Origin of the sequence: Pedobacter heparinus (assembly GCF_032678725.1) — a bacterium.
Taxonomy (GTDB): Bacteria; Bacteroidota; Bacteroidia; order Sphingobacteriales; family Sphingobacteriaceae; genus Pedobacter; species Pedobacter heparinus_A.
Genome location: NZ_JAVTSC010000006.1, coordinates 57672 through 115342 on the forward strand (window position 1 = coordinate 57672; position 57671 = coordinate 115342).

At 45.2% G+C, this 57671-nt stretch carries 39 protein-coding genes (2 of these 39 cut by a window edge); 27 read left to right on the plus strand and 12 right to left on the minus strand.

All coding sequences use genetic code 11. From position 1 onward, the window contains the following. From R2Q85_RS11030 to R2Q85_RS11090, 13 genes are all read left to right on the plus strand, one after another. Positions 1-1169: the end of a TonB-dependent receptor gene (locus tag R2Q85_RS11030; protein ID WP_316811839.1), read on the plus strand. Its footprint begins 2269 nt before the window's first position; only the last 1169 of its 3438 coding nucleotides appear in the window; its start codon lies off the left edge, out of view; the stop codon is at positions 1167-1169. A gap of 19 nt (positions 1170-1188) precedes the next feature. Continuing rightward, a complete protein-coding gene (locus R2Q85_RS11035; RefSeq protein WP_316811840.1) occupies positions 1189-3003 on the plus strand; it encodes a RagB/SusD family nutrient uptake outer membrane protein in 1815 nt (604 codons plus the stop codon). A 24-nt stretch (positions 3004-3027) separates the two neighbouring features. Beyond that, positions 3028-3972: a DUF5017 domain-containing protein gene (locus R2Q85_RS11040; protein ID WP_316811841.1), complete on the plus strand. Its 945-nt coding sequence runs from the start codon at positions 3028-3030 to the stop codon at positions 3970-3972. A 35-nt stretch (positions 3973-4007) separates the two neighbouring features. After that, complete coding sequence (locus R2Q85_RS11045; protein WP_316811842.1) at positions 4008-5285, plus strand: sialidase family protein; 1278 nt, start codon at positions 4008-4010, stop codon at positions 5283-5285. A 60-nt stretch (positions 5286-5345) separates the two neighbouring features. Further along, positions 5346-6137, plus strand: a complete 792-nt coding sequence (locus tag R2Q85_RS11050; RefSeq protein WP_316811843.1) for a sialate O-acetylesterase — start codon at positions 5346-5348, stop codon at positions 6135-6137. Between the two features lie 6 nt (positions 6138-6143). After that, entirely contained in the window at positions 6144-8846 is a 2703-nt protein-coding gene (locus R2Q85_RS11055; RefSeq protein WP_316811844.1) for a glycoside hydrolase family 2 TIM barrel-domain containing protein, read from the plus strand. Positions 8847-8861: 15 nt separating this feature from the next. Next, a complete protein-coding gene (locus R2Q85_RS11060; RefSeq protein ID WP_316811845.1) occupies positions 8862-10262 on the plus strand; it encodes a sialate O-acetylesterase in 1401 nt (466 codons plus the stop codon). A gap of 233 nt (positions 10263-10495) precedes the next feature. After that, on the plus strand, positions 10496-12145 hold the full coding sequence (locus R2Q85_RS11065; protein ID WP_316811846.1) for a sialidase family protein: 1650 nt from the start codon (positions 10496-10498) through the stop codon (positions 12143-12145). A 42-nt stretch (positions 12146-12187) separates the two neighbouring features. Next, positions 12188-13114: a dihydrodipicolinate synthase family protein gene (locus R2Q85_RS11070; RefSeq protein WP_316811847.1), complete on the plus strand. Its 927-nt coding sequence runs from the start codon at positions 12188-12190 to the stop codon at positions 13112-13114. 59 nt (positions 13115-13173) lie between these two features. Next, positions 13174-14196 (plus strand): galactose oxidase, encoded by a 1023-nt coding sequence (locus R2Q85_RS11075; RefSeq protein WP_316811848.1) that lies wholly within the window; start codon positions 13174-13176, stop codon positions 14194-14196. An 18-nt stretch (positions 14197-14214) separates the two neighbouring features. After that, a complete protein-coding gene (locus R2Q85_RS11080) occupies positions 14215-15450 on the plus strand; it encodes an MFS transporter (protein WP_316811849.1) in 1236 nt (411 codons plus the stop codon). A gap of 106 nt (positions 15451-15556) precedes the next feature. Next, positions 15557-16957 carry a sialate O-acetylesterase gene (locus tag R2Q85_RS11085; protein WP_316811850.1) on the plus strand — a complete coding sequence of 467 codons (1401 nt, stop codon included), beginning with the start codon at positions 15557-15559 and terminating at the stop codon, positions 16955-16957. Positions 16958-17068: 111 nt separating this feature from the next. After that, complete coding sequence (locus tag R2Q85_RS11090) at positions 17069-17794, plus strand: hypothetical protein (RefSeq protein ID WP_316811851.1); 726 nt, start codon at positions 17069-17071, stop codon at positions 17792-17794. Between the two features lie 317 nt (positions 17795-18111). Here R2Q85_RS11090 and R2Q85_RS11095 read toward each other — a convergent pair whose 3' ends face one another. Then, positions 18112-20829, minus strand: coding sequence for a PQQ-dependent sugar dehydrogenase (locus tag R2Q85_RS11095; RefSeq protein ID WP_316811852.1), 2718 nt, complete (start codon positions 20827-20829; stop codon positions 18112-18114). 103 nt (positions 20830-20932) lie between these two features. Between R2Q85_RS11095 and R2Q85_RS11100 the strand changes: the two genes are divergently transcribed. The 4 genes from R2Q85_RS11100 to R2Q85_RS11115 all read left to right on the plus strand — a co-directional run bounded on the left by R2Q85_RS11100 (position 20933) and on the right by R2Q85_RS11115 (position 27508). Beyond that, positions 20933-22114, plus strand: coding sequence for an MFS transporter (locus R2Q85_RS11100; RefSeq protein ID WP_316811853.1), 1182 nt, complete (start codon positions 20933-20935; stop codon positions 22112-22114). A gap of 183 nt (positions 22115-22297) precedes the next feature. Further along, positions 22298-23734 carry a DUF1080 domain-containing protein gene (locus R2Q85_RS11105; RefSeq protein ID WP_316811854.1) on the plus strand — a complete coding sequence of 479 codons (1437 nt, stop codon included), beginning with the start codon at positions 22298-22300 and terminating at the stop codon, positions 23732-23734. An 11-nt stretch (positions 23735-23745) separates the two neighbouring features. Then, complete coding sequence (locus R2Q85_RS11110) at positions 23746-25719, plus strand: hypothetical protein (protein WP_316811855.1); 1974 nt, start codon at positions 23746-23748, stop codon at positions 25717-25719. Positions 25720-25822: 103 nt separating this feature from the next. After that, positions 25823-27508 carry a sodium/sugar symporter gene (locus R2Q85_RS11115; protein WP_316811856.1) on the plus strand — a complete coding sequence of 562 codons (1686 nt, stop codon included), beginning with the start codon at positions 25823-25825 and terminating at the stop codon, positions 27506-27508. A 542-nt stretch (positions 27509-28050) separates the two neighbouring features. Here the strand turns inward: R2Q85_RS11115 and R2Q85_RS11120 are convergent. Genes R2Q85_RS11120 through R2Q85_RS11130 form a run of 3 tightly spaced genes read right to left on the minus strand, consistent with a single transcriptional unit; the run spans position 28051 to position 31864 of the window. Next, the gene (locus R2Q85_RS11120; protein ID WP_316811857.1) at positions 28051-29409 is read right to left on the minus strand and encodes a Gfo/Idh/MocA family oxidoreductase; all 1359 of its coding nucleotides are present in this window, start codon (positions 29407-29409) and stop codon (positions 28051-28053) included. Positions 29410-29422: 13 nt separating this feature from the next. Then, positions 29423-30784, minus strand: a complete 1362-nt coding sequence (locus R2Q85_RS11125) for a DUF1080 domain-containing protein (RefSeq protein ID WP_316811858.1) — start codon at positions 30782-30784, stop codon at positions 29423-29425. A gap of 33 nt (positions 30785-30817) precedes the next feature. Then, positions 30818-31864 carry a PmoA family protein gene (locus tag R2Q85_RS11130; protein WP_316811859.1) on the minus strand — a complete coding sequence of 349 codons (1047 nt, stop codon included), beginning with the start codon at positions 31862-31864 and terminating at the stop codon, positions 30818-30820. Between the two features lie 199 nt (positions 31865-32063). Between R2Q85_RS11130 and R2Q85_RS11135 the strand changes: the two genes are divergently transcribed. From R2Q85_RS11135 to xseB, 3 genes are read left to right on the plus strand one after another with little or no spacing between them, the layout of a single operon-like run. After that, positions 32064-33083, plus strand: coding sequence for an LD-carboxypeptidase (locus tag R2Q85_RS11135; protein WP_316811860.1), 1020 nt, complete (start codon positions 32064-32066; stop codon positions 33081-33083). Then, entirely contained in the window at positions 33058-34452 is a 1395-nt protein-coding gene (gene xseA / locus R2Q85_RS11140; RefSeq protein WP_316811861.1) for an exodeoxyribonuclease VII large subunit, read from the plus strand. Before R2Q85_RS11135 ends, xseA begins: the two co-directional genes overlap by 26 nt. Continuing rightward, positions 34427-34636, plus strand: coding sequence for an exodeoxyribonuclease VII small subunit (gene xseB / locus R2Q85_RS11145; RefSeq protein ID WP_316811862.1), 210 nt, complete (start codon positions 34427-34429; stop codon positions 34634-34636). Before xseA ends, xseB begins: the two co-directional genes overlap by 26 nt. A gap of 7 nt (positions 34637-34643) precedes the next feature. Here the strand turns inward: xseB and R2Q85_RS11150 are convergent, their stop codons facing one another. Genes R2Q85_RS11150 through spt form a run of 3 tightly spaced genes read right to left on the minus strand, consistent with a single transcriptional unit; the run spans position 34644 to position 37981 of the window. After that, positions 34644-35636, minus strand: a complete 993-nt coding sequence (locus R2Q85_RS11150; protein ID WP_316811863.1) for an NAD(P)-dependent oxidoreductase — start codon at positions 35634-35636, stop codon at positions 34644-34646. Further along, a complete protein-coding gene (locus R2Q85_RS11155) occupies positions 35633-36751 on the minus strand; it encodes a hypothetical protein (protein WP_316811864.1) in 1119 nt (372 codons plus the stop codon). The genes R2Q85_RS11150 and R2Q85_RS11155 overlap by 4 nt, the downstream gene beginning before the upstream one ends. A gap of 24 nt (positions 36752-36775) precedes the next feature. Beyond that, on the minus strand, positions 36776-37981 hold the full coding sequence (gene spt, locus R2Q85_RS11160) for a serine palmitoyltransferase (protein ID WP_316811865.1): 1206 nt from the start codon (positions 37979-37981) through the stop codon (positions 36776-36778). Between the two features lie 485 nt (positions 37982-38466). Between spt and R2Q85_RS11165 the strand changes: the two genes are divergently transcribed. Then, positions 38467-38772, plus strand: a complete 306-nt coding sequence (locus tag R2Q85_RS11165; RefSeq protein WP_084289656.1) for an RNA recognition motif domain-containing protein — start codon at positions 38467-38469, stop codon at positions 38770-38772. A 119-nt stretch (positions 38773-38891) separates the two neighbouring features. Next, entirely contained in the window at positions 38892-39602 is a 711-nt protein-coding gene (locus tag R2Q85_RS11170; RefSeq protein ID WP_316811866.1) for a lysoplasmalogenase, read from the plus strand. On the opposite strand, the gene pbpC is transcribed toward R2Q85_RS11170, so the two are convergent. The 4 genes from pbpC to topA all read right to left on the minus strand — a co-directional run bounded on the left by pbpC (position 39599) and on the right by topA (position 50850). After that, positions 39599-41980 (minus strand): penicillin-binding protein 1C, encoded by a 2382-nt coding sequence (pbpC, locus tag R2Q85_RS11175; protein WP_316811867.1) that lies wholly within the window; start codon positions 41978-41980, stop codon positions 39599-39601. The two genes, R2Q85_RS11170 and pbpC, sit on opposite strands and share 4 nt — an antisense overlap. A gap of 252 nt (positions 41981-42232) precedes the next feature. After that, the gene (locus R2Q85_RS11180; protein ID WP_316811868.1) at positions 42233-47791 is read right to left on the minus strand and encodes an MG2 domain-containing protein; all 5559 of its coding nucleotides are present in this window, start codon (positions 47789-47791) and stop codon (positions 42233-42235) included. An 80-nt stretch (positions 47792-47871) separates the two neighbouring features. Beyond that, a complete protein-coding gene (locus tag R2Q85_RS11185) occupies positions 47872-48276 on the minus strand; it encodes a hypothetical protein (protein WP_316811869.1) in 405 nt (134 codons plus the stop codon). A 3-nt stretch (positions 48277-48279) separates the two neighbouring features. Then, positions 48280-50850, minus strand: coding sequence for a type I DNA topoisomerase (gene topA, locus R2Q85_RS11190; RefSeq protein ID WP_316811870.1), 2571 nt, complete (start codon positions 50848-50850; stop codon positions 48280-48282). 502 nt (positions 50851-51352) lie between these two features. On the opposite strand from topA, the gene R2Q85_RS11195 reads away from it, so the two are divergent. The 4 genes from R2Q85_RS11195 (at position 51353) to R2Q85_RS11210 (ending at position 54555) form a co-directional block, all read left to right on the plus strand. Beyond that, positions 51353-52168, plus strand: coding sequence for a hypothetical protein (locus R2Q85_RS11195; RefSeq protein WP_316811871.1), 816 nt, complete (start codon positions 51353-51355; stop codon positions 52166-52168). 64 nt (positions 52169-52232) lie between these two features. Beyond that, the gene (locus R2Q85_RS11200; protein WP_316811872.1) at positions 52233-52745 is read left to right on the plus strand and encodes a glutathione peroxidase; all 513 of its coding nucleotides are present in this window, start codon (positions 52233-52235) and stop codon (positions 52743-52745) included. A 120-nt stretch (positions 52746-52865) separates the two neighbouring features. Then, the gene (locus tag R2Q85_RS11205; RefSeq protein WP_316811873.1) at positions 52866-53630 is read left to right on the plus strand and encodes a 5'-nucleotidase; all 765 of its coding nucleotides are present in this window, start codon (positions 52866-52868) and stop codon (positions 53628-53630) included. Next, positions 53608-54555, plus strand: a complete 948-nt coding sequence (locus R2Q85_RS11210; RefSeq protein WP_316811874.1) for a metallophosphatase — start codon at positions 53608-53610, stop codon at positions 54553-54555. Before R2Q85_RS11205 ends, R2Q85_RS11210 begins: the two co-directional genes overlap by 23 nt. A 6-nt stretch (positions 54556-54561) precedes the next feature. Here the strand turns inward: R2Q85_RS11210 and mnmA are convergent, their stop codons facing one another. Continuing rightward, complete coding sequence (gene mnmA, locus R2Q85_RS11215; protein ID WP_316811875.1) at positions 54562-55653, minus strand: tRNA 2-thiouridine(34) synthase MnmA; 1092 nt, start codon at positions 55651-55653, stop codon at positions 54562-54564. A 376-nt stretch (positions 55654-56029) separates the two neighbouring features. Between mnmA and R2Q85_RS11220 the strand changes: the two genes are divergently transcribed. Beyond that, positions 56030-57671, plus strand: the 5' portion of a protein-coding gene (locus R2Q85_RS11220; RefSeq protein ID WP_410478882.1) for a GH92 family glycosyl hydrolase. Its footprint extends 644 nt past the window's final position; only the first 1642 of its 2286 coding nucleotides appear in the window; the start codon lies at positions 56030-56032; the stop codon falls past the right edge of the window.

The following is a 57671-nucleotide window of genomic DNA, read 5'->3' on the forward strand; positions in this document are numbered from 1 at the left end:
CCAATCCGCTAGGTGCGTCTTATTCATTTAATAATGGAAGTCCTATGACGGGGGCAATTCAGTCTTCCCTTGGCAATGAGGATTTGAAGTGGGAGAGCACCACTCAGACAGACATAGGAATTGATCTGGGCTTCTTAAAGAACCGAATCTTATTCACTGCCGATATCTATCGTAAAACGACTTCTGACTTGTTGCTTAATGCCGATATTCCAACCACCACCGGTTTTACAAGAGTTTACAAGAATATTGGTGAGATCAGAAATGATGGCCTTGAATTGACGCTGACTACCGTGAATGTTAAATCCAGAAGGTTTACCTGGAGCAGCGATTTTAACATCAGTTTCAACCGGAACAAGGTGATGGGGCTGTCGGAGAATCAAGGTAACATGCTGAGTACGGTATCATGGGACAGCGGTTTCACTAACGAACCGCTCTATATAGCAGCATTGAACGGGCCAGCTGCAGCGTTCTTTGGCTACCTGTCTGACGGTCTTTATCAGGTAGATGATTTCGACGTGTCTGCAAGCGGAACTTATTCCCTTAAGCTCTCCAGGCCTACAAATGGGATGGCCCGATATCGGGTTCAGCCAGGTGATATCCGCTATAAAGACATCAACCTTGACGGCGTAGTGGATGTTCAAGACCGGGTTGTCATTGGACGGGTGCTTCCGAAACACTCCGGAGGATTCAATAACAATTTTAGTTATAAGCGTTTCGATTTGAATGTCTTCTTTCAATGGTCATATGGAAATCAAATTTATAATGCAAACCGTATGATGTTTGAGGGAAATGTTACAAATAAGAGAGACCTGAACCAGTTTGCATCTTACAACGACCGCTGGACATTTGAAAATCAGGACAGCAAAATATTTCGTGCCGGCGGAGCTGGTCAGGTAGGTTATTATTCTGACTACTATCTTGAAAGCGGCTCATACTTGCGGCTCAAGACCGTGGCCCTTTCTTACGCTATCCCAACCAAGGTTTTACAATCCATTGTTGTAAAGAGCCTTTCGGTTTCTGTTTCAGCTCAAAATCTTTACACATGGACCAACTATTCCGGAATGGACCCAGAGGTGTCAGTACGTAACTCTGCCCTCACTCCGGGCTTTGATTATTCTGCCTATCCAAGGGCTAATACACTTGTATTTGGAATTAGGGCTGGCTTTTAAAATTTAACTGTATAACGACATGAAATCTTTCTATATTTTATTTCTGACCATCACGCTGCTGACACTGGGATCATGTAAAAAATTCCTGGAAACAGAGCCAAGCGATTTCCTCGCTCCGTCAACTTACTTTAACTCTGAAAAAGAAATAGATTATGCACTTACGGGTGTGTACGATGTACTGGGCAACTCCGCACTTTATGGAGACAATGTTTTCTACCAGTATGATATTACCGATGAAGGTGTTTACGGACATGCCGGCGTTACCAATGGCGTTCAGGTGTATAATTTCGTAAGTTCCAATACACAGATAGACGCCACCTGGAGAACGCTGTATAATGGCATCGGTCGTGCTAACCTGCTGCTTGAAAATATCAATCGGCCAGTGATGGATGAAAAGAAAAGAGGGGTGATTAAAGGGGAAGCGCTTTTTCTTCGGGGCTATTACTACTTCCTGCTTGCGCAGATGTGGGGTGACGTGCCGTTGATCCTGGAAACGACCAAATCACCTGAAGATACGCAGCGTCCGCGCGCAGCCTTAAAGGATGTTTATAACCAGATCGTATCCGATCTTAAAGAAGCGGAAACGCTTGTACAGCCCATCAAAACACTGGGCTTTGGCGGACGGGCAAATAAATCGGCCGTACGCGGGATCCTGGCAAGGGTTTACCTTTATATGGCTGGCTACCCCCTGAATGACAAGTCGAAATATGCCGATGCCCGGGAATGGGCAAAAAAGGTGATTGACGATACCGAAGCAGCGCATGCCCTGAATGATTCCTATAACCAGGTATTCATCAATCTCGCAGCAGACAAATACGACATTAAAGAAAGTCTGTTCGAAGTTGAATTCTGGGGAAATCGTTCAGATGCATATACAGAAAGTGGTCGTCTAGGCACCAGGAACGGCATCCGTTGTCTGAATGTTGATACAGGCTATAGTCTTGGACGTATCAATGCCACTCCGCGTTTCTATAACAGGTACCAGGCGCTCGATGACCGTCGTGACTGGAATATTGCACCATACATTTATGGAGGAACCAACAACGCAGAAAAACAATATTGGGCAGAGAGCAATACCTGGCAGCGCAGCTGTGGCAAGTACCGCAGAATGTACGAAGTGGTTATACCGAAAAGCACCAGCTTCAGCCCGATCAATTATCCGATCCTTCGCTATGCTGATATCCTCCTGATGTTCGCTGAAGCGGATAATGAGCTTACAGCAAGTCCATCAACCGAAGCGGTGAACGCGGTCAATCTGGTGAGAAGAAGAGGCTTTGGTAAAATTGTTCACGGAGAAAATTTAAGTGGGATAACCGTAACAAATGGCGGCAGCGGATATTCCACTACTATTCTTCCAACTGTTACCATTACGGGCGGAGGGGGCAGGGGCGCAATCGCACGCGCAACAGTTGCCAGCGGGAGGATAACGGCGATCACCATAACAAACCGGGGGTCATTTTACACCTCGGCACCAACCGTTACCATTACCGGTACTGGAACCGGGGCCACTGCCACAGCGGCAATTACCATTCCCGGTTCAGCAGATATCCCTGCTGGCGACTACAGCTCAACGGCTAACTTTCGGGTGTTCCTGCGCGACGAACGCAGCCGGGAACTGTGCTTTGAAGGATTGCGTAAAGGTGATCTTATTCGCTGGGAGAAATTTATTGACGAAATGCGGGCAGCTGCAACGGAAATAGATCTAATTGCAGTATCCGGGTATAAGTTCGAAGCAAGGGCCGGCTTTAACGTTTCTGAGAAAAACTACCTGTTCCCCATTCCTTCAAACGAAATGTCGCTCAACCGGATGCTTAAACAGAACCAGGGCTGGTAATCAATTCACTTAAATTTTGTCATCATGAAATTAAACTACATCTCCATCATTTTCTTCCTTAGCATCTTTCTGGCCTCATGCACTAAAGAAGGGGAAGTAAACACGCCTGACTTCGAAGTATCGAGCTACGAGGTGACTTCAACTATCGATACGTCTGGCAATCCTGTCAAACAGGCAACTTTCAATTTCTCTGGCGATGCTGCGCTGATATCCTTCTATTCGGGCGTGCTTGGCAGCGATTATGAGTACCGTGAAGGGCGCATCCTGGAGGTATCAGGTCTGCTCTCATCGTTCACGTCCACTCTTGCCAGCACCGGAAGCCAGGAGAACCAACTATCAGTACTGGTTTCTACAGATTTTAGCGGTATTTACGATATTCCCAATATCAGAGCTGCAAATTGGACGAACATCACCAACCGTTATAAGCTTAATGTACGTGGAGCATCTGGATCATTGCCCTCTGGAACGGTAGATATCAGCGACCTTCTTGTAGATGGCAAACCACTCTATTATGCCTTCTATTATATTTGTGAACCACAAACTTTAAATGGAGGTAATTCTACCTGGCGCATTCGCGATTTCTCGTTGCAATCTTCAACGGATCTGGGTGTCACATCGCTGGCTACACATACTACCGCAGACTGGCATCTGCTTAGTGACGGCGCAATACTGGATCCAGGCCGGGGAGTGGTGATTGAAAGCAACGGTGCAGTCAGATTGACCGGGAATCATCTGAACAAAGAAGTCAGAACCGAGTCCTGGGCCATCAGTAAGGGCTTTACCTTGAGTAAGGTAGATCTGGGACCTGATCGCCCAATCGCTGTCAAGAGTGCCATCAATCCCCGGTTAAGCAGATATTCTTTTAACTACACTACTCCTGGAAAATACAAAGCTGTTTTCATAGCGTCTAATGCGAGTTATGAAGGTCAGGCCAGCGTTGTTCGCGAAATCGAGGTTACAGTACCTTAAGACGCAATCTCGCGTCCTTTTAACCAAATATTTTTATGAAAAAGAATCTGAATTCAGTGGTCATGCAATTTCCGTTTTCACGCTGTGCAGTGATGGCCACTACCGTGCTTTTTTTGTTGCTCATTTTGTTTTCCTCCTGTCAACAGCGGGAAACTGACGATCCGGAGCGTCCCAACACTTCCAAAAGTGCACAGCATCAGGAAAATGTCGCACTGTTGTCATCAGCCGTACACACCAGTATCAAGTTATTTGATGGGGGGACCGGAGGATTTCACGCTTATCGCATCCCTTCTCTCGTACGGACAACCAACGGTACGCTTATCGCATTTTGCGAAGGAAGGGCAAATAGCGATAATGATTACGGCAACATCAATGTGGTCTGTAAAAGATCATCTGACAATGGCGTAACATGGCTCCCGCTCCAAACTATAGCCGGAACTACGCTTGGTACCTGGGGCAACCCCACCTCAGTTGTGGATGGGGACACCGGGCGGATATGGCTTTTCATGTCCTGGAATGATGCTGACCATAGCGAATTTGGTGGTGGTGATACCGATCCGGTTGATACCTGGGGTCAAAGACGTGTGAAAGTAACCTGGAGTGATAACAATGGCGCCAGCTGGGCTTCTCCAGTCGACAAAACAAGTACACTTTTGCCCGCTACAATGACTTGGGACACCATGGGGCCTGGCGTTGGTATCCAGACTACCGGAGGTCCTCATCCAGGCCGCCTGATCATTCCTGCCAGAAGAAGAAATATTTACAGCGATGACCATGGAGCGACATGGCAATATCTGATCATTCCCAAGGGAACAGACGAAGGTACCATCGTAGAACGCGCAAATGGTACACTCATGCGTAATGACCGGCCTGGAAAAACCATTTGGGATATAGCCAAAAGAAGATACATTTCAACCGGGACAATTGAGAATGGATTTTCGGAATTCACCGCAGTTTCGGCACTGCCTGATCCCCGTTGCGAGGGCTCTATATTGCGGTATGCCGGCGACCGTTCACGCATCATTTTTCTGAATTCAGCCAGCGAAACTACTCGTTATAACATGACGGCCCGGGTGAGTTACAATGAAGGACAAACCTGGTACGCAAGCCGGAGGCTACACAATACGATCACCCCGGAAGAGGCAGCTGCACAGGGTAAGGGTGGATATTCAAGCATGACCAAGACGGCCGACTTCGCCATTGGCGCATTAGTGGAACAACGTGAACTTCCTGCTAACGACAACAATCACTGGTCCATCGAATTCCAAAAATTCAATCTGACATGGCTCCTGGACGGGCAGCCCGAACCTTGATAGATGGCAGTATATCTCAATATAATTATCCTAGAATACATAACAACCAGACATAAACCAATGAATATACTTAAAGCCGCTGGCAGAAATCTGCTTTTCCTATTAATGACGCTCATACTTGCCTCATTTTCAACGCGGGAGCAACCCGATCAGAACTTTCACCTTTACCTGCTTGTCGGACAGTCTAATATGGCCGGCCGCGGAGTACTTACAACCGAATACCAAAATATCTCCCAACCGAACGTAATGATGTTGAACAAAGAGGGTCAATGGGTATTGGCTTCGCATCCCTTACATTTCGATAAGCCGGCCAGGGCAGGAGTTGGGCCGGGACTAAGCTTTGGCCTTGAAATGGCAAAGGCTAACCCGAGCATACGGATAGGACTGATCCCCTGTGCGGTCGGAGGCACCGCCATAGCATCCTGGGAGCCGGGCGCCATGGATCCTGTTACCAAAAAATATCCTTATGATGATGCAATTACGCGGTTGCGTTTAGCGATGAAGAGCGGTGTAATCAAAGGGATCATCTGGCACCAGGGAGAAGCGAACAGCAGGCCAGAAAGAGCTGCTGGTTACCTTGAAAAACTGGAAACATTAATTGGCCGTCTGCGTGAAAACGCGAAGGATAAAAACCTTCCTTTTGTCGCGGGCGAACTTGGACGTTACCGCGATACTTATCAATTGGTGAACGATCAGTTGAAACAGTTACCATCGAAAGTAAAAAACACCGCTATTGCCAGCTCAGAAGGACTAGTTCATAAGGGCGACAATACACATTTCGATGCTGCTTCGGCAACAGAGCTGGGCAAACGGTTTGCAGCACAAATGATTATTCTACAGCAAAAAAAATAGACATACATGTATTTTTTACCAAATAATCTTTTACAATTTACCATACTATTGTGCTTTTTAATGGCGATTGGCCAACCTGAAAGTAAAGCACAACAGATCAACCAAACAATCAACTCAAACTGGCTTTTTTTTAAGGGAGATACAGCAGGACGGGAAAAAGTAGAATGGGAAAGGATTTCCTTGCCACACAGCTTCAATACCCATGATGTAATGGATGATGAGCCCGGCTATTACCGTGGTAAAACCTGGTACAAAAAAACGGTTCATATTCCCGGTTCCTGGTCTCAGAAAGTGGTATATCTTCATTTTGAAGGCGCCAACCAGGTTGCTACTGTATTTCTTAACGGGAAAAAAGCCTCACAGCACACCGGTGGCTATAACGGCTTCAATGTATGCCTTAACGACCATTTGCAACTCGTACCTGGCGGCACTACCATTTCCCTCGCGGTTCAGGTTGACAACTCCTTCGATCCCAATATACCGACGCTCACTGCTGATTTTACCTTCTTTGGAGGAATTTACCGGGATGTCATGTTAAATGTATATGAAAAGGTACATTTTCGTGCTGATGACCGCGCGGCAAGGTCCTTATACCTATCCACACCCACTGTCAGTGCAGGCTCGGCCAAAGTGATGATCCGCGGGGAAGTAGCTAATGTCAATACCGGTGGCAGTGCAGTCACCGTAACCCATACCCTTCTGGATCGTAACGGCAGGCAAGTAGCAAGAAAGGAACAAGCATTGAAGTTGAAGGTTGGCAATACACCCATTAGCTGCGAATTTGCTTCGATTCCTGCCCCACACCTTTGGACGCCGGAAGATCCATACCTGTATCGCGTGGTATCTACCATCCGCAACAATAAAACAAAAGAAGTGCTTGATGAATTGACCCATCCGCTTGGTTTTCGCTGGTACCAGTTCACTGCCGATAAAGGGTTCTTTTTGAATAGTAAGCCCTATAAACTTTGGGGTGCAAGCCGGCACCAGGACAATATGCTGATGGGCAATGCGCTTTCGGATGCGCTGCATGTAAAAGACCTTCGCTTATTGAAAGAGATGGGCGCAAATTTCCTGAGGGTGGCCCATTATCCGCAGGATCCGGCAATCCTCGAAGCCTGCGACCGTCTTGGTGTGCTGGCAAGTGTTGAGGTACCAATTGTGAATACCATCACTGAATCGGAAGCATTCTATCACAACAGTAAAGAGATGCAGGTAGAAATGGTACGGCAGAATTTTAATCATCCTTCGGTAATCATGTGGACCTATATGAATGAAGTGTTATTAAAGGCTCCGTTCAAGGGGCTGCCTAAACGACAGGAGATCTATTATAAAAACGTGGTAAACCTTGCCCGTTCCATTGACAGCCTGCTGCACAAAGAGGATCCATACCGTTACACTATGCTTGTTTTCAGCAGTAATTATGACCTGTTTAAGCGTATAGGGCTCTTGCAGGTACCGCAGGTTGTGGGCTGGAACCTTTATAATGGCTGGTATACCGCTGGCATTGAAAAGTTTGGCGAACACATTGACCGGCATCATAAGGAGTTCCCGCAAACACCGATATTGATTACAGAATATGGCGCCGATGGCGACCCGCGCATCCGCAGTTTATCGCCGGAACGTTTCGATAAATCGCTGGAATACGAAACCTATTTTCACAAAGAATACATCAAAGCCATCTCATCGAGAGCTTACGTGAGCGGTGGAATCGCATGGAATTTGGCTGATTTTAATTCAGAAACACGTGAAGAAGCCATGCCACACATCAACAACAAAGGATTACTCGACATTGATCGCCAGCCGAAGGATGTTTATCATCTTTACCAGTCGTTCCTGCTTAAGAAACCATTTTTGAGTATCGGGTCCCGCAGTTGGACACTGAGAAGTGGTATTGCCGAGAGTGAGGAAAAACTGAGCTGCCGCCAGCAGGTAGAAATATATACCAATCAGCAGTCTGATGTGACACTGAATCTGAATGGCAGGACATTAGGCAGTGTAACACCGAAAGAGGGAGTCGCGGCTTTCGAGGTACCGTTTTCTGCTGGTGTAAATCACCTGGAGGCAGCTGTGCAGGCGTCTGGAAATACCATAAAAGATGTTGCGGACATTAATTTCCTCCTTTTGCCATCTGTATTGAAATCGGCAGCTCTTCCATTTTCCGAAATCAACGTGAGCCTGGGCGACAACCGTTACTTTATAGATGACAAATCTCATCAGGTATGGATTCCTGAAAAGGAGTATAAAGTCGGATCATGGGGCTATGTTGGGGGAGAGGTTTACCGCATCCCGAATAGTACAAGACATCCATACGGATCAGATAAGAATATCCTGGGAACCGATTACGATCCTATCTATGAAACTCAGCGTGCCGGGATAAAAGAATTCCGTTTTGACGTGCCCGATGGCCGCTACGATCTTACCCTGCATTTTGCCGAATTGATTTCAGATACGAAAAGAGAAGCTTTGGTCTATAACCTCGATAATAAAGAAGTCACAGCACAAAAGAGGGCAGAGCGGACTTTCGACGTACTGGTCAACAATGTTAAAATGATCGACCAACTTGGCAGTAATAATTATCTGATACCCGAAACGGCCTATAGCACCCGTCTTTTTGTAGATGTAAAAGATGGTAAAGGCATCAGGCTGCAATTCGTTCCCTTGAAGGGCGATGCAATTTTGAACGGCATACAACTTCGAAAAATATACTAATCAATATCAACCTATATGAAAGTAATAAAAATAGGCATCAGCCTGATTATACTTGTAAATGCGGCTGTTAACGCGAAAGTGATTCTTCCACCTGTTATCGATCACAATATGGTACTGCAGCAAAAAACAAACGCAGCACTTTGGGGGAAGGCAAGTCCCGCAGCAAAGGTAAAGATCACGACCAGCTGGAACGGAAAATCATACAGCGCCCAAACGGGAAGCGATAGCTTGTGGCGTGTTTCAGTAAGTACACCAGCAGCGGGCGGCCCTTTTGATATCACCTTCGATGACGGTGAAAAACTGATATTGAAGAACATACTGGTAGGGGAGGTTTGGGTCTGTTCAGGACAATCAAACATGTCTATGCCAGTCAAGGGGTTTAAGAATCAACCGGTAGCAGGTTCCGATGAGCTCCTACAACAGGCCGAAAATCCCAATATCCGTTTGATGCAGATTCAAAGACAATATTCCGTTAAGCCTGAGTTTGATGGCAAGGTCATCCCCTGGACGGCAGCAAATATGCAGAGCGTTTCTGAGTTCAGTGCAGTAGGGTATATTTATGCAAAGATATTACAGGAAAAACTTAAAGTTCCAATTGGAATTATAATGACGGCATGGGGAGGAACCAAAATTGAGGCCTGGATGAGTCCAGGTAGTATAAGTTCACTTTCATTTATAAAGCAACCTTTGATTAAGGAAAAAACTAAAATATCGCACAACAGTCCTTCTGTTTTATATCATGCGATGGTCAATCCAATTGCAGGTTATGCCATCAAAGGCATCATCTGGTATCAGGGTGAGGCAAATCGTTCAAATTATCAACAATATGATCAGTTAATGCAGGCAATGGTTAAGGGCTGGCGTAAAGCATGGAATATTGGTGAATGGCCATTTTATTATGTCCAGATCGCTCCTTTTAAATACGATGGCACCAATAATTCTGCTTTTTTAAGGGAAGCACAGCTTAAAGCATCGGCATTAATTCCTAATTCTGGGATGGTAGTGAGCCTGGACGTTGGAAAAGAAGCCTTTATTCATGCCCCGGATAAAGTAACTATAGGGAAGCGACTTTCCCTCTGGGCCTTAGCCAATAATTATGGGATGACTCAACTGGCCCATGCAAGCCCTGTATATAAATCAATTCACATCAGGGGAGATATCGTGGAAGTTGATTTTGATCATGCTATAAATGGCCTCAGTACATTTGGAAAGGATTTGACAGGATTTGAAGTTGCAGGCATGGACAAAGAGTTTTATCCAGCTACGGCAAAAATTACTTCAAAGGGAGTGAAGGTATTTAATGAAAAGGTAAAAAAACCTGTTGCTGTTAGATACGCTTTTAAAGACTGGGTAATTGGCAGCCTTTACAATACTGAAGGTCTGCCCGTATCATCCTTCAGAACTGACACCTGGTAAGTACGCAATAACAAATCAACGGCTCAGATAATGAACCTAAATTATTACCATCCACAACAATTATTTGTATGCTTGCTGCGCTGCAGATGATTTCTGTCTCTGATCTTTTTATATGATAAAACATTTGGATATGCCAAAAAAACTTCACACATTTGTTATGTACTACATAAGTACTAAAAACAGAACAACAGAATATTTCCATAACCAAATATTTCATTGCTGAGATTTATCGTATGAACCTAATAAAGAGAATTCTGACCATTAGTATATGGTGCTGGCTGCTGCCGCTTATGACCATTGCCCAGGTAAATCAGGCCCAGCAGAGAAAATATAAAATCCCTGTTCTTAAAGGAAAAGAGAACAATCCGGTAATACGTTTAAAGATTGAACTCAATGAAGCCGCTACATTACAGCAAATTGAGCTCCTCACCAAGGGAACAATTGCGCTTGCCGATATCCATAATATAAAACTGTTTGCGATAGGGCCTGATTCCAGCTTTCAGAAAGCAGAGCAGATGGGAAAGCAAATACTTTTTGCGGCAATAAAAGCTCCATTGAAGGAAAAAACCATTTTAAACGGTAATCTGCCTCTTCAAAAAGGGAACAATTATCTTTGGTTAACCGTTACTTTAGGTCCCAATGCAGATCCGGCTGGTTTTTTAAATATCAATGCCAGCAATGTAGTGCTAAATATGGGCAGCTTAAAAATAAAGCCGGATAACTACAGCAATCGCTTAGGCATTGCGGTTAGGCAGCACAACCAGGACCAGGTACATACTTACCGGATTCCAGGGCTTGCTACAGCCGTAGATGGCACTCTGCTTGGTATTTACGATGTTCGCCACGATAGCGGAAGAGATTTGCAGGGAAACATAGATATCGGTCTGTCCAGAAGCTTAGATAAAGGCAAAACATGGCTGCCCATGCAAATTGTAATGGACATGGGTACCTGGGGCAATCTCCCGGAAAAATTTAACGGGGTATCTGATGCCAATATCCTGGTTGATAAAAAAACAGGACACATTTTCATTGCAGGCTTATGGATGTATGGGGTGATCAATGAACAGGGGAAATGGATAGAGGGACTTACCGAACAAAGTAAAGACTGGAACCACCAATGGAAAACAAAAGGCTCACAGCCTGGTTTTGAGCCCAAACAAACTGCCCAGTTCCTGATCGTAAAAAGTACGGACAATGGCAAGACCTGGGGTAAACCGGTAAACCTGACCAAGATGTGTAAAGCCGAAGAATGGTGGCTTTGGGCACCTGCACCCGGACAGGGCATTACCATGAAAGACGGAACACTGGTATTTCCTACTCAGGGCAGAAATGCAAAGGGAAAAGCCTTTTCCAACATTACCTATAGCAAAGATGGCGGCAATACCTGGAAAACAAGCAAGGCTGCAACCCAGGAGTCCACTACAGAAAACATGGTTGTAGAACTTACAGATGGCACATTGATGTTAAACATGCGTTCCAATGCCAACAGTAAGGACACCAGCAGCACCAATGGAAGGGCCATTGCCGTAACCAAAAACCTGGGGCAGGATTGGGCAATACATGCTACATCGCACAATGCCTTACCAGAGCCAACTTGTATGGCCAGCATCATCAGGCAAGACTTTGTTCAAAACGGAAAAAAAAGATCAGTATTGCTGTTTTCTAACCCTGATTCCAAAACGGCCCGTAAAAACATGAGCATCAAAGTAAGCTATGACGAAGGTAAAACATGGTCTGCAAATAAAAAGATCCTGCTGGATGAAGAAAAGAGCAGAGGTTATTCCTGCTTAACCAGTATAGACAACAATACCATCGGAATTTTATATGAAAGCAGCCAGGCCGACATGGTATTTCAAACTATAAAACTAAATGAACTGCTTTAACCCCTTTCATCAATACAACTACTATAATAAAAATACAATCATATGAACAAAATAACTGGATTAATAGCAGCTACTTTTGCTGCCTATCGTGAAGATGGAACTATAAATTTAGAGATCATACCTTCCATAGTAGATAAAATGATCACTGACGGCTTATCAGGTGTATTCATCTGCGGCACCAATGGGGAAGGCCCCAATCTGACCATTGAAGAACGGATGGCCATTGCCGAGGCTTATGTCATCGCAGCCAATAAACGTATCCTGGTACTGGTACATGTTGGCCATAGCTCCATCGCAGAATGCCGGAAACTGGCGGCCCATGCAGAAAAAATAGGAGCCGATGCCATTTCTTCTGTTGCGGCTTTCTATTTTAAACCAACATCGGTAAAAAATCTGGTCAGCAGCATGGCACAAATTGCCTCAGCTGCACCAAATACACCTTTTTATTATTACAGCATCCCAACGCTTACCGGAGTAGGAATGGACATGATCTCTTTTCTGGAACTGGCTGAGCCTGCCATACCTAATCTGGCCGGCATTAAATATACTGCGTCTACATTACATGAATACCAGGCCTGCCTGAACTATAAGAACGGTAAATTTGACATCCTTTTTGGCTATGATGAAATGCTGCTTCCTGCCCTCGCTGTAGGTGCAAAAGGCGCCATTGGCAGCACGTATACTTTTGCAGCCCCCTTGTATTTAAGGGTGATGAAACTTTATGAGGACGGTTTAAATGAAGAAGCTGCAGCAGTGCATTTAAATGCAGTAAACATGGTACGCGAACTGGTAAAATTCCCGCCAATTCCTGCACAGCGTGCATTGATGAAAATAGAAGGTTTTGATTTAGGTAAATGCCGTTTACCGCTTGAACCACTATCAGATAAGGATGCAGATAGTTTTAAATCTGCACTTGAAAAGATCAATTTTTTTGATGTCGTGAAACAAGCGCTGCAACCCATCAGCTGATCCAGCATATTTTAAACCCTGCCATGAATAAACCCGTTTATTTATTTTTAATCTTCCTTATGTCTACTGTTATCAACAAAGGGATAGCGCAAATCGTCCGGTCTGAATCGGCCTGGTCTGCACTGCCCCCGATTCCTAATCCTATTGGTTTTGCAGGCTCCTTTGCCGGAGTTTCAAATGGCACCTTACTGGTAGCCGGCGGTGCAAATTTCCCCGATGGCGGTGCACCCTGGACAGGCTCCAAAAAAGTATGGCACGATCAGATATTTGCATTGGAAAAACCCGGCGGCAAGTGGAAACTCGCCGGAAAACTACCATATGCTTCAGGCTATGGGGTGTCCATTACCTGGAAAGATGCTTTCATCATCATCGGAGGCAGCAACCAGAAAGGTCATTCGGCGGATGTTTCCCTGTTAAAATACGAAAATGGCCGCATCAGTATCACGGCACTACCTGTTTTACCTGCAGCCATTGCCAATACCTCCGGCGTACTCATCGGCAATATCATTTATGTAGCCGGCGGCATGGAAAGCCCGGATGCACAAAATGCAGAAAAAAACTTTTGGATGCTCGATCTTGGCGCAGCACAGAAAGCATGGAAAGTTCTTGAGCCCTGGCCCGGACCATCCCGTATGTTTGCTGTAGCTGGTGCCTTAAATGGTAAATTTTACTTATTTGGTGGGGGAGAGCTGGTAAACGGGATAAGAAATTACCTGAAAGATGCCTATCAATATGATCCAGACAAGGGCTGGAAAAGAATTGCTGATCTTCCTGCTGCTGTAGTGGCAGCACCGAGCCCGGCTTATGCCGGCAAAAACAGTCTCCTGGTATTTGGAGGCGACGACGGTAAAGCCGCTGCTGATGCCGCCGTATTAAGAGAAAAACACCCTGGCTTCTCAAAACAGGTTTATCGTTACCAGCCACTCGACAATACCTGGTCTGTAGCAGATCAGATCCCGGCACCTGCACCGGTAACCACAACCTTAACCATCTGGAACGGTAAGGTAGTCATCCCCGGAGGTGAAGTAAGACCTGCGGTACGTACACCTAAAGTGCTACAATACAAAGCGATCAATTACTAATCAAACTAAAACCCGATCATGAAGAATTCCGGACAATCTGCTTCCCTTTACGCCTGGATTATTGTAGCCCTGTTATGGATAGTAGCCTTTTTGAATTACCTGGACCGCATCCTTATCACTTCCATGCGCGATCCTATTGTTGCCGATTTCAACCTGTCAGATGCACAGTTCGGTTTACTGACTTCGGTATTTCTCTGGTCTTATGGTCTGTTGAGCCCCTTTGGTGGTTTTTTTGCCGACAGGTACAGCAGAAAAAAAGTAATCGTATTCAGTGTAATGGTCTGGTCGGCAGTAACCCTGTGGACAGGCTATGCCACTTCATTTCAGGAAATGCTGGCTGCCCGTTTTTTAATGGGAGTGAGCGAAGCCTGTTACATCCCGGCTGCACTCGCTTTAATTACGGATTACCATAAAGGCCGGACACGTTCACTGGCAACAGGTTTACACATGAGTGGCTTATATGCCGGGCTTGCCCTGGGCGGTTTAGGCGGATATATCGCGGAATTATGGGGCTGGCGTTCGGGCTTTCATGTTTTTGGCGCAATCGGCATAGCCTATTCCCTGATACTCTTATATGTTTTAAAAGACCAGAAAGCTGGAGCTGAAGAAGAAGATACAACAAGTGCTCCTGCAACTAAAATCAGCCTTACAGGTGCCTTAAAAGTATTGTTCAGTGAAGCTTCATTTTTTATTCTGCTCATTTATTTCGCCGTTTTGGGCATCGTAAACTGGCTGGTATATGGCTGGCTGCCTACTTTTCTTAAAGATCACTTTCACCTTAACCTTGGCGAGGCCGGAATTTCTGCGACCGGCTATATTCAGATCGGTTCTTTTATCGGTGTCATTGTCGGGGGGATACTGGCTGACAGATGGACACGGAAAAATAACCGCGGCCGCCTGTACATCCTTATTATTGGTTTTACACTTGGTGCCCCGTTTTTATTCTTAATGGCTTCTACCAGTATTTTCAGTATCGCCATTATGGCCATGCTCATCTTTGGTCTGGCCAGGGGATTTAACGATGCCAACATGATGCCCATATTGAGACAGATCGCTGATGGACGTTATATTGCCACAGGTTATGGCTTTCTTAACTTTTTAAGCACCATTGTAGGTGGATTAATGGTCTATGCCGGTGGTGCCTTAAAGGATGCCCAGGTAGATCTAGCTATTGTTTATCAGGTTTCGGCTGTAGTGATGTTACTCGCTACCTGGTTGTTATTTGCCATAAAACTTAAAAATAACAACAGCTAAACTGGTAAGTAGTGGTAATTATTTGTTAACGTACCCGAAATATTTGGCAGCTTTCCTTATATTGTATTCGTTAAGCATTTAAACTAGAACCAACCAAAACACACACATGAAACCATTAAAATCTTTACTGTTATTAAGTACAGCCTTACTGATCACCTTCAATTCTTTTTCAAAAGTTACCTTACCCGCCATCATTTCGAGTGGAATGGTACTGCAGCAACAAAGCAATGTTGCACTTTGGGGCAAAGCAAAAGCAGGGGCAAAAGTTACCATTAGCACCTCCTGGAATCAAAAACGCTATAATGCCTCTGCTTCAACAGACGGAACATGGAAATTGTCTGTCCAGACCCCGAAAGCCGGGGGGCCTTATAAAATTACTTTTAATGACGGTGAAGAACTTATACTGGATGACATATTGATCGGAGAAGTCTGGCTATGCTCAGGACAGTCCAATATGGCAATGCAGGTAAAAGGATACAGCAACCAACCTATTTTAAACTCAAAAGACTTGCTGGCGGCTGCCGGGGAGCCCGGAGTAAGGCTTTTCAAAGTAGGCATCAATATGTCCAGAACTCCTTTAACGGACTTGAATGCTAAATGGGAACACACCAGTTCCGAAACGGTAGGGCAATTCAGCGCTGTAGGTTATCAGTTTGCACGCATGCTACAGCAAAAGCTAAAAGTTCCCGTTGGAATTATACAGTCTGCCAATGGCGGTACAATTATAGAAGCATGGATGAGCAAAGAGAGTTTTGCTGGTGTTACTGATCTTGCCATACCTGCTGATACAGTTAAAATGATTAAAAATGAGCCATTCGTATTGTTCAATGCCATGATCAATCCAATCGTTGGCTTTAACATCAAGGGAGCATTGTGGTACCAGGGAGAAAACAACTGGTTTACTGCAGGTACTTATGACAAGAAAATGGAAGCCATGGTAAAGGGCTGGCGCTCGGTATGGGGATGCGGTGATTTTTCATTTTATTATGTGCAACTGGCGCCAAATGCCTATCCGAATGGCAAGGATAAGCTGCCAATAATTTATGAAAAGCAGGCAAAAGCGATGCAACTGATCCCAAATTCAGGTATGGCCGTAAGTGTTGATGCCGGAAGCCAGACCACCATACATCCGCCAGATAAGACCATTATCGCTAAAAGGCTGCTCTACTGGGCGCTTGCTAAAACTTACGGCAATAAGCACATAGCCTATATGGGCCCGGTCTATAAATCCTTAAAAGTTGCCGATGGTAAAGTGGTCGTAAGCTTTGATAAAGCCCCAACTGGTTTAACTGCAAATGACAAACCATTGATTTCATTTGAAATTGCCGGTGATGACAAGGTATTTCATCCGGCAACAGCTGTGATTTCAGGCAAAACTGTAATCGTTCAAAGCAATGCGGTAAAAGGCCCTGTAGCAGTAAGGTATGCTTTCAAAGACAGGTCTGAAGGCAACTTGTACAATGTAGAAGGCTTGCCTGCAGCACCATTCAGAACAGACAGCTGGTAGCGGATTCATAAAAAAATAATACCTTGCACCAAAAACAGACGATACTACGTTAATGTTAACAAAAGCAAAGTATTCCTATCTATGATCAAAAACTTTAAGCTGCCTCTTTTTATGGCTGTAATCTTTATGAGTTCCTGTTCTTCTATGTATATGCCCAATGTGCCCAATACACCGATGCTTAGTCAAAAAGGTGAATTTAGTGGTGGGATACATGTATCTCCCAGGCTAAACACCAGCATCAACGGTGCCTATGCTGTTTCAGATCATATCGGTGTATTGTTCAGCGGTTCTTACATGAACAGAGAAAAGGAAAGTAAAGATTACAGACATAAACTGGTAGAAATAGGCGGGGGCTGGTTTGATACTTTTGGACCTGATAACAACAGGATTATTGAAATATATGTCGGTTATGGAGGCGGGCGTACAGACCGTACCTTCAGGAACTTCAATGACAACGATGAATTGATCAGTACAGATGTAGAAGAAGTTACTTATAACAAAACCTTTCTTCAGATCAATTACAGTTCTAAAAAGAACAACAACCTGCGCCTGTTTGGAAAAAATTATCCGCTCAATTATGGCACTGCCTTACGGATCAGCAGCTTAGACATGAAAACCTTCATGCGCAATGCCCAGGGGCAGCCCCGGGAAAGCAATACTTTTCTGGAACCTGTATTTTTTACCAGGATGCGCCTAAGTGAGATCGTCCAGCTGCAGTATACCACCAGCGGAACTTTTGGCCTCAACAACAGGAAATACATGAATGCCGGGAATTCTATATTTACACTGGGGGCGGTGATAAATTTAAACGGGAAAGCAAGCAAAGGATCAAAATAAGGGTCAAAATAAGGGTCAAAATAAGCCATTCTGTTCAGCGTCTGGCATCTGTTTCCCGGCTTTTTAACAAAGCCGGGAAACAGCGCCTAGGTCGCTTCACAGAAGGCATATTTTGTTGAATAGCGAGTGTGCTAGCCTGGTTGACGCTCCTTGGGATAACCCAGCATTTTCTTATGAGTTATGTTTTGAACTTTCCCTATGCACCATGCTTTACACAAAATATGCCTTCTGTGAAGAGACCTAGCGTTCTTTCGGCCCTTTTTCAGGGACGAATTAATGCAGGCTCTGAATAGAATGGCTTATTTTGATTTTGACTTTTAATTAGCGTGGAAAACAACCCCTCCCAATAACGGCCTTTCTTTTATATCTTTAGTCATCCCTTTAAAAGTGATAAAAACATCATGAAACTTCCCGTCAGCGACAGCTTCAAGAGGAATATTTTTCGCAGAAAGCAGACCTTTACCAATTGACGGGCCGTTCTCGTTGTTCAGCCGGATCTCCACTTCATAATCTATATCCTTTTGCATCGATTTTATCACTGCTGAAAACGAAGTTAGTTCCCTGAGGTCAATTTGATTCAATTTAATCCAGCCGGCATTCTTTGGGAAAAGCAATTCTACATCTCCGGAAAGGTCACGTCTGGAGAGTTGTGAAATATCTTTAATATCCTTTGCATCAATTACATTGCTCATCAGGTTAACCACACTTGTTGTACTTAAGGGGCGTACGCCAGCCATCCCCATATCCGTATAGGTAGCCTTTAATGTCATTACCGGTTTATTTAAGTTCACCTTGGCCCCAGGTACAATCTTCCCCTGCATGGGCAGAGAAGATACCTGGCTGGCCTTCGCACTTAAGGACAGGATCCACTCCGCGATCTGTCTTACTTCTGTTTCCTTCATCGTGCCATGTGCAGGCATAGGAACTTCTCCCCATACCCCGCTGCTGCCTTTAATCACTTTGCCCGTAATATAGGGTACCGATTTACTGTGCTGCTGATATTTAGTAGAGATTTTAGTGAACGAAGGGCCAATAGATGGCGCGGCAATTTTGTGACAGGTACTACAATCCGACTTCAGCATGACAGACTTACCCGTCAGTGTTTGCGCAGCCTGCTGGTGTCCCAACTGGGCGCCAGCCAAATCCAGCCCCTCCGTATACGTATTGGAAATGTATACCCCGTTTTTATTTACCGTAGCACCCTTATCTGAAACCAGCACTTTATACATCACTGGTTTTGACGGAAAATAAAAACTTCTGTTTCCCGAAAGCTCAATTTTAACCTCAGGCTGTTCGTTTCCGGCAAAAACTGTAAGCACATTGCTTTTAGACGAAGCACCGGAAGGATCAATTGCCGTCACGCTCAGCGGATATTCCCCGGCTTTGGTAAATGTATATTCCAGAACCGGTTTGTTTGTTCTTTTTTCTATGCCCTTGCCCAGGTGCCAGATATAGCTGAGCGGATCACCATCAGGATCAGCCGCTGCTATGCCAGCTATTAGCTGATAAGGCAGTAAGCCACTCGTTTTCTTTACCTCCAGATCTTTAATCACCGGCGGACGGTTACCTTTCAGATAGTCAATTCTTGCAATTCCCGCATCCGGATTTTTGGTAAACCAGCCTTTACCATATTCCAGAATATATAATTTTCCATCCGGGCCAAGTTCCATGTCAATAGGGGCGGCCAGGGGGATATTGCTTAGAAAGGGTTCCATACTCAGGTAATTTCCCTCCGGAGACATACTTACTGCCTTTACCCAGCCTCTTACCCAATCATAAATGATCAGCTTGCCGTTGTAATAAGCCGGATAAGGATTTACTCCAGGTTTGGTATGATAAACCGGCCCGGCCATCGCTGTTCTTCCACCTGCACCTACCTGGGGAAATTCTGCAGAAAGATTGTAGGCATACCAGATATAAGCTGGTTGTGGTTTTGGCAGCTGGCTTAGCCCCGTATTATTAGGTGAGTTGTTCAGCGGCGCCAAAGGATCAAAAGCTGCACCACTTCGCCCGTTTGTAAAATCATAGGCCCGGTAAGGATAATTGTTCCCGATAAACAAAGGCCAGCCAAAATTCCCTGCCTTCCTGGCCTGGTTAATTTCATCATATCCCCTAGGTCCGCGGAGTTCATTATCAGCAGAGGCATCCGGACCAACCTCACCCCAGTATAAAAAGCCCGTTTTCTGGTCTACCGAGATCCTATATGGGTTTCTATTGCCCATCACATAGATCTCCGGTTTACTTTTAGTGTCATTTTTAGGGAATAAATTACCGTCAGGAATGGTATAGGTGCCATCAGCAAGTACTTTAATTCTCAATATCTTGCCCCTCAGGTCATTGGTATTTCCTGCCGACCTTCGCGCATCATACTGATGTAATCCCGGACGATTATCCAGCGGGGCATAGCCCTTGTTTACATATTGTTGTTTGGGCACGTCAAAGGGAGTGGAGTTGTCACCTGTAGAAACATACAACAGGCCATCTGGTCCAAAAGCAATTGAACCACCTGTATGACAGCAGATCTCTCTTTGGGAGTAAAATTCCAGGACTTTCTTTTCAGATGCCGGGTTGATCCGGTCATTAACCAGCTTAAAGCGCGACAAGCGGTTTACCGCGGCTTTAGCCGGGCTGTAAAAAACATAAATATACTGGTTGGTCGCAAAGTTTGGATCCGGGGCAATCCCCAGCAATCCTTCTTCAGCATTTACATTCGGCACGCTGGTCTTAAAATAAACATCAAGTTTCAACACTTCCTTCAAAATTTTGCGCTGCTGCTTATAGAGCATAATTTCCCCTCTGCGCTGGGCTACAAGAATATCCAGGTTCGGTAAAACAGCCATTTCTGTAGGCTCCGTAAACTTCCCTTTTACCAGATCAACCTTCACAAACCTGCGCTGATCCGGTGTATCTATATTCAATTGATGTTGTGCAATGCCGGGGTTTTCCAGGTTTTTTTTTGTCGAATCAACAGGCCCGAACAGGAACACCAACAAGCATGTAATACCCGAAAGCGTTAATGTAAATAATGTCTTCATTAATTAATATTTGTGTGTATTGGTTTTACTAAGATATCACTTAATCGCTTAGCCACAAGTAACAAATTAAAGCCTTATCTTTGCCCTGATATTTATCCCCTTCATGCAACAACCTTCCCATTCCATTTATACCCTTCAGTTCGGTCTTGTTTGTTTAAGTTCTTTTCTTTTTTCTGCCAGCTTTAATATGCTGATTCCTGAGCTTCCTGCTTACTTAACTGCAATGGGGGGAGCGGAATACAAAGGCCTGATCATCGCATTATTTACACTTACTGCCGGGATCTCCAGACCATTCAGCGGTAAACTCACCGATACCATTGGCAGGGTGCCCGTAATGGCTGTAGGTTCACTGGTCTGTTTTTTATGTGGTTTTCTATATCCTTTACTCACTACAGTAGCCGGTTTTCTATTCCTCAGGTTAATTCATGGTTTTTCTACAGGCTTTAAGCCCACTGCAACCGCGGCCTACGTTGCCGATCTTGTCCCGGCAGGAAAATGGGGAGAGGCCATGGGGGTCCATGGTGTTTGTTTCAGCACCGGTCTGGCCATAGGTCCGGCAATTGGCAGTACCATAACCGACCATTACAGCATCAACATCCTCTTTTATTGTTCCTCCTTATTTGCATTGCTTTCCATCGTTATCCTCGCCAATATGAAAGAAACCCTGCCCGACAAACAAAAATTCCGGGCAGCACATTTGAAGATTGATAAAAAAGACATCATTGAATGGCGCGTAATTCCTGCCGTTGTGATCATTTTCATGAGTTATATCAGCTATGGAGCCATTCTGACTGTGATCTCCGACTGGAGTGCACACCTGGGCACCAGCAACAAGGGGCTGTTTTTTATGGTCTTCACCCTTACTTCCTTATTGATCCGCTTTGTAGCCGGTAAAGCATCAGACAGGTATGGGCGCACATTGATCCTCAAAATATCACTTACACTGCTGGCCGCGTCCTTGCTGCTCATTGCCCTTGCCCATACTTCTTTCACCTTAATGATGGCTTCAGCGCTATACGGCATCGCAACTGGTATGCTCTCTCCAACGGCTACAGCCTGGACTGTAGACCTGAGCGACCCCACACAAAGGGGCAAAGCAATGGCCACCATGTACATTGCACTGGAAGCCGGCATTGGCTTAGGCGCATTACTTGCCGGCTGGCTGTTTATAGACAATATCCACATGATCCCAGTAACTTTTTATTACTGTACAGGAATTACTTTAACCGCGCTCATTTACCTTCAGTTTTTTTACAAGGCAAAACAGTATACCCAGTATCAATAGGGAAGTTAGTGTAAAAAATACAATATTATTTTTCCACAAAACACGGCATAAAAACAGTGTTCATTGGCCATAAAACGCCATATTTTGGTTTCATTAAAAAAAGAGTAACAAAATCATTTTTCAAAAATTTGCCTGACAATAGATGATTTTACTACATTTATTTAATAAACCATACACACAAATATGAACCTAAACGTTTTAAAGTTCAGAACAACCGCTTTTTTATGGTTGTTTGGAACAGCTTTAGCCTTTGGCCAGGAACTTACCGATCTGCCAGAAGTTAACCTGAATGAATTATCCTCATTCAGTTCTCCCCCTAAAACATGGACAACCGCCAGTCAGGTTATCGCTAACCTGAAAGCAGACCATAGCTTAAAGACCAGCACCGGAACCGGTATCCTGGTTGCCAACCCTGAAAAGAAAAGTCAGCATGCTGACCTGTTTACCAAAGCTGTGCATGGCGATATGATCCTTGAACTGGATTACCTGATGGCCAAAGGCTCCAATTCAGGCATTTATCTGCAGGGAAATTACGAAATCCAGCTCAAAGACTCCTGGGGCGTAACCAATCCTACATCAGCAGATAACGGAGGCATTTACGAACGATGGGATGAGACCAAACCCGATGGACAGAAAGGTTACGGAGGTTATGCACCCCGCCAAAATGCCAGTATGGCCCCGGGCCTGTGGCAACACCTTAAGATTGCTTTTCAGGCCCCCCGGTTCAGTACATCAGGTACAAAAACAGCAAATGCAAGGATACTTAGCGTGGTGTTAAATGGGGTAGTTATACATGACAATGTAGAATTGTTCGGCCCCACAAGAGGAGCTGTGGGCCAGGAAAAAGCATTAGGCAGCCTGCGCTTCCAGGGCGATCATGGCCCTGTAGCTTTTAAAAACATCAGGATATCCAGGCTCCCTGCCGAACTGCTCAGCGACGGGCAAAAAGAAAAAGCAGGGGCCGACCCCATCTATATCGATGCAGCAACCAATACCATGATCCGCAGTTTTGTGGATGTACAACCTGGTCTCAGGGTAGTACATGCCATTTCCGTTGGCAGCCCAAAACAGGTTCATTACAGCTATGACCTGGACAATGGCCTGCTGCTTCATGGCTGGCATGGTGATTTTATAGATGCCACCCCAATGTGGGATGGCAGGGGGAACGGAACATCCAGGCCGCGTGGCGCTGTAACATCATTTACCAGTAAACTGATCCCTGCGGTGGCGCAATTAAACAACTCAGGGGCGGCATGGCCGGTGGATAGCACCGGAACAGGCTTTCGGACAAAGGGTTATGTAATGGACAATGAAGATCGTCCGGAGTTTAAATACAATATTTATGGTTCACAGGTAACAGATGCCATTAAAGCAAAGGAGGATGGTAAAGGCTTGGTCAGAACCATTAGCATAGATAAAGCGCTTCCCAATTTATATGTCTTATTGGCCAATGCCAGCAGCATACAGGAATTAAGCCCTGGTCTTTACCTGGTAAACGGTCAGGCTTTTTATCTGGAGCTTGATGAAAGCACAGCTAAACCACTCATCCGGGATGTTGAAGGCAGAAAAGAGCTGATCATTCTCCTGGGCAGCAAATTAAAATATCAACTCTCATTCTAATCCGGCTTAATATGAAACCTACTTATAAAATGCTGGCCATGCTGGCTTTGAGCTTTAGTTTTACCGCGATATGGGCTCAGGAAACACCAAAAGAAGAAGATTTTTTTAAAATAGTAAAGGTCAGGGTACCAGAAGGGCCGATACTGGAAGTTGGCGGACTGCTTACCTTACCCAATGGCGACCTCGGCATCTCAACCCGCAGGGGTGATGTATTTATCGTAGAAAACCCAACCAGCAACAGGCCATACTTCCGCAAGTTTGCGACTGGTTTACATGAAATATTAGGCCTGGCCTATAAAGATGGTGCTTTTTATGTGGCCCAAAGAGGAGAGCTGACCAAACTCATCGATAAAAATATGGATGGCAAGGCCGATGTATATGAAACCATTTATGCCTGGCCTTTAAGCGGACATTACCATGAATACAGCTTCGGACCAAAAATAGCGCCAGATGGCTCTTTCTTCGTTACAGGCAATGTAGCCTTTGGCAGCCAGGAATGGTGGCGGGCAGAAAGCAAAGTACCTATGCGTGGCTGGGCCATGAATATTACGGAAGACGGCAAAATGAAGCCATGGGCTGCAGGTATGCGCTCTCCGGCAGGATTAAATGTAATAGACGGACAGCTGTATTATACAGAAAACCAGGGCGACTGGGTAGGTTCCGGCGGCATCTGGAAAGTAAATGAGGGCGATTTTATGGGACATCCAGCCAGCCTTAACTGGACCAAAAGGACCGATTCACCGTTAAAGCTGTCATCCGAATTCTTTTATTCCAAAATGGATGAAAGAAGGATAAAAGACAACAATGGCAAATACATCAAACCAGAGAACAGGGTAAACGAAAACTTCAAAACACTTTTTGACATGAAGAAAGTGTTTCCCGACCTGCGTTTACCGGCAGTATGGCTTCCCTATGGTATTCTCGGCATATCAACATCCGAACCAGTTAAAATCCCAAAAGGCAGTTTTGGCCCCTTCGAAGGGCAGCTGTTGATTGGCGATCAGGGCATGAGCATCATCTCCAGGGTATTTATGGAAAAAGTTAACGGAGAAGAGCAGGGTGCGGCATTCCTGTTCAGAGCAGGGTTCCGCTCTGGTGTACTAAGAATGGCATGGGGACAGGACGGCTCCTTGTTCGTTGGGGAAACCAACCGTGGCTGGGGTTCTGCAGGCGATGCCAATGAAGGATTAGAACGCCTGGTATACAACAATAAAATACCTTTCGAGATGAAAGCAGTAAGGGCCATGCCTGATGGTTTCGAAATCGAGTTCACCAGCCCGGTTGATCTGAAATCAGCAAACGACCTTGCCTCTTATGGTGTGGAAAGTTTCATTTACAAATACCAGCCTGTCTATGGTTCTCCACCGGTAAATAAAGAAACCCTGAAGATCAAAGGGGTTAAAGTATCAGCTGACGGCTTACGGGCAAGGATCGTGGTCGATAACCTGCGTCAGTATTACATTCATACCATCCAGGTGCAGGGGATTCGCGAAAAGCAAAACTATTATTCGGTGGTACACCCGGTAGCTTATTATACCTTAAACAACATACCGGCCGGAGAAAAACTCGCCCTCTCGGTACTCAGCACCAGGAATTCGGCAAATGACCCCGCAGCCAATGTTACACCGGGAGCAAGCGCAAAGAAGACCACTGTAGCCCCCAAAGAAAAAACAGCCAGAAGCATTAAAAAACCAACCGAAACCAAGGCTGAAGCTAGAGCAAAGGCACCAACCTATAATGAAATAAAAGGCCTGCTGGCCAATTACACCTGCCTGGCCTGCCACAACCCTGTAAAAAAGCAGATTGGTCCTGCTTTCGCAGAAGTCGCTAAACGCAAATATTCAAATGAAAAGATACTACAGCTGATCCACAATCCTAAACCAGAAAACTGGCCTGGTTATGCTACAGAAATGCCGCCGATGCCCCAGGTTTCCAGGGCCGATGGACTGAAGATCGCAGCCTATATCAATTCATTAAATAAATAACGGAATTTGGCATATGTATTTACCAGATTGGCTTAATCTCTTGCTACAAAACCAAAATTCAATTAATATTCACATTTTAACCATATCATCAATATAAACGACTATGAATACACTCCACAAATACGATTACATCGTATTTCTAGTTTATTTTGTAATTGTGTCCAGCTACGGTTTCTGGATCTATTACAAAAAGAAATCAGCTGCTGCCGATTCTAAAGATTATTTTCTTGCTGAAGGTTCCCTCACCTGGTGGGCCATTGGCGCCTCACTTATTGCCTCCAACATCTCTGCCGAACAAATGATCGGTATGAGCGGTTCAGGTTTTAAACTCGGCCTCGCCATTTCCGCTTATGAATGGATGGCTGCAGCCACATTAATCATTGTAGCTGTGTTCTTTATGCCAGTTTACCTGAAGAATAAGATCTTCACCATGCCGCAGTTTTTAAGTCAGCGCTACAATGAAAAAGTAGCCATGATCATGGCTGTATTCTGGCTCATGTTATATATTGTGGTAAACCTGATGTCTATCCTGTACCTCGGTGCACTGGCCATCAGCGGCATCTCCGGAATAGACATCACGGTATGTATCCTCGGACTGGCAGTTTTTGCCATCATCATTACCCTAGGGGGAATGAAAGTGATAGGATATACAGATGTGATCCAGGTATTTTTCCTGGTACTCGGCGGCCTTGTAGCTACCTATATTGCCCTGAACCTGATCTCCGGTCAGCAAGGCATCATCAAAGGTTTCGCTATCCTGACCGACGGTGCTTCAGAACATTTCCACCTCATCTTTAAAAAGGACGATCCCAACTATATGGATCTTCCGGGCTTAAGCGTACTGATCGGGGGGATGTGGATTGCCAACCTGAGCTATTGGGGCTGTAACCAATACATTACCCAAAGGGCGCTGGGCGCATCCTTACCTGTTGCCAGATCAGGACTTTTATTTGCGGCATTCCTTAAAATGCTGATGCCGGTTATCGTAGTTATTCCAGGTATCGCGGTGTATTACATTATTAAAGAAAAGATTCCGGGTATCAGCGGAAATGATCTTCTTACCGCATCAGGCGTAGAGGATCCCAACAAAGCCTATCCGGCCTTACTGGGCTTATTGCCAATTGGTTTAAAGGGCTTATCGTTCGCAGCCTTAACTGCAGCCATTGTTGCTTCTCTTGCCGGAAAAGCAAACAGTATCGCTACCATTTTCACTTTAGACATTTATAAAAAAGCGTTCAACACCACTGCCGGAGAAGGCACCCTGGTTAACGTAGGAAAGATCACCGTAGTGGTATCTATGCTGATGGCAGTTGTACTTTCACTGATTGTTGGTGATGCCTTAATGGGCGAGGGCAAACAGGGCTTCCAGTACATCCAGGAATATACAGGTTTTGTATCTCCGGGTATCTTTGCCATGTTCATCCTGGGGTTCTTCTGGAAAAAGACCACTTCAAATGCAGCTTTATTTGCCACAGTAGGAGGGTTCATTGTTTCCGTAATCCTTAAATTCCTGCCAGGATGGGTTGACCTTTCCCCGTTGCACGAATACGGATGGGCAGCAGCCAATTCTGCAGGGATCTTCGAAATGCCATTTATGGACAGGATGCTGATCGTTTTTGCGGTATGCATCATCGGCATGTACATCATCAGTATCTATGAGAATAAAAAAGGTATTGTGCCAAACGGACTGGAAATCGATGCCAAAATGTTCCGGGTCTCTACTTCATTTGCAGTAGGGGCACTGATCATTGTGACGATGCTTGTGGCACTGTACTCTGCCTTCTGGTAGTAGTAAATTTTGATTACTCCTCTACGGGGCTGACGTTCGTCAGGCGCTTGAAAAAGGCACAGCCGAACGAATGCCGATCGGAGTAATTAAAATTTATGGAAAGCAAATGTAAAAAAGCCGGGCCTGATGATTTCAGGCCCGGCTTTTTGTTTGTAATATGATTTGAATTTTGCTAAATATCCAACATCCTGATAGGAAATTTTTCAGTAGTTCCTACTAATTCTTGTCTCCAAGAGCAATCTATGGTTATGCGCCCAATCATCTGACACTCGCTATTGTTATTAATTACAAAAAAATTAATGCTCTGAAGTAGCCTACCCGAAGGGAATTATGCGCCCAATCTTCTGACACTCGCTATTGTTATTAATTACAAAAAAAATTAATGCTCTGAAGCAGCCTACCCGAAGGGAATTATGCGCCCAATCTTCTGACACTCGCTATTGTTATTAATTACAAAAAAAATTAATGCTCTGAAGCAGCCTAGCGTCTTTCCCGAAGGGAATTATGCAGCTGCTGAAGAGTCATTAATTTTTTTCAGATTATTAATACTTAAATACTTTCCCATCAACCATAACTTCCTGCGTTTTCTCATCAAAAACAGCTTTCTTACCCGTCCTGGCCGCAGCATTTGTCATGATATTTGCGATAGAATGATAATATCCGGCCTCAACAGGCGCATTCGTCTGCTTCCTGCTCCTGATACATTCCATCCAATTGCGCATGTGTGCAGAAGTCAGCTTATCACCGCCAGTATCCGCCGATGCAGCTACTTTCTCTGTCATATCGCTCAGTTTCAGTTCAGGCAACAGGTTTGGCTTCATGTTCATGGCTGCAGCAGCCTTTTCTGTTAAACCACCTTTTGGCGAAACCATATTGGTGTTCAGGTTCAGCTCCCCGCCATTTGAGTAATAAATCTCTGCCGGGTTCTCATCACCATTGTGCATTCTGGAAGTAAATACCACCTGGAAACCATTGTTAGGATCATTTGGCTTGCCATAATCGAATACAGCCGTAGTCGTATCCCAGTTCCTGCGACCATCCTTCCACTGATAAATGCCACCATTGGCAACCACACTTCTTGGATGCTTCAGGTCAGTAAACCAGTGAACCGTATCAATCTGGTGCGACATCCATTGTCCGGGCATACCCGATGAATATGGCCAGAAAAGACGGTATTCCAGGTACTTACGCGGATCCCACTCCTCAAAGGGGCGATTGATCAGAAATCGTTTCCAGTCAGTATCTTCCTGTTTCAGCTTCGCAACAAGGTCCGGCCTGCGCCAGCGTCCAGGCTGGTTTACATTCCAGCTCAGCTCTACCATGGTAATGTCTCCAAATTTACCATCCTTGATAAACCGTTCCGCATCTTTGTAATTGTTCCCACTCCTGCGCTGAGAACCGATCTGAACAATCTGCTTGGAAGCCTTAACCGCTTTCAAAGCCATACGCGCATCCTCCATAGTTTCCGCAAAAGGCTTTTCGCAATATACATCACATTTGTTGTTTACACCTTCAGCGCAATGGGTAGCATGCTGAAAATCAGCCGTACTCACAATCACCGCATCAATATCCTTCAAACCATACAGTTCATCATTGTTACGGCAGGCCGTAATGTCATGTCCAAACTTTGATTTCAAGTGTTCTACACCCAAACCCCTGCGGTAATTCCAAAGATCAGAAACCGCTACAATGTCAAAATTAAGTTCCTTATTGTGGTTTAAAAAGGAGGGAAGGAGCGAACTCTTAAAGCGGTCAGAAAACCCAACCACACCAACCCTTACCCGGTCATTTGCCCCGATAATATTTCCATAACTTTTCGCGCTCAAACCCATTGTTCCCAGATAGGTTCCTGCCGCGGCAATGGCAGATTGTTTGATAAATTTTCTTCTTGAATCTAACATGATCGCTAAAATTTTATAATTCTTTTAATTTAATGCTTCTGAAGGACACACTGTCACCATGATCCTGGATCAGGATATGACCTTTAGGTGCCATGCCAAAATTTTTCCAGTTCTTGTATTTGCTTTCCGCAACCAATGCCTGGAATTCTGCCGATCCCCTCACGTATTCAAGGATCTTATAACCGTTTAAGTAATATTCCACTTTATTATCCGGGTACACCTTAATTACCCCCTTATTCCATTCGCCAATTTTGCGCTGCGCATTAGGTATTTTTTTACTGGTCATCAGGTCATACAAAGAACCCAGTGTCCGGTTCCCGTTTTTACCCAGTTTGGCATCAGGATGCCTTTCATCGTCCAGTATCTGGTATTCCAGCCCAATTGCCGATCCTTTATTCCCTTCGGTAAGCGTAACGAAATATTTAACCCCGCTGTTCGCACCTTCCGTGAGTTTAAAATCAAATTTCAGCTCAAAAGCGCTGTATTCTTTAGTGGTTACAATATCACCACCATTGGTCGATTCTGCACCATTCGATTTCAATACACTCAGCACACCATCCTTAATTTCCCAGCCTTTTTCCGGAAAACCAGGTTTATAGGCACCTTTCCAGCCATTGCTGGTTTTCCCGTCCCATAACAAGCCATATCCGTTTGCCTTTTCAGCAGCCGATAAATTGTTGGGGATCATATTCACGACAAATATATTGTCCGTTTTTGTAGGTTTCAGGTTTTCAGTCTGGATGCGGATATTTCTCCAGCGGATCTGTTTACCTGGTTCATCATTTTTTCCGATAGCATGCACCTGCAATGCAATAAAGCCAGAAGGCGTCATGTCATCCACAACATTTGCCGTAGGCACCCCATTTACCCAGGTCCTGATCGAATTCCCTATACATTCTATCCGGTACTTGTTCCAGGCTGCCTTTTTAAAGGCAGTTTTCCCTTTCGGATTGATGTCCATAGGATACAACCAGCCACGTCGGCTCTCATCATAGATGCCACCGCTGTAAGCCCTGTCAGAAGGGTCAACCTCCATCTGGTAACCATGTACCCTGCCATCCTTAAAATCCGGCTTACTTTCACTTCTGAACTGTATACCCGAATTCATCGAATTGTCTACCAGCAATTCTACTTCAAAAATAAAATCACCATAGTTTTTCTCTGTAGTTAAAAAGGAATTGGGCGTATCACCTACAGTAGTGCCTACAATCTCTCCGTTAACAACTTCGTACTTTGCTTTTCCGTTAAGCTGTTTCCAGCCCTTCAGGTCTTTCCCATTAAAAAGGTTTTGCCATTTCCCGCTTTGCGCCTGTAAAGTTCCCGCGGTGCTGCCAAACAGCAAACCTGTTAAAATTAGTAATTGTGTGGTTTTCATTAATATTTATTGTTCTTGGTTAAAAAGTCTCTGTTAAAATTTGGAAGATCTTTGCCTGCTAAAATCGGCAGCCTGTCTGTCCAGCTCCGCTGCATTTTGTTTTTTACCCGAAGTAAGGAGTACACGGTACCGGAAAGTAACCGATTCACCAGGTTTCAAAGTCAGGTTCATACTTTCCCTACCATTGCTAAAAATGGCCTGACCCAAAGGGTTAGCTGCAAATAAGCCATAGTCACGGGCATGCCAGTAAGTAGGATATCCCGGATTTTTAGGATGGTCAATAATAGTAATGGATACCTGCTGACCATCTTTCTGGCCAAACAGCATACACCATTTGCCCCTTGTTCCCCAGGCCTCATTTCCTTTTTTACCTTCGCTGGTCAGGTAATCACCGTTCGCACCATTTTTAGCCGCTGAGATCTTCGTCACAATCCCATTGTTGTCGGTATAAGCTTCTTCCTTCTCCGATGGCAGTTCCAGTTCCTTGGTCACCCTTAAGCCCAGCATGCCATCCTTGATGTCTTTAAAGTATACAGTGTCCTTCTGTGCAGTTAAGGTAGTTGTCCGGTCTATAGTCCGGGTATCATCAGTACCACTAAAGGCAAAAACAGTTGATTCTTTCAGCAAAACATGTTTGTCCTGTCTTTCCCAGTTGGCTGAATAGACCAGGTATCCATTTTTTTCATGACCTTGCGTCTTTTCCACCTTTACATTCCTGATCCAGCCATATTTCGATTTTTTGTCTGCCGGAATATTGTAGGAATTGTTCCAGAAATCCAGGCCGTTCACACTTTCATAATTCAGCCATAAGCCCACATGATGCGGATGGTCGGTGCGTTCATTGCCACGTTTATCCAGGGGAAAACCACGGGTTACCGTAAGCCCGCTGGCCGTCATTAAAGGATATAGAATTGGTTTTTCCAGGTTATCAGGATAAAGAAAGCTGGTAAAAGGCTTGCCATCTATCAGCACATCCACCTTCTGGTGTTTTACATCACTGACGAAATTCACTTTTTTAGTTTGAGCAATCGAATGAACACTCCATATACAACAACAAACAGCAATCAGGTTCTTATTCATATATCTGGTTAAAATTGGTTAGCAAAACATAAAAAAATCCGGTAAAGGCATTAAGTTCGTAGCTAAATATACCTTTCTTATCATACAATCAATCCAGAAATCTGGTCCTGTCACTAAAAAAATTACGAAAACGATTGAGTAGAATTCCTGAAATTATCGCCAATAAGCCTTATAATTGTCTGTCCATAACAGCCCTAACATGAACCGCAAACATTTCCTCTCTTTCCTGGCCACGGCGGGCCTAAGCATGAGCACCCTTAAGGCATGGAGCAGCTCCGCGGAACTGGCAAAAGAAATCAGGATACCACCTTATCTGCAGCCAGGAGCCACAATTGGCATTACTTCACCGGCAGGGTACATTACGCCTGAGCAGATTCAGCCCGCGGTACAACTGCTGCAAAGCTGGGGTTTTAAAACTCAAATAGGAAATACCATCGGAAAGCGTGATTTCAGCCTTGGGGGCACAGATGAAGAACGCACAAGCGATTTGCAGCAAATGCTGGATGACACCAATATAAAAGCCATTATGTGTGCCAGGGGAGGATACGGGGCAGTGCGCGTCATTGACAAACTGGATTTCAGCAGGTTTAAGGAAAATCCCAAATGGATCATTGGCTTTAGCGACATTACCGTATTGCATTGCCACCTGAACAGACAGTTAAACATCGCTTCCATACATTCCAAAATGTGCAACAGCTTTCCGTCCGACTGGTCGCTGGCCGATCCCGTCCAGATCGAAACCATCCTTTCCATCAGGCAGGTACTCAGTGGTCAGGCTGTAAAATACACCGCTGCACCCGTAACGGCTAACCGGAACGGCAGGGCAGAAGCCACCCTGATTGGCGGCAACCTCAGCATCATAGAAACCCTGGCCGGCAGTGCTTCAGATATCAAAACCGACGGCAAGATCCTCTTTTTGGAGGATACAGGAGAATACCTGTATAGCATAGACCGGATGTTCTGGAACCTGAAACGTACCGGTAAGCTGTCCAATTTAAAAGGACTCCTGATTGGCGGCTTTAAAATAAAACCGGAAGATCCCGGCGATGAATTTGGCAGAACCATATACGAGATCGTTACCGAGAAAATAAAAGAATACGACTATCCGGTATGTTTTGATTTCCCGGTAGGCCATCAAAAGAATAACTTTGCACTTAAATGTGGCACAAAACACATCCTTAATGTAGATGCAAATGGAAGTTCCCTCGTATCCATCTAATCCTGCCGCCATTCGGCTCTCTGAACTGACTAGCCAAATCAGGCAGGCTATTGACGGCGTATTTGGGAACCGTACCTTCTGGGTCATTGCCGATATCACCAGCCATACCTATAAAATACAAAGCAATTACCATTATTTCGAGCTCGTAGAAAAAGACAAATCCGCTGCAAAGATCCTGAGCAGAATAGCCGGGAGGGCCTGGGGCAATGCATCCGTAAATATTTCCAACTTTGAGCAGGCCACCGGGCAAAAATTCAGGAACGACATTAATGTGCTGGTACAGGTTACAGTTCAGTACAGCTCCTCATTTGGATTACAGCTCAACCTGCTCGATATTGATACCAGCTTCACCCTGGGCCTTTTTGAACAGCAACGTAATGAGACACTGGCCAGGCTGCTCAGGGACAATCCGGAATTTATACAAAAACTGGGCACAGAATACCTGAGCCGCAACAAGGGCCTGAGCTTAAATAAAGTATTGCAGCGCATTGCCGTCATCTCTTCCGCTACCTCTGCAGGTTACCAGGATTTTAAACATACCCTGGAAAACAACACTTTTGGTTACCGTTTCCAGGTAGATGATTATTTCAGCGTGGTGCAGGGCGAAGGCAATGCCAGACAGTTCCTCGCTAAAATAGTAGAGGTCTTCCAGTCTGGAAAGCCCTATGACGTCTTGGTCATCATCAGGGGTGGTGGGGCACAAACCGACTTTCTGATCTTCGACAATTACGAACTCAGCCGCGCCATAGCCAAATTTCCCATACCGGTAATTACAGGCATCGGACACCAGAAAAATGAGACCATTGCCGATCTGATGGCCCATACCGCAACAAAGACCCCTACAAAAGCAGCAGAGCTGATCATTGCACACAACAGGGCATTTGAAGAGCAGCTGCTGGGCCTGCAAAAAATGATGCTGATTAAAACTTATCAGCTCATCAATTACCATAAAGACCGGCTCGCGCAACTTAACCAGAGCAGCATCAGCACCACAAGAAATCTGCTGCATGAGCAGCACCGCAAGCTCATCAACCTGTCCCGGATGGTGCTGACCAATCCGAAGATCATCATCTCCAACAGGCAAAAGGACCTGGATAATGTCCTCAGCAATATACAATCCTATAACCGGATATATTTTTCCGGTAAAAGAAGCCATATTGCCCATTTTCAGTCGGTTGTCCGGCTCATGAGTCCTCAAAATATCTTAAATAAAGGCTTTGCCATCCTTAAAGTAAATGGCAGAATTGCCAGCAACGCAGACCAGATAGCAGCCGGCACAACACTTACCGTTCGTCTGGCAGCAGCAACAATTGAAACTACCGTAATTAACAAATCAGCAATAGATGGAAACGACGAATTTAACCTATGAAAGCGCTTATAAAGAGCTCACAGAGATCGCACAGGAAATAGAAACAGAATCCGTATCTGTAGACGTACTGGCCGAAAAAGTGAAGCGGGCATCAGACCTGATCGGTTTTTGCCAGGGCAAATTGCGCGCTACAGAAACCGAAGTGAACAAGATCATCAAACAGATGGAAAACCCACCTGCATAACCGGGTATTACAGCCAGTTGTTCAGTTTATACCATTTAACCGTTTGCATCACACCTTTTTCCAGGTCATACTCCGGCGCATATCCCAGATCGGCTTTCGCATGCTCCGTATTGCAGGCCCAGTTAACCGCGGTCAGTTCGGCCATCTTTTCCTTATTTAAGGTAGGCGTATGCTTACTGTCTGCATAAATAAAGTCCATGAACGACGCCATCAGCGCCACAAGTGGTACTGGCAAATGAAACTTAAAGGTCTTTTTATTTAGCGCTTTCCTGGTGTAAGCGGCAAGGGCATAACGGTCATAAACCCCGCCGTCCGAAATGTTATAGGCTTTATGTACCAAAGGAAGCTGCAAAGCCCTTATAATCACCCTGGCCAGGTCTTTTACATAAACAAAGCTCAGCTGCTGCTTAAAACTGCCAATATGTGGTTCCAGTCCTTTGCTGATGCTGTCAAATAAAATAAACAGGTCTTTTTCCCTTGGTCCGTACACCGCAGTAGGCCGGATGACCAGCAGGGGCAGTGTCGTAAATTCAGCCAGGTATTGCTCTGCCAACAGTTTACTGGCTCCGTAATTGGTTACCGGATGTGCCGTACTATCGTCCTGGATCCGGGCCGAAAGATCTTTTAATGGTCCAAGCGCAGCCAAACTGCTTACAAAAACAAACTTCTCCAGCCTGATATTGGCAGTACTGGCAGCGATAGCCAGGTTTTTACTATATTCCGCGTTGATCTCCTCGTATACAGCCCTGGTCTTTGCCTTGGTTGTACCCGCTGCATGAATGATATAATGGTATTGTTTTTCTTCCAGATCAGCTTTCAGCCGATCTGCCGAAGTATAATCCAGATCCGTATATTGGATGTCAAAGTCTTTCAGGTGCGCAACATCGCTGCTTTTGCGTACCGCCGCATAAACTTCCAGGCCATTTTTTAATGCTTCCTTAATTAAATGATAGCCCACAAAGCCGCTCGCACCGGTAATCAATACCCTTTTTTTACTCATATTTCCCGCTCGTAGATCCTGTATTTCTTATACGGATCACCTTTAATCGCAATAATGGCATTATTTACCAGGTCGTTGTGCTCCAATGTCCAGGAAGCCTCCGCATACTTCATCCCTTTTGCACGGTAGGCTTTAATGATCCGGCCATAAATACAGGCTTCAATACCCATTTTACGGTAACCGTCAATTACCCCCAGCAGCAGGATACGAATGCCTGTTACTTTCTTTTTACCAAAAAGCAATTTAAAAATACCGGTAGGCAATAACCTGCCTTTTTTAATCTTGATCTGGATCTGGTTCATATCCGGAATTGCAGCACCGAAGCCAACCAGCTTGCCATCCTGTTCGGCCACCAGGCAAAAATCAGGATCCAGTACCAGTTTCAGATCTTTAGCCTGGTAATCAAATTCCTCATCGTTCAAAGGCACAAAGCCCATGTTCTTATCCCATGCCTTATTGTAAACTTCCCGTAAACTGGCAGCTTCCTGTTTAAAATTCTTCAGGTTGATCTTGCGGATCACGATGTTGTTCCGTTTCAGGCGCTCTTCCAGCCTGTCCATCAGCTTTACCGAGCGGTCGTCATAATTGTCACCGGTAAAGCGCCAGGCAATCAGGTCGACCTGTTTTTTCAGTCCCCAGCCCGCTAACAAATCAGGGTAGTAAGTTGCGTTATAAGGCATCATCACCACTGGCGGCGAGTCAAATCCGGCGATCAGCAAACCACAAGATTCATTGGTAGAAAAATTAACAGGTCCCATGATCTTATTTTTCACCCCTTTATCCTTCAGCCATTTTGCCGCAGCATCCAACAACATACTGGCCGATTCCTGGTCGTTGATGCAATCAAAAAAACCAAAAAAGCCATCGCTGGCCTTGTTCATGGTATTGTGGCTGTTGTTTAAAATGGCCGCAATCCTGCCAATTACTTTTTCTTCATCAAAAAGCAAAAAACACTGCAATGAAGAGTGTTTATGAAAAGGATGCGTAGTTAAAAGGTCTCGCTGGGCAATGAACAGCTCCGGAACATAATTCGGATCTGCCTCGTACAGCTCATGTGGAAAATCTATAAATGTTGCTAATTGTTTCTTGGTGCTAACGGCAACAATTTTCTTCATTGGTTTAGGGATTTGGTTTAGCGGTTATATGGTCTCCTGAAATGATTTCACCTGAACTTCTTTAGCCGCTGCAGATAATTTTTCTACAGCTTCTTCGATCTGTTCAAAAGTATGTGTGGCCATCAGGGAGAACCTCAGCAAAGAAGCATCTGAAGGCACAGCAGGGGAGACCACCGGGTTAACAAAAATTCCATTTTTGCTCAGCACATTGGTGATCATAAAAGTTTTATCATTATCCCTGATGTAGATAGGGATGATCGGACTATCCGTGTGGCCGATATCAAAGCCGGCCTCAACCAGCAGTTTCTTTGCATGATTGGTATTTGCCCACAAGCGGTCAATACGTTCTGGTTCTGCTTCAATGATATCCAGCGCAGCAATTACACTGGCCACTGCCGATGGTGGCATGCTCGCACTGAACATTAAAGAGCGCGCCCTGTGTTTTACAAATTCAATCGTTTCCTCCGTACCGGCAATAAAACCACCCAGCGAAGCCAGGGATTTACTAAAGGTACCCATAATCAGGTCAACTTCATCTGTTAAACCAAAATGAGAAGCTGTACCAGAACCATTTAAACCGATCACACCCAGACTATGGGCATCGTCCATCATGATGTTCGCACCGAATTCGTTCGCGATCTTCACAATTTCCGGCAGGTTTACCAGGTCACCTTCCATACTGAAAATGCCGTCCGCTACGATCAGCTTTGCGGCATCCTCCGGTAACCTGCTCAATTTTTTGCGCAGGTCGTCCATGTCATTATGGGCATATTTGATTGATCTGGAAAAGGACAGACGGCTGCCATCGATGATAGAAGCATGGTCATATTCGTCCAGGATCAGGTAGTCATTTCTGTCCAGTAAACAAGAGATCACGCCCAGGTTTACCTGGAAACCGGTACTGAACAATACAGCAGCTTCTTTGCCCACATAAGCAGCAAGTCTTTTTTCCAGCTCAATATGAATGTCAAGTGTCCCGTTTAAAAACCTGGAGCCCGCACACCCAGTACCATATTTATCAATTGCAGCTTTAGAGGCTTCTTTAATCTTAGGATGATTAGTTAAACCGAGATAGGAATTAGAGCCAAACATCAGCACCTTCTTCCCATCTATCACCACCTCTGTATCCTGGCCTGATTCTATTGCACGGAAATAAGGGTACAAACCTTTTTCCTTAATTGCGTTAGCGTCTTTAAAAGCTGCTATCCTATCGTATAATTTTTTGCGCATGCTGGTACTTGTATGTTTAGATCACAGAACTTTCTTTGATATTGTTTGTTATGCTTATGAGGAATTATCTGTCCTGTATTTAATAAATACCCCATCATTTTTTTATTGACTAAATTAACAATTTTGTCAATTCGTAAAACTTCCCAAAGCTAAGATCATAAATACAGAAAACAAAACTTCAGGCCAACCAAGTTTCAATATATTACTTTTTAAAATAAAATTTACAATTTTCTTATAATTAAATTCAATTCTGCCCGGTGTTTACCGCTTAAAATTACAAACTTTTAGACAATGCCGCCCAAATGCAATGCCACATTTTTTTTAACGCCTTCATATTCACTGAAAATAAATTAAAAACAGGGCCCGGAAGGCCAAACAAAATTTGAAGTTAAATTGTTATACCGCAACAATTATACTTATAACTGACACTAACATTGAATTTTAAGCGAAAAAATGCTTATTTTTGTACAAATTTTTAAACATTAATGAAGATATTTATTACAGGCCTTCCTTTAGAAGTAGGGGAAGATGAATTAACAGCCGTATTTGGTGATTTCGGTCAAGTAAAATCACTTAGGATAATCAAAGATCGTGAGACTGGTCAAAGTCGTGGTTTTGGTTTTGTGGAAATGCCTGTTGAAGAAGAGGCAAAAGAAGCAATCAAACGCATGAACGGCGGTGATTACAACGGTAACCGCATCAAAGTTGCTGAAGCACAGGAAAAACCAAATACTGGTGGTGGTGCAGGTGGTGGCTTCAGACGCAACAACCGTACAGAAAAAAGTTACTAAGCTTTTTAAAAACAGATTTCTATTTATCCATCTATATGGAGACAGCAGTTATAATCCTATCGTAACTGCTGTTTTTAAAATAGATTTTATAGCTTTGTCCTACCAACGAAAAGGGCAATATGCTAAAAAAACACCCCTGGTTTCAGTTCCTGTTTCCACTCATCTTTATCCTGCAGCTCTGTGCCGGATGGATTGGCTCCACAGAACTTTCGATTTTTACCAAACCACTTATTGTCATTTCCCTGCTTGTCATGCTTGCGGTAAGCACCCGTTTAAAGGGCCGCTTTCATAAACGCATATTTACGGCGCTGATGTTTGCATTGGCGGGAGATCTATTGCTGATGTATGCGGGTTTGGATGAAACCTACTTTATCTGGGGCCTGGCCGCCTTCCTCTGCTGTCACCTTTGTTATACCCGTGCTTTTTACCTCGATTTTAAATCTGCCCCCGAACTGGATAAAAAAGGGGCGAGGATTGCTATCGCCTGCTGCGCCGTACTGGCCATCTTTTTTTATTTCTTCCTGAGGCCACACCTGGGCATCATGAAACTTCCCGTTATGATTTATATCCTTGTCATCAGCATGATGATGATGATGGCCAGTTTCCGCAACCAGAGGGTCAATACGTCCAGTTTTAAGCTCATTCTTTTTGGCGCATTGTTTTTCCTGTTGTCTGATGGTATTTTAGCCTATAACAAATTTGTAAATCCGATCCCTTATCCCGGTACCTGGATCATGGCTACTTATATGATCGCGCAATACCTCATCACGATGGGTGCCATCGAACGCAAATTGCTGCACAACATCCCGGATCCCTCAACAAACACTTAATTTTCTGCTTTATCCAAAATGGTGAAAGTCTGCACCAGTCTTTCCCCGTTTTCATCTACCAGCGTGAGGGTATGTTTGCCAGCTGCAGGGCTTACCGCCAGCTGGTGATAGTTTTTTGTGGTCGCTACATATGCACCATCAATATGCCAGTAGATCTTCGCATCAGCATTGCGATGGGTAGCATTTAAAACTACTTTACCTCGGCTGCCATCCAGTTCCAATGGCACGTAAATGCTGGCGTTCTGCTTCGGATAGATCATGTCCATCACATAATTACTGCCTGCATCGTCACAACCTGGTTTAAAAGGGGGCAGCAGCTTATAATCACTGTGCCGGATCTTATAGTAATATTCCATCGCGGGCGGCAACAGGAACCAGGGCTCATGTTTCATATCAGCAGGCGTCTCACAGGCATCTGTTACCCGGTAAGTACCCGTTCTGTCCAAATGCACCAGCTTATGATAAGGACAAAGACCTGTTTTTTCTCCAGCCGGGGCAACCAGTTCTTCCCTCAGTTCCCTGCAATATTCCCCCGCCTTGTAACCACTTTGCCGGCATACCCGCATTTTCTTCAGCTTGGTTTTAGGGGTCTGGAACCAATGCCCAGTCGGCAGCAGCCTGAAAATATCAAACAAGACCGGTGCAGCCACATCAATCCCGGTCAGGCCCGGCCGGCCTTCTCCATCTGCATTACCCACCCAAACACATACCACATAATCGGGGTTCAGCCCAATAGCCCAGGCATCCCTGAAACCAAAGCTGGTACCGGTTTTCCAGGCCAGCCGCTGCGAAGAAGAAAACTGCTCCCAAAGCCCTTCCTCACCAGGGCGCATCAGTTCTTCCATCGCATTAAAGGCATTCCATATGGAGCCATGGTCGATTACCGAATTCAGCTGTGCTTCGTCCTGGTCATACCGGGTATCCCGCTTCCCTTTAAGGTAAGCCGGGTCGTCATAATCACGCGGATTGTATTTTCCCTGATAATCGTTAAAATGGTTCAAAGTCCGGGCCATGCCCATATAGGTTCTGGCCAGGTCCCACATCGTTACTTCGCTGCCCCCCAGGATCAGTGACAAGCCATAATGGTCAGCCGGCTGGTTCAGCGTGCTGAAGCCCAGTTTCTTCAGCTTATCATAAAAACGCTGGTACTTATACTGCTGCAGCATTTTAACGGCAGGAATATTCAGGGATCGGCTCAGCGCCTGGTCTGCCGGGATGGCTCCATCATAACCCAGGTCATAATTCTGCGGTGCATACCCGCCAATCTGGGTAGGGATATCCGGAATCAGTGTACGCGGCAATATAAACCCATCATTCAGCATGCTGGCATACAACAGCGGCTTTAACGTACTGCCCGGACTGCGTGGCGCCCTGATCATGTCTACATGACTTTCCAGCGCCGCATTTTCCGGCTGGTACATATTTCCCACATAACTTCGTACACTTCCATTTTTCACATCCAGTACCAGGGCCGCAATGTTGTTGATGTCATTGGCCCGGTAACGGTTATTGTAACGCCTGAGCAGGGCATTCACCTTCAGTTGCAGCTCATAATCCAGTGTTGATGTCACCCGTGTCCCCTTATTTCCCGCTGCACCCAACCCCGTTTTAAATCGGTTCAGCAGGTGAGGGGCATATTGGGGCAAAGCCTGTGGTTTACCGGGGATAGGTTCCAGTTTAGACAGATTTGCCGTTTGCCGGTCCAGTATCCCAAATACCACCAGCCTATCCAGTAAATCATTACGTTTTTTAATTAATCTGGCAGAATTTTTACCCGGATGAACCAGGGAAGGACTATTTGGCAATACCGCCAGTGTTGCCATTTCACCCCAGGAAAGCCCATCAGGGCTGCGTCCAAAATAACGCCAGGAGGCGGCTTCCAGACCCACCACATTACTACCAAAAGGCGCGTTTGCGGCATATAACTTTAAAATATCGTTTTTGGAATGGCCAATCTCCAGCCTCAGGGCCAGCAAGAGCTCAATCAATTTTTGCCAGATAGTCCGGCTCTCCCGGCGCGACAGCCGGATCACCTGCATGCTCAGGGTACTACCGCCACTTACCACGCTACGGGCTTTGAAATTCTGGCGCATGGCCCGTCCCATCGCCAAAATATCCACACCCGGATGTTGATAAAAGCGCTTATCCTCAAAAGCTACAATGCATTGTGCAAATTTCTCCGGTATGGTATCTGCTACCGGAAAACGCCATTGCCCGTCTTTGGCAATCGATGCACTCAGCAGTTCCCCGTTTGAGGCTTCCAGCACATAAGATGTAGGTGTGCGGAACAACTTGGCAGGTAAGGCCAGCAGAAAAGCGATCAGCAGCACCAGGCAGCATACATCTGTGAAAAGAATGACTTTTTGTTCCTTTAACATTTCATTTTTTTATTACACCTCGTCCTCCCGACGACAGGAGAGACCTCTTGAATCAGCGCCTAAGCAAGAGATTTCTCCCTGCGGTTCGAGATGACGAAATTGCAAATGAAGCAAAACACGACAGGTAACAATTTTCCACGACAACTGATCTGTAATAAATCAATCATCATGGAAAAAATTGCTACATTCTTAAAATTATCAGCTGGGTTTATCAAATACTTGTTAATTAATGTATGGCCAAGATGATGATCCTTATTTAATGACCTGTACCCATTTTCCTGCTTCCGTTGCACTGATGCTGTTGTTGTACATTGCTTCACACTGTACCGCCGATAAATAATACCTGCCAATGTACGAAGCATTTAACAGCACCTTATAAGTTACCGTTTCATTTTCCCTCAGGTTAAAATAAGTAAATACCCGGTCATCCCTGATGTCCCTATACGTATACGGAGAAGCCGCGAGTATACTTTCATTGTCATTCAGCCTGGTATTGATGATCTCCCAGCCGGAAGGGAAGATCTGCGTCAGTGCCATCTGTTCATAATAGCCCATTTTACCCGGGTTTTTAACCACAACTTCTGCATAAAAATCAGTCCCTTGTTTCAACACAGCCGGATCCAAAGCCTTACCATTTAACAGTTTATAGCTTATACTCATGTCCAGCATATCCGGGTTATTTGGCAGGAACGTATTTTGTCCGGCGGCAGGTTGCCCCTCCAGGATCAGGCGTACAAACAACATCCGGTTACCCGAATTGCTGATGTTGATGCCATTTCCGCCCTTAAAGGTCAATGCAGTACTGTTCAGAAACTGGTTGGAATTTACACTGCCTTTTTTGCCGTCAATCACATAGTTAAACTTCAGATTTTCCGATGCCGAATTTGCCCCGCAGAACTTGGCAATGGCCAGTAAACTGTAAGCCGTGGTTTGGGTGCTGTACCAGTCGTCCTTACCCATTTTTACCGCAAGCGACTGCACGAGCCTGCCTGCTTCTGCCTTACGGCCCAGCAAGGTTAAGGTCTCCAGGATCATCGCCTCATCCCTGATGTCTGATCCGTAAGTACCGCCAAGCTGGTTATAAGGTTTAACCTCAATGGGCAGTCCTTTAATCAGGTTACTGGCCGCTTCCGATTGGCCGGCCAGCTTATAGGCAGCTGCAAGCCGCCATTTGGCACTTACCGATAAGTATTGAAAGGCCCTAAGCCGGTTCATTGCCGCCATATCCGGCCTTTTCGCCAAGGCCAGCACATACAAGCGGTACGATTGCGAAAGGTCCCCACCATAAAAATTAGTACTGTTGGGCGACCAGTTGGCCGCTTTTGTTTTCAGGTAGCGCAACAGCTCATCCAGCATCCCCACAGGCGTGGTATAACCTGCATTTTGTGCCTCCACCAGGAAGTGTCCGGCATAATTGCTGCCCCATTCATCCGAACTGCCTGCTCCGGGCCAGTAGCCCAGGCCACCGTCCGTAGTCTGAAAACCACGCAACCTCTTGATGCCCGCTTTTAAATTCCTGTCCGTGCCGGCTTTCTGCTGTTCCGTCAATGGAGCCAGTTTGCTCAGGAACAACTGCGGAAATACTCCCGAAGTGGTCTGCTCTACACAACCATGCGGATACTGCATCAGGTAGCTCAATCGCTTTTTAAGGTTAATGGGTGGGATAGCAGATACTTCTACACTGCCCGAATTCGTTCCCGCCATACCTATAGCTACATATTGGGTACCCCAGGCACGCCCAGGTTCAACTACACCCGAAGCTACATTGGTGACAAAAGGGTTTGGATTGCGGATATCCAGTTCCACATCATAAGCGGTTTTTTCTGCACCACTTTGTGCCACCAGCCTGATTTTGGCAATACCGGCCATTTCCGGAGCTTTCACTTCAAAATAAGCCATTTGTTCGCCCGGCTGTTTAAAGCTCAGCTGTAAAGTCCTGGCACCTTGTACCAGCAGGCTTTGTGGCTGCAACTGCAGCGTTACCTTTTTAAGGTTTGCCTCGGTAGCAAATACGGTGGCCGGAAGTGTAAAGCTTTCGCCCGGTCCAATCACTCTTGGCACCGTAGCCAGTAACATCAATGGCTTTTTCACGGAAACAGATTTTTCGGCCTTGCCATAAGCACCATCCTGTCCGGCCACCACCATGGCCCTTACTGCACCAATATACTGCGGCAGTTTAAATTTATGTATTTGTGCAGCACCTTTGCCCAGGGCAAAAGGCCCCATATATTTAACCACCGGCACAAAACGATTGGCCTTGGCCGGGTTCAGGTTCTTGTTGATGCTGCCATCACCACCGATACTCAGGATCCTTTCCAGGTTACCACCCCAGGCACCCAGCACATAATCAAAGAGGTCCCATGTTTTTACGCCAAGACCTTCACGTGCATAAAATACCCCATGAGGATCAGGCGTTTTAAATCTGGTCAGATCAAGCAAACCTTCATCTACAATAGCTATGGTATAGGTCATGGCCTTACCATTCTGCTCGCTTATGGTAATGCTGCTTTCCGTTTCGGGCCTCAGTTTATCAGCCATTTTAATCAATGGCTTCAGTATCGTCTGCGGGTCTTCCACCAGCAGCGGAATGGCTCCATACATCCTGATCGGCAAATCATTTACCGTTTGGGCATGTGGCTGCAATAAAGTCACATTGGCAAATACATTAGGTGCCATTTCTTTTTCCGCCTTGAATTTAAACTGCGTTTGACCAGCCTTGGTATCCGTCCAGAATGTTTTTAATACCTTACTGCCATTTTCTATGGAGATAAGGGCCCTGCCACCGGCACCCGAAGGGATCGTCAGCACCACTTCCTCACCCACGTTAAACTTGGTTTTGTTGGCCGTGAAAGAGAGCATGGAAGCCTCGGTAGGGTTATTGCCCTGTTCCCGCTGTGCCCAGCCCGGCCAGTCGATGTACACCGATTTACCTGTTACATGCCCGCCGTTTACGTCTCTGACCAATACCAGGTAGCGTCCCCATTCCGGCTCATCGATCCTGATCTTCCAGCTGCCCTTACCATCCAGCAGGGTAATGTTTCCTTTTTTGACCAGTTTGTTGTAAGAATTCTGGGTAAAGTTGGCAAAGGAGTTTTCATTGTCCTGTTCCCACCACCAGCGCCATTGCACTTTATAAAGCTCTACATCCACCGTTTTACCGCCGGGTACCAGTTTCCCGTTCCGGTCTACATTCACAATGTCGATCTTATGGTCCTGGCCGGTCAGCAACATCCCGCTCATTTTATTACCTTCCGGTATTTTAATGCCATAATAATTGCTGTACACATGATAGGGGATACTGAAATTATCGATACTGAAATTACCACCGGCCTCAAACACTTTGGTGCTGAAATTAGCCTTCAGTATGCCCGGTGCCGTATTGTTCCCGTTCAGATCGGTATTCACCGTAGCCGTTCCGTTCTCATTTAAAGTACCTTCAAATATGGTTTTGACCTGCGATTGAAACACAACCGTAGGGTTGTCAAAAGTATAAGCCTCAAAACCTTTAAAGCTGGTCTGCATGGTATTCAGGTTTACATCCACTTTAGCTTTCAGGTGCTTGCCCGGCGCGCCAAACAACCAGCTGGCCGAAAGGGTAGCGGCAGCAGCAGCACCAGCCCCCAGGTAGGTCCGGTTACCGATGTCGAAATTGATCTTCAGGCGGTTCGGCATTACGGTTTCAATCTTGAGGGTCTTAGAAAAGGTTGCACCGCCGGCTTTTACTTTTACCAGCCAGTTTCCGGTCGGGGCAGTACTTTCCGTTGCGGTTCTGAAGGCATAAAAACCATTTAAAGGCTTACCATTAATAACTCTTTTAATCAATTGTCCCTGTGGATTATATAATTCAAAAGTAACCGGATAACCACCTGGAAGCTTCTGTAGCTTATCTTCCAGTACAAAGGAAAGAAATACAGAATCACCCGGCCGCCAAACCCCGCGTTCTCCATAAATAAAACCCTTCAGGCCGTTCTGCACTACATCACCACCCACATCAAATCTGCTTAGCGGCAGCGAATTCCCATCATCCAGTTTCAGGTAACCACGCTCATCACCGTTTTTGGCTACCAGTAAAAAAGGCTTCCGCTTCAAATCAAATGAAGCCATGCCATCTCCATCCGTTTTTATCGTATGGATCAGCTGGCGCTGGTAATCCAGCAGTTCCAGCGTTACACCACTCAGGGTTTTGGCCGTCAGCAGGTCTGTTGCAATGATCAGCATGCTGTTGTCATTGCCTCTTTTTGCGATCAAACCAATATTGGAAGCCATCAGATTTCGGCTGGCCCAGCGTTCATTGGTATAATAGGATGGGGTACAAGGGTTATCCCGGTCTTCCCAGCGGTAATTGTTTGGATAATAGCTGTTGTAACGCTCCCAGAATTCATCATCCTCATCAATCTTCTCCCCGTAACGTTCATAGTCTTCTTCAGCAGCAGCTTCCGATGCCCCTGCTTCCGCACATTTATATACATTATAAGCCTGCCTGAAACCTATGGTAACCCGATACATAGCACCCGGCTCTGTACGGATGATCTTATCCAGGTCTAAGGTAAAACGATGTTTTTTATGCAGATCAAGGGCCTTGTCCTCATCCAGCCGGATTGTTTTCTGCACCACCGGTTTACCTACACGGCGCAGTTCGCCGCCATCCTTGTAATTATTGGTCTGGAAAAACTGCGGGATGTTGTTTTCGTAGATCTTGATCACCGTTACATCAACAGCCTTTAAGTTCACCGCCTCAAATGGCAGTACCAGTTTACCCGAATTCGGGATAATGGTTCCACTGCCTGCAATCACTACCGAAGGCAGCTTATTTTCAAATACGATATTTGCGGTTTTGCCAGCGGGTAATTTTTTACCATTGATGTTCTCTACGCCTTCATTAACCAGCACCGAAAAACTGCCTTCCAGGGTAGTAGGAGAATAGATCTTAACCTGGCTGGCATCTATGGTAAAACGCAGGTCTGATTGCCCGGCCAGTGAGATCAGCCCGTTCAGGTCCTGTCCGACACCAACAGGTTCCGAAAACTGCACCAGTGCGAAATCTTCCAGATCCTGGACTGCCCTGATGTCTAACACCTTAAACACCCCAAGAGCAGGCACCATCACCGTTTCTTCCCCTTTGCTTTCCGCATCAATGACGCTGCCCGACCAGTTCAGCAGCAGTTTGGTTTCCTGGCTGGTCTTTTTGATGCTGTCTACCGTAAAGGCGGAGGTATTCTTAGCCGGGTCATGCTGCCATTTCACTTTAAGTTTTTGTGGAAATTTCAGGGTTAAAGCTTTTTCTATCAGCTTGGTATCTTCCTGGTCAGACGTAGTGATCTCACCGCTGAGCTTCATGTAGTCCAGTGAAGTATTGTTCTGTGAAACCAGGCCGTTCTGCTTTAAATGCATCCCGGGTGTGATCACCCTGAAGTCAAATTCAAACGCTTCCAGGCCTTTTTCTGTTTCGAGCAGCTTGTCCAGTTTAAAGGTAGCTTCATAGGTTTCACCAGGCTTCAGGTTTTCCTCAGGCCTGAATTCCAGGGTCTGGGCATCAATCCAATAGGTTTTTCCTTTTACAGCAGGAGAGAAGCTGAACAGTTCCCGGCTATCGGCTACACCAATATCACTCACGGTTTTTACCTGGTTGGCCAGGTGCAGCCGGATAAAGCTTTTTTTAGAGATGGTACCAGAGGTATAGGCCTCTATGTATTTGGAATATTGCTGGTTATAATCTTTGGGCCGTTCCTTCTTAAAAAAGAAAATGGAACCCACACCAAGCAGTACAAGCGCGGCTGCGCCGATAAGCAAGTTTTTTTTATTCTTCTCCATGCACAAATGTTTAACAATAAGATGTGTAGGAAAATTAACAAAAAGGTTTGGCTTTAATGCAGAATTGTTATCAACAGCCTTTATTTGATCATCACACCCGGCATATTCACCAGGGGAACATGGATCAGGTTCTCATCTACAATGCTTTCCGGAAGGAAGATGAATTTTTTATCGTAAATCACCCCATCAATGTAATAGCTCAACCAGTATTCATTGGTCAGCCCAAAAACCTCCGGATCAATGGCCTCTACACCGGAAAAAGATTTGGGGGACAGATCGCCAATAAAATGGCGTAAAACAGAGGTTTTAACCATTTTTCCGTCTTTTTCGCCATAACCTTTAGAACTGATCAGCACATTATCCATGGTCACATCTTTCAGGTTAACGATGTACACCGTCCAGTTTTTCACCTCGGGTGTTTCACCGATCAGTACAACGGCCATTGCCACGTCTTCAACTATATTTTCAGGAAGATCTTTCTTCATTCTTTACTTCTTCGCTACTTTCTTCTTTACCGGGGCCTTTTTAGCGCCGGTTGTTTTTCTGGCAGCAGCTTTCTTTTTAGGCTCAAATGCATTGGGTACTTGCTCAACGATCAGTTTTTTAACCTCATCCAAAGAAATGGAAGCCAGCTCTTCGGGTGTATATTTATCGTTACTGGCCGGGTTTTTACGCAATTTCAGCATCTCCTTACCAAAACGGATAAATGGCCCCCATCTGCCGTTTTCTATAGCAATCTTTTCTGCAGACCATTGCTGAATAAACCTGTTGGCTTCTTTTTCAATCTTTTTACCGATCAGCTCTTCGATATCCGTCTGCGACAGCTTGTCGAAATTATAAGCCCTTGGCACGTTGATAAACAGGTCGTTCCATTTAATGAAAGGTCCGAACCTGCCAGTCCCTTTGGTAACCGGCATCCCCTCATAATGTGCAACTGGCGCATCAGCAGTGATTTTCTCGCTGATGATCTCAATGGCCCTGGCCTGGTCTACAGACAGTGGGTCCTCGTTCTTTGGTACAGAAATATAAGCATCACCCCATTTCACATAAGGACCAAAACGACCTACACCTACAGAAACTTCTTTACCCTGGTAATCTTCCAGCTGGAAAGGCAGTTTAAACTGCTCCAAAGCTTCTTCCAGGGAAACAGTACCCACAGATTGTGATTTGGCCAGACTGGCATAACGTGGTTTTTCTTCATCGTCATTTTCACCGATCTGTACCAGCGGGCCAAACCTGCCCACTTTGGTATATACATTCTTACCTGTTGCCGGATCAATACCCAGTAAGCGTTCTCCATTGGCCCTGTCTGCTGTTTCCAGTGTATTTTCTACCTCCAGGTGAAAAGGGGTATAAAAGGAGTGGAGCATTTTTGTCCATTCCTGCAAACCTTGTGCAATCTCGTCAAATTCCTTCTCTACGTTCGCCGTAAAGTTAAAATCAACAATTCCTTTAAAATGTTCTACCAGGAAATCATTCACCACTTCACCGATATCAGTAGGGAAGAGCTTGCCTTTCTCGGCACCGGTAATTTCAGTTTTTGTTTTTTTAGTTACCGATCCGTTGATCAGCTCTATGGCAGCAAAACTGCGCTGACGGCCGTCACGGTCTTCTTTAACCACGTAACCGCGGTTCTGAATGGTAGAAATGGTGGGTGCATAAGTGGATGGTCTGCCGATACCCAGTTCCTCCAGTTTCTTAACCAAAGAGGCTTCTGTATATCTTGCAGGTGGTCTGGAAAACCTTTCCGTAGCATTCATCACCTTTAAGCTCAGCTCCTGTCCGCGTCTCAGTGGCGGCAACATATTATTGCCCGCTGAATCTTCCATATCCTCCTCATCTGAGGATTCCAGATATACTTTTAAAAACCCATCAAATTTCAATACTTCACCTTCTGCAATCAATTGTTCTTTGCGGCTGCTGATGCCGATCTGAGCAGTTGTTTTTTCAAACAGTGCTTCACTCATCTGCGAGGCGATAGCCCTTTTCCAGATCAGCTCGTACAAACGCTGCTCGGAACTGTCTCCCGGTACGGTATGGTGGTTGAAATAAGTAGGGCGGATGGCCTCATGCGCTTCTTGTGCACCTGCAGATTTCGTTTTATAGGTTCTTGGCTGATGGTATTTTTCGCCCCAGGCCGACCGGATCTCACTGGCTGCCGCCTGTAAAGCCGTCTCCGACAAATTTACAGAATCCGTCCTCATATAGGTAATCCTTCCACTTTCGTACAGTCTTTGTGCAATCTGCATCGTCCGGCTTACCGAATAGCCCAGCTTACGGGAAGCTTCCTGCTGCAGGGTCGAAGTAGTAAAAGGTGCTGCCGGGTTGCGTTTGGCAGGTTTTGTTTCCAAAGCGTCCACCGTAAAACCAGCGCCTACGCAATCGTTCAGGAACTTTTCGGCATCGGCTTCTTTTTCAAAGCGTTGCGGCAGCTCTGCCTTAACCAGCTCCTTTGCATTGCCGGTAGCAAATTCTGCTGTAATTTTAAATGCTGCAGCGGCATTGAATTTATTGACTTCCCTTTCCCGGTCTACAATCAGGCGTACCGCAACAGACTGTACACGTCCGGCCGAGAGGGAAGGTTTAATTTTTTTCCATAATACCGGTGAAAGCTCAAAACCCACCAGCCTGTCCAGCACCCTGCGGGCCTGTTGTGCATTAACCAGGTTATAGTCTATGCTGCGAGGTGTTTCAATGGCTTTCAATATGGCCGGCTTGGTAATTTCATGAAAAACAATCCTTTTGGTTTTGTTTTCCTTCAATCCTAAAGTTTCGTACAAATGCCAGGATATGGCTTCTCCTTCGCGGTCCTCATCGGATGCGAGCCATACCATTTCTGCGTCTTTGGCTAATTTTTTAAGTTCTGCTACGACTTGTTTCTTGTCAGATGGGACTTCATAAGTCTGGGCAAAATTATTGGAGGTATCAATCCCCATATCTCCCTTAACCAGGTCCCGGATGTGTCCGTAACTTGATTTAACCAAAAAATCTTTACCCAAATAACCTTCAATGGTTTTCGCTTTTGCAGGTGACTCTACTATTAATAAATTTTTCGCCATTCAGACCGTTTTTCTGCAAATAAAGCTATAAATACCGCTAATATCAAAATCGAAGCTAAAATTTATAATAAAATAATTTCGGATTAATCAATTTTAATGGTCATTGGTTAAGTATTTCAACCAGATACTGCCTACAACGTATGCTAAAGCCTATTGTATAATCAGCTTGTCAAAATTACAGCGTCCTTAGACATTCACAGGATAAACTGGATAGCCTTCCATAATCAAACTGCTGCAATACTTAAAACAAAATTCCTATATTTGAGTTAATAACATTTATAACGGCTTCATTTGTATTTCTTCTGCGTTACAGCATCGCTTTGGTTGCGTTCGTACTGAGTCCACAGTGAGTCCACGGTAAGTCCACAGTTAGTCCACGTTTTTCTTGTAAAAAGGTGGACTAACTGTGGGTTAACTGTAAATTAACTATGGGGGCACTACGAAAGCAGCTGAAACGCAAGTCAAGGGCTCCTGAACTTATAACATTTAAAAAACTGAAAGAATGGGAAGATTCGATGGAAAACGTATCATTGGCCTGGTAGGGGGCCTGGTTTTCAAAAAAGGCCGGAACGGCAAAACAATTATCCAATCTGGCGGACGAGAGGTTAAACAAACGAAGGCATCAAAAATCGCCTCCGCGATATTCGCAAAGGCCAGCACTTTATCCAAAGCCATCCGGACCGACCTGTCTGTATTGATCAACGGATTTTATGATGGCCCTATGGTAAACCGCCTCAACAAACAAAACCGCGAAATACTGGAACAGTGCTATAACAAAGCTACAAAACAATATGCATTTAATGAGGACAGCTTTTCCAGGCTGGCAGGCTTTGAATTTAATGCCAGTTCTCCGCTGAGCAAAAGCCTCTGGGTAGAGCCGGAGCTCACTTTGACGGGTAACCAGCTGACTTTAAGCCTCCCTGCCATGGAAATCAATGAACAATTAAAATTCCCGTCACCTTGCAACCGCTGCGAAATTACAGTTGCAGTCGCTTTTTATAACCTGGAAAAGGGCGTGCATAAAGACATAGTTTTCCAGGTGTTGGAGGTAAATACAGCTCAAGGGCTGGTACCGGCAAAAGATTTTACTTTTGAGGTTCCGGATGGGTGTTTGTGTGTAATCGGTATAAAGCTGGGCTATTCCACCTTAAAAGACAATGTTAAAATCATAAAGAACAATAAAGAATTTAATCCTGCAGGTTTATGTGGAGCGGTAATTACGCCCGGGGAATTTGTACTCACTCCGGGTGTGGTTGTCCCTCATGGCAAACTGGCCTCAGTATGGAAAACGGTAGATAAACTAAGATTATTGTCATAAATCACATTAATACAGTATTCCCGTTTAATAGTATTTATATTCGTATAGCATAAAATTTAAAAAAATGATCAACACCATCTTACTTGCAATAACACTATTTATTGCGCCACCGAAAAACGTATACGATTTTAAATTTAAGTCGATAGACGGCAAAGAAGTAAAACTCTCGAGATTTAAAGGGAAAAAGATCCTGATCGTGAATACCGCATCAAAATGCGGTTTTACCAAACAATATGAAGACTTGGAAAAGCTGCACAAACAATATGGGAATAAACTGGTACTGATCGGTTTCCCGGCAGGCAATTTTGGAGGGCAGGAACTGGCCACCAATAGCGAGATTAAGGAATTTTGCAGCAGTAAATTCAATGTCACTTTTTTAATGGCTGAAAAGAGCAGTGTTAAAGGTGATGACATCAATCCACTGTTCAAATACCTGACCACAGCTGAAAATCCTGATTTTAAAGGCGATATCAACTGGAACTTTGAAAAATTCCTGATCAATGAAAAAGGAGAGCTGGTGCATCGTTTCCGTTCTAAAGTAACACCGCTGGATGAAGCTATTGTTAAAAATCTCTAAAACAGAGGCTATCGGTTTAAAAAAAAGAGAAGTCCTTAACCGGGATTTCTCTTTTTTTTAACCCCATTTTTATCAGGTTAAAGTATTTTTGTATTTTGTAAACAATGCTGCTTTTAAAATATGGTCATAAATTACTTCGGGCATTTTCGTTTTTACCTTGTTTTGTTGCTGGTGATAACGGCAGCTTCCTGTTCCTCCGGTTATCAGCTGGTAAAGGCTAACCGGGCAGATTATGCAATTGACAAGACTGTTTCACCGGATAGCAGCATCATTAAAACCTACCAGCCCTATAAGCAGCAGCTGGATGCAGAAATGAACCAGGTTTTAGGGCATACGGCAGTGGCATTGGTCAAGAATAATGATGTTCCGGAAACGCTGCTGAGCAATTTCTTTGCTGATGCTTGTTTACAACAGGCAAAAAAACAGGATCCGGCTATAGATTTTGCCATGCCATCTACAAAAGGTGGCTTAAGAACGGATATCGCTAAAGGTGAAATCAGGCTGTCCAATCTGTTTGAGCTGATGCCTTTTGAGAATGAGCTGGTGGCTTTTACTTTAAAAGGAACTGATGTACAGGAATTGCTGAATTTTATTGCAGCTACCAACGGACAGCCGATATCGGGTTTGAAGATGCGGATCAGGGATAAAAAACCCCTGGAGGTCTGGATCAGCGGAAAACCCTTTGATCCTGCTAAAACTTACCGGGTACTGACTTCTGATTATATCGCAGGTGGAGGCGACAATGCACTGGGTTTTAAAGATCCGCTGGATAAAAAGGTACTGGGATTGAAAGTAAGGGATGCGCTGATCAATTATGTAAAAGAGAACGAAGCTTCGGGCAAAATCATTAATGCTGAACTGGATGGAAGAATTACTAAAGACTAACCGCAGGAGTTTTATCAAAACCGCCGGAGCGGCTGCAGCAACGCTTGCGCTGAATTTTAAGGCTTATGATGCTTTTGCAGCAGGAGATCTGGTTAAACTCTGCATTTTACACACCAATGATGTGCACAGCCGCATAGAGCCTTTTCCGATGGATGGCTCCCGGAACCAGGGCCTGGGGGGTACGGCAAGACGCGCGGGCCTGATCAACACCATCAGGGCGAAGGAAAGGAATGTGCTGCTGCTGGATGCAGGTGATATTTTTCAGGGTACTCCTTACTTTAACAAATTTGGCGGCGAACTGGAAATGAAACTGATGACGGCTATGGGCTACGACGCGGCAACTATGGGCAACCACGATTTTGACAATGGCCTGGAGGGATTCCATAAGCAATTGCCTCATGCCAGGTTCCCTTTTTTGTGCAGCAATTATGATTTCTCCAATACTTTGCTGGATAAAGCGACGCAGCCTTACCGTACATTTAAAAAGGATGGGATTAAAATAGGGGTGTTTGGGATAGGCATCCAACTTAAAGGTTTGGTAGAGGAAAAGAATTACGGGGATACGGTATATATTGATCCGCTTGCAAAGGCAAATGAAATGGCCGATCTGTTAAGAAATGAGCTGAAATGCGACCTGGTGATCTGCTTGTCCCATCTGGGTTATAAATATGCTTCAGATAAGGTATCTGACCAGGTGCTTGCTGCCCAAAACCGAAACATTGACCTGATCATCGGGGGACATACGCATACGTTTATGAAGCAGCCGGAAGATGTGCGAAATTTAAGCGGGGGCATCACCAGCATTAACCAGGTGGGTTTTGCGGGCATTAACCTGGGCCGGATAGATTATTATTTTGAACGATATAAGGGGAAACGGCTGAAAACCGCTGCACCTTATATCATTTCAAATGCCTTAGATACTTAATATCTTTTAGCAAAGGAAACCGCCACCTAAAAGATCATTGCCTTCGTAGAATACGGCCGATTGCCCTGGAGCTATGGCGGATACGTTATGGTCGAACACCACGCGCATTTTGTCTTTTTCCTGCACTATGGTGCTCAGCATACCTGCGTCTTTATAGCGGATCTTGGTGACTACATTGTCCATCGGTTCATGGATGCTTTCGTATTTTACCAGGTTGAGGTTTCTCACTATGGCTTCTTTACGCTCCAGTTCATCGGCCCTGCCCAATACCACCGTATTGCTTTCGGGAAGGATCTGGGTTACAAACATGGGTTCGCCGAAGGCAATGCCCAGGCCTTTGCGCTGGCCAATGGTATAGAAGGGATAGCCTTTGTGCTGGCCAATGACCATGCCACTGCTGTTGACAAAGTTACCGCCGGCAACGCGTTCTTCCAGGTCTGCTACTTTATGTTTTAAAAAGGCGCGGTAGTCGTTATCGGGTACAAAACAGATCTCGTAGCTTTCGCTTTTTTTGGCCAGTTCTTCCTGTCCCATGTCCATGGCCATCTGCCTGATCTCTGATTTGGCAAAGGAACCTAAGGGAAACTGGGTTCTTGACAGGTTTTCCTGAGATACGCCCCAGAGTACATAGGACTGGTCTTTGTTTTCGTCTTTTCCTTTAGAAATGACGTAACGGCCACTGTCCTGCTGACGGATATTGGCATAATGTCCGGTTGCTATAAATTCACAATCGAGCTTGTTGGCACGTTTGAGCAGGGCTTCCCATTTGATATGGGTATTGCACAATACGCAGGGGTTAGGGGTGCGGCCGGCCAGGTATTCGTCTACAAAGTTGTCGATCACGAAATCGCCGAACTCGTCGCGTATGTCTAATATATAATGGGGGAAACCATAGTTTACGGCAAGGGTTCGGGCATCGTTGATGCTGTCCAGACTGCAGCATCCGGTTTCTTTGCTGCTGCTGCCTGAGGTTGCATAATCCCAGGTTTTCATGGTTAAACCTATTACTTCATATCCTTGTTCATGAAGCATTACTGCTGCTACTGAACTATCTACCCCGCCACTCATGGCAACTAATATTCTTCCTCTTTTACTCATGTTTTTAATGCTTCCGCGGGTTCAAGGCCCGGTGATTAAATAAAGGTGCGAATTTAGGGATTTTAAAAGGGAATAATCTAATTGGGCTGTAAAATTAAAATTTGCTGATCTTTCTTCGGACTGGAAAATTTTCCCGATGAAGGATCAGGAAAAAGTCCCTAGGTCCTCTTAAAGACAGCAAATTTTGTGGAAAGCGAGGAGGCTAGGTTGGAGCAGATTCAGTGCAGTCAAAGGGTTATGTAAGGATAATTATAATTGTGTGCGGAAACAGTGAAGTTTTTTTATACATTAGGCTTTTTGTTTTTAGTTATAATTTGATATGAAGAAAGCTTTATTGGGCCGTTTTTTATTGTTTTCAGGCAGGTTGTTTTCCGGGATGGTGTTACTTTCGCTGGGCTTGCTGTTGCCGCATGCGGGTTTTGCCCAGCAGAACCTGGTTAAGTATGTGAAACCCATTATTGGTACGCAAAAAATGGGACATACTTATCCGGGGGCGACGGTTCCTTTTGGGGCGGTACAGCTCAGTCCGGATACGGATACGCTTTCGTATGAGCTGAACGGGAAGTACAATGGGGAGGTATATAAGTATTGTGCAGGTTACAAATATGAGGATAAAACTATTGTGGGTTTTAGTCATACGCATTTCAGCGGGACAGGGCATTCTGACCTGGGTGACTTTCTGATCATGCCCACACAAGGTAAGCTGCAGCTGAATCCTGGTACTTCGGATAAACCTGAAAGTGGTTTCCGCTCTCGTTTTTCTCATGCCAATGAGCTCGCTGAAGCAGGGTATTACAAGGTAAAACTGGATGATCATGGAATTTTAGCGGAACTGACGGCTACAGAAAGGGTAGGCATGCACCGCTATACTTTTCCTAAATCTTCTGCTAAAACTCCGGATTCGCATGTGATCCTGGATCTGATGTCGGGCATTTATAATTATGACGATAAAAACGTATGGACTTTTGTTCGGGTGGTAAATGATACGCTGGTTACAGGCTACCGCCAGACTACTGGCTGGGCGCGCACACGGACGGTTTATTTTGCCATGTCATTTTCTAAAGCTTTTAAGGCTTACGGACAAAAGAACTTTGATGAACCACAGGTGTACAAGGGATTCTGGAGGAAGTTTGACCAGAGCAGGAATTTCCCGGAAATAGCAGGAAAACGGATCAGGATGTACTTTGATTTTGAAACGGCTGATCAGGAGCAGGTTCAGGTCAAATTTGCGCTTTCGCCGGTAAGCCAGGCAAATGCCCTGGAAAACATGCGGGCAGAGGTGCCGGGATGGGATTTTGATCAGGTGAAGGCTGGGGCACAGGCAAAATGGAATGCGGAACTGAATAAGATTGCGATTGATGCCGGACAGGATGACCGGATCAATTTTTATACGGCGATGTACCATGCTTTTATCAATCCAACTACTTATACGGATGTGAACGGGGAATATAAGGGTTTGGACCAGAATATACACCGCGCTGAGGGCTTTGTGAACTATACCACCTTTTCGCTTTGGGATACTTACAGGGCCCTACATCCTTTTTTAAACATCATGCAGCCTTCACGTAATAATGACATCGTGAAGTCTATGCTGGCCCATTATGAGCAGAGTACGTTGAAAATGTTGCCGATCTGGTCACATTATGCCAATGACAACTGGTGCATGAGTGGGTACCACAGTGTTTCTGTGATTGCGGATGCCATTGTTAAAGGGGTGTATAACGGAGATGCGGCCAAAGCGCTGGAAGCCTGTATCGTTACGGCTAATCACCGCAGTTATGAGGGGATTGGGGATTATATTGACCGGGGTTATATCCCTGCGGAAAATAACAGGACTTCTGTTTCGAATACTTTGGAGTATGCGTATGACGATTGGTGTATCGCCCAGATAGCTAAAAAACTGGGTAGGGAAGATGTTTATGCTGCTTTTATGAAAAGGGCGGACAATTGGAAGAATGTTTTTGACAAGCGCATTGGTTTTATGCGCCCCCGTATGTCTGATGGCTCTTTTAAAAAGG

Bases quoted from the DNA above. Each gene is read 5' to 3' on its own strand.
- R2Q85_RS11035 (WP_316811840.1), top strand. From the start codon at position 1,189: ATGAAATCTTTCTATATTTTATTTCTGACCATCACGCTGCTGACACTG.
- R2Q85_RS11040 (WP_316811841.1), top strand. From the start codon at position 3,028: ATGAAATTAAACTACATCTCCATCATTTTCTTCCTTAGCATCTTTCTG.
- R2Q85_RS11045 (WP_316811842.1), top strand. From the start codon at position 4,008: ATGAAAAAGAATCTGAATTCAGTGGTCATGCAATTTCCGTTTTCACGC.
- R2Q85_RS11050 (WP_316811843.1), top strand. From the start codon at position 5,346: ATGAATATACTTAAAGCCGCTGGCAGAAATCTGCTTTTCCTATTAATG.
- R2Q85_RS11055 (WP_316811844.1), top strand. From the start codon at position 6,144: ATGTATTTTTTACCAAATAATCTTTTACAATTTACCATACTATTGTGC.
- R2Q85_RS11060 (WP_316811845.1), top strand. From the start codon at position 8,862: ATGAAAGTAATAAAAATAGGCATCAGCCTGATTATACTTGTAAATGCG.
- R2Q85_RS11065 (WP_316811846.1), top strand. From the start codon at position 10,496: ATGAACCTAATAAAGAGAATTCTGACCATTAGTATATGGTGCTGGCTG.
- R2Q85_RS11070 (WP_316811847.1), top strand. From the start codon at position 12,188: ATGAACAAAATAACTGGATTAATAGCAGCTACTTTTGCTGCCTATCGT.
- R2Q85_RS11075 (WP_316811848.1), top strand. From the start codon at position 13,174: ATGTCTACTGTTATCAACAAAGGGATAGCGCAAATCGTCCGGTCTGAA.
- R2Q85_RS11080 (WP_316811849.1), top strand. From the start codon at position 14,215: ATGAAGAATTCCGGACAATCTGCTTCCCTTTACGCCTGGATTATTGTA.
- R2Q85_RS11085 (WP_316811850.1), top strand. From the start codon at position 15,557: ATGAAACCATTAAAATCTTTACTGTTATTAAGTACAGCCTTACTGATC.
- R2Q85_RS11090 (WP_316811851.1), top strand. From the start codon at position 17,069: ATGGCTGTAATCTTTATGAGTTCCTGTTCTTCTATGTATATGCCCAAT.
- R2Q85_RS11095 (WP_316811852.1), bottom strand. From the start codon at position 20,829: ATGAAGACATTATTTACATTAACGCTTTCGGGTATTACATGCTTGTTG.
- R2Q85_RS11100 (WP_316811853.1), top strand. From the start codon at position 20,933: ATGCAACAACCTTCCCATTCCATTTATACCCTTCAGTTCGGTCTTGTT.
- R2Q85_RS11105 (WP_316811854.1), top strand. From the start codon at position 22,298: ATGAACCTAAACGTTTTAAAGTTCAGAACAACCGCTTTTTTATGGTTG.
- R2Q85_RS11110 (WP_316811855.1), top strand. From the start codon at position 23,746: ATGAAACCTACTTATAAAATGCTGGCCATGCTGGCTTTGAGCTTTAGT.
- R2Q85_RS11115 (WP_316811856.1), top strand. From the start codon at position 25,823: ATGAATACACTCCACAAATACGATTACATCGTATTTCTAGTTTATTTT.
- R2Q85_RS11120 (WP_316811857.1), bottom strand. From the start codon at position 29,409: ATGTTAGATTCAAGAAGAAAATTTATCAAACAATCTGCCATTGCCGCG.
- R2Q85_RS11125 (WP_316811858.1), bottom strand. From the start codon at position 30,784: ATGAAAACCACACAATTACTAATTTTAACAGGTTTGCTGTTTGGCAGC.
- R2Q85_RS11130 (WP_316811859.1), bottom strand. From the start codon at position 31,864: ATGAATAAGAACCTGATTGCTGTTTGTTGTTGTATATGGAGTGTTCAT.
- R2Q85_RS11135 (WP_316811860.1), top strand. From the start codon at position 32,064: ATGAACCGCAAACATTTCCTCTCTTTCCTGGCCACGGCGGGCCTAAGC.
- xseA (WP_316811861.1), top strand. From the start codon at position 33,058: ATGGAAGTTCCCTCGTATCCATCTAATCCTGCCGCCATTCGGCTCTCT.
- xseB (WP_316811862.1), top strand. From the start codon at position 34,427: ATGGAAACGACGAATTTAACCTATGAAAGCGCTTATAAAGAGCTCACA.
- R2Q85_RS11150 (WP_316811863.1), bottom strand. From the start codon at position 35,636: ATGAGTAAAAAAAGGGTATTGATTACCGGTGCGAGCGGCTTTGTGGGC.
- R2Q85_RS11155 (WP_316811864.1), bottom strand. From the start codon at position 36,751: ATGAAGAAAATTGTTGCCGTTAGCACCAAGAAACAATTAGCAACATTT.
- spt (WP_316811865.1), bottom strand. From the start codon at position 37,981: ATGCGCAAAAAATTATACGATAGGATAGCAGCTTTTAAAGACGCTAAC.
- R2Q85_RS11165 (WP_084289656.1), top strand. From the start codon at position 38,467: ATGAAGATATTTATTACAGGCCTTCCTTTAGAAGTAGGGGAAGATGAA.
- R2Q85_RS11170 (WP_316811866.1), top strand. From the start codon at position 38,892: ATGCTAAAAAAACACCCCTGGTTTCAGTTCCTGTTTCCACTCATCTTT.
- pbpC (WP_316811867.1), bottom strand. From the start codon at position 41,980: ATGTTAAAGGAACAAAAAGTCATTCTTTTCACAGATGTATGCTGCCTG.
- R2Q85_RS11180 (WP_316811868.1), bottom strand. From the start codon at position 47,791: ATGGAGAAGAATAAAAAAAACTTGCTTATCGGCGCAGCCGCGCTTGTA.
- R2Q85_RS11185 (WP_316811869.1), bottom strand. From the start codon at position 48,276: ATGAAGAAAGATCTTCCTGAAAATATAGTTGAAGACGTGGCAATGGCC.
- topA (WP_316811870.1), bottom strand. From the start codon at position 50,850: ATGGCGAAAAATTTATTAATAGTAGAGTCACCTGCAAAAGCGAAAACC.
- R2Q85_RS11195 (WP_316811871.1), top strand. From the start codon at position 51,353: ATGGGAAGATTCGATGGAAAACGTATCATTGGCCTGGTAGGGGGCCTG.
- R2Q85_RS11200 (WP_316811872.1), top strand. From the start codon at position 52,233: ATGATCAACACCATCTTACTTGCAATAACACTATTTATTGCGCCACCG.
- R2Q85_RS11205 (WP_316811873.1), top strand. From the start codon at position 52,866: ATGGTCATAAATTACTTCGGGCATTTTCGTTTTTACCTTGTTTTGTTG.
- R2Q85_RS11210 (WP_316811874.1), top strand. From the start codon at position 53,608: ATGGAAGAATTACTAAAGACTAACCGCAGGAGTTTTATCAAAACCGCC.
- mnmA (WP_316811875.1), bottom strand. From the start codon at position 55,653: ATGAGTAAAAGAGGAAGAATATTAGTTGCCATGAGTGGCGGGGTAGAT.